At 53.3% G+C, this 57671-nt stretch carries 44 protein-coding genes and 1 pseudogene (2 of these 45 cut by a window edge); 14 read left to right on the forward strand and 31 right to left on the reverse strand.

Annotated elements, in window-relative coordinates; genetic code table 11:
• From MKY58_RS15330 to MKY58_RS15380, 11 genes are all read right to left on the reverse strand, one after another.
• Positions 1–1019 carry the start of an endo-1,4-beta-xylanase gene (locus tag MKY58_RS15330; RefSeq protein WP_339321039.1) on the reverse strand. Its footprint begins 1708 nt before the window's first position, so only the first 1019 of its 2727 coding nucleotides appear in the window; it begins with the start codon at positions 1017–1019; its stop codon lies off the left edge, out of view.
• A 220-nt stretch (positions 1020–1239) separates the two neighbouring features.
• The gene (locus tag MKY58_RS15335; protein WP_339321040.1) at positions 1240–2133 is read right to left on the reverse strand and encodes an ABC transporter ATP-binding protein; all 894 of its coding nucleotides are present in this window, start codon (positions 2131–2133) and stop codon (positions 1240–1242) included.
• A 3-nt stretch (positions 2134–2136) separates the two neighbouring features.
• Positions 2137–5010 carry an ABC transporter permease gene (locus MKY58_RS15340; RefSeq protein ID WP_339321041.1) on the reverse strand — a complete coding sequence of 958 codons (2874 nt, stop codon included), beginning with the start codon at positions 5008–5010 and terminating at the stop codon, positions 2137–2139.
• 52 nt (positions 5011–5062) lie between these two features.
• Positions 5063–6121 carry an efflux RND transporter periplasmic adaptor subunit gene (locus MKY58_RS15345; RefSeq protein WP_339321042.1) on the reverse strand — a complete coding sequence of 353 codons (1059 nt, stop codon included), beginning with the start codon at positions 6119–6121 and terminating at the stop codon, positions 5063–5065.
• The gene (locus MKY58_RS15350; RefSeq protein WP_339321043.1) at positions 6084–6815 is read right to left on the reverse strand and encodes an ABC transporter ATP-binding protein; all 732 of its coding nucleotides are present in this window, start codon (positions 6813–6815) and stop codon (positions 6084–6086) included. The genes MKY58_RS15345 and MKY58_RS15350 overlap by 38 nt, the downstream gene beginning before the upstream one ends.
• A 349-nt stretch (positions 6816–7164) precedes the next feature.
• On the reverse strand, positions 7165–8598 hold the full coding sequence (locus MKY58_RS15355) for a glycoside hydrolase family 43 protein (RefSeq protein WP_339321044.1): 1434 nt from the start codon (positions 8596–8598) through the stop codon (positions 7165–7167).
• A 130-nt stretch (positions 8599–8728) separates the two neighbouring features.
• On the reverse strand, positions 8729–10360 hold the full coding sequence (locus MKY58_RS15360) for a response regulator (protein WP_339321045.1): 1632 nt from the start codon (positions 10358–10360) through the stop codon (positions 8729–8731).
• Complete coding sequence (locus MKY58_RS15365) at positions 10353–12044, reverse strand: histidine kinase (protein WP_339325169.1); 1692 nt, start codon at positions 12042–12044, stop codon at positions 10353–10355. Before MKY58_RS15365 ends, MKY58_RS15360 begins: the two co-directional genes overlap by 8 nt.
• Positions 12045–12119: 75 nt before the next feature.
• Positions 12120–13739 (reverse strand): extracellular solute-binding protein, encoded by a 1620-nt coding sequence (locus MKY58_RS15370; protein WP_339325170.1) that lies wholly within the window; start codon positions 13737–13739, stop codon positions 12120–12122.
• A gap of 271 nt (positions 13740–14010) precedes the next feature.
• Complete coding sequence (locus MKY58_RS15375; protein ID WP_339321046.1) at positions 14011–15678, reverse strand: carbohydrate-binding protein; 1668 nt, start codon at positions 15676–15678, stop codon at positions 14011–14013.
• 130 nt (positions 15679–15808) lie between these two features.
• Entirely contained in the window at positions 15809–16633 is an 825-nt protein-coding gene (locus tag MKY58_RS15380; protein ID WP_339321047.1) for a sugar phosphate isomerase/epimerase family protein, read from the reverse strand.
• Between the two features lie 96 nt (positions 16634–16729).
• On the opposite strand from MKY58_RS15380, the gene MKY58_RS15385 reads away from it, so the two are divergent.
• The gene (locus tag MKY58_RS15385) at positions 16730–17536 is read left to right on the forward strand and encodes a helix-turn-helix domain-containing protein (protein ID WP_339321048.1); all 807 of its coding nucleotides are present in this window, start codon (positions 16730–16732) and stop codon (positions 17534–17536) included.
• Positions 17537–17586: 50 nt separating this feature from the next.
• Here the strand turns inward: MKY58_RS15385 and MKY58_RS15390 are convergent, their stop codons facing one another.
• Together MKY58_RS15390 and MKY58_RS15395 are read right to left on the reverse strand one after the other, a co-directional pair.
• Positions 17587–18960, reverse strand: a complete 1374-nt coding sequence (locus MKY58_RS15390; protein WP_339321049.1) for an extracellular solute-binding protein — start codon at positions 18958–18960, stop codon at positions 17587–17589.
• A 286-nt stretch (positions 18961–19246) separates the two neighbouring features.
• Positions 19247–20551, reverse strand: coding sequence for an SGNH/GDSL hydrolase family protein (locus MKY58_RS15395; RefSeq protein WP_339321050.1), 1305 nt, complete (start codon positions 20549–20551; stop codon positions 19247–19249).
• Between the two features lie 212 nt (positions 20552–20763).
• On the opposite strand from MKY58_RS15395, the gene MKY58_RS15400 reads away from it, so the two are divergent.
• Complete coding sequence (locus tag MKY58_RS15400) at positions 20764–21528, forward strand: AraC family transcriptional regulator (RefSeq protein ID WP_339321051.1); 765 nt, start codon at positions 20764–20766, stop codon at positions 21526–21528.
• Between the two features lie 18 nt (positions 21529–21546).
• Here MKY58_RS15400 and MKY58_RS15405 read toward each other — a convergent pair whose 3' ends face one another.
• From MKY58_RS15405 to MKY58_RS15420, 4 genes are all read right to left on the reverse strand, one after another.
• Positions 21547–23091 (reverse strand): carboxylesterase family protein, encoded by a 1545-nt coding sequence (locus MKY58_RS15405; RefSeq protein WP_339321052.1) that lies wholly within the window; start codon positions 23089–23091, stop codon positions 21547–21549.
• Positions 23092–23447: 356 nt separating this feature from the next.
• Positions 23448–25781: a glycoside hydrolase family 95 protein gene (locus tag MKY58_RS15410; RefSeq protein WP_339321053.1), complete on the reverse strand. Its 2334-nt coding sequence runs from the start codon at positions 25779–25781 to the stop codon at positions 23448–23450.
• Positions 25782–26026: 245 nt separating this feature from the next.
• A complete protein-coding gene (locus MKY58_RS15415) occupies positions 26027–26584 on the reverse strand; it encodes a dihydrofolate reductase family protein (RefSeq protein ID WP_339321054.1) in 558 nt (185 codons plus the stop codon).
• Between the two features lie 134 nt (positions 26585–26718).
• Positions 26719–27642: a 2-dehydropantoate 2-reductase N-terminal domain-containing protein gene (locus tag MKY58_RS15420; RefSeq protein ID WP_339321055.1), complete on the reverse strand. Its 924-nt coding sequence runs from the start codon at positions 27640–27642 to the stop codon at positions 26719–26721.
• Between the two features lie 169 nt (positions 27643–27811).
• On the opposite strand from MKY58_RS15420, the gene MKY58_RS15425 reads away from it, so the two are divergent.
• From MKY58_RS15425 to MKY58_RS15440, 4 genes are all read left to right on the forward strand, one after another.
• Positions 27812–28366: a TetR/AcrR family transcriptional regulator gene (locus MKY58_RS15425; protein ID WP_339321056.1), complete on the forward strand. Its 555-nt coding sequence runs from the start codon at positions 27812–27814 to the stop codon at positions 28364–28366.
• 106 nt (positions 28367–28472) lie between these two features.
• Positions 28473–29609, forward strand: coding sequence for an aminoglycoside phosphotransferase family protein (locus MKY58_RS15430; protein ID WP_339321057.1), 1137 nt, complete (start codon positions 28473–28475; stop codon positions 29607–29609).
• Positions 29610–29636: 27 nt separating this feature from the next.
• Positions 29637–29969, forward strand: coding sequence for an ABC transporter permease subunit (locus tag MKY58_RS15435; protein WP_339321058.1), 333 nt, complete (start codon positions 29637–29639; stop codon positions 29967–29969).
• Positions 29970–30113: 144 nt separating this feature from the next.
• A complete protein-coding gene (locus MKY58_RS15440; protein ID WP_339325264.1) occupies positions 30114–30314 on the forward strand; it encodes a hypothetical protein in 201 nt (66 codons plus the stop codon).
• A gap of 258 nt (positions 30315–30572) precedes the next feature.
• Here MKY58_RS15440 and MKY58_RS15445 read toward each other — a convergent pair whose 3' ends face one another.
• The 7 genes from MKY58_RS15445 to MKY58_RS15475 form a co-directional block, all read right to left on the reverse strand.
• A complete protein-coding gene (locus MKY58_RS15445; protein WP_339321059.1) occupies positions 30573–31658 on the reverse strand; it encodes a glycoside hydrolase family 88 protein in 1086 nt (361 codons plus the stop codon).
• Between the two features lie 15 nt (positions 31659–31673).
• A complete protein-coding gene (locus MKY58_RS15450) occupies positions 31674–32480 on the reverse strand; it encodes a response regulator (RefSeq protein ID WP_339321060.1) in 807 nt (268 codons plus the stop codon).
• Positions 32473–34323 carry a histidine kinase gene (locus tag MKY58_RS15455; protein ID WP_339321061.1) on the reverse strand — a complete coding sequence of 617 codons (1851 nt, stop codon included), beginning with the start codon at positions 34321–34323 and terminating at the stop codon, positions 32473–32475. The genes MKY58_RS15450 and MKY58_RS15455 overlap by 8 nt, the downstream gene beginning before the upstream one ends.
• 255 nt (positions 34324–34578) lie before the next feature.
• Positions 34579–36219 carry an extracellular solute-binding protein gene (locus tag MKY58_RS15460; protein ID WP_339321062.1) on the reverse strand — a complete coding sequence of 547 codons (1641 nt, stop codon included), beginning with the start codon at positions 36217–36219 and terminating at the stop codon, positions 34579–34581.
• Positions 36220–36257: 38 nt separating this feature from the next.
• Positions 36258–37133 (reverse strand): carbohydrate ABC transporter permease, encoded by an 876-nt coding sequence (locus MKY58_RS15465; protein ID WP_339321063.1) that lies wholly within the window; start codon positions 37131–37133, stop codon positions 36258–36260.
• Positions 37134–37151: 18 nt separating this feature from the next.
• The gene (locus MKY58_RS15470; protein WP_339321064.1) at positions 37152–38102 is read right to left on the reverse strand and encodes an ABC transporter permease subunit; all 951 of its coding nucleotides are present in this window, start codon (positions 38100–38102) and stop codon (positions 37152–37154) included.
• Positions 38103–38766: 664 nt separating this feature from the next.
• The gene (locus tag MKY58_RS15475; RefSeq protein WP_339321065.1) at positions 38767–39636 is read right to left on the reverse strand and encodes an AraC family transcriptional regulator; all 870 of its coding nucleotides are present in this window, start codon (positions 39634–39636) and stop codon (positions 38767–38769) included.
• 120 nt (positions 39637–39756) lie between these two features.
• Between MKY58_RS15475 and MKY58_RS15480 the strand changes: the two genes are divergently transcribed.
• Positions 39757–41292, forward strand: a complete 1536-nt coding sequence (locus MKY58_RS15480) for a sulfatase-like hydrolase/transferase (protein ID WP_339321066.1) — start codon at positions 39757–39759, stop codon at positions 41290–41292.
• Between the two features lie 158 nt (positions 41293–41450).
• On the opposite strand, the gene MKY58_RS15485 is transcribed toward MKY58_RS15480, so the two are convergent.
• A complete protein-coding gene (locus tag MKY58_RS15485) occupies positions 41451–42215 on the reverse strand; it encodes a MerR family transcriptional regulator (RefSeq protein WP_339321067.1) in 765 nt (254 codons plus the stop codon).
• Between the two features lie 178 nt (positions 42216–42393).
• Between MKY58_RS15485 and MKY58_RS15490 the strand changes: the two genes are divergently transcribed.
• Positions 42394–43200: a MerR family transcriptional regulator gene (locus MKY58_RS15490; RefSeq protein ID WP_339321068.1), complete on the forward strand. Its 807-nt coding sequence runs from the start codon at positions 42394–42396 to the stop codon at positions 43198–43200.
• Between the two features lie 16 nt (positions 43201–43216).
• Entirely contained in the window at positions 43217–44449 is a 1233-nt protein-coding gene (locus tag MKY58_RS15495; RefSeq protein WP_339321069.1) for an MFS transporter, read from the forward strand.
• Between the two features lie 88 nt (positions 44450–44537).
• Here the strand turns inward: MKY58_RS15495 and MKY58_RS15500 are convergent.
• Positions 44538–45338 (reverse strand): annotated as a pseudogene (locus tag MKY58_RS15500) (ABC transporter substrate-binding protein); the annotation flags it as partial.
• Between the two features lie 75 nt (positions 45339–45413).
• The gene (locus MKY58_RS15505) at positions 45414–47597 is read right to left on the reverse strand and encodes an alpha-galactosidase (protein ID WP_339321070.1); all 2184 of its coding nucleotides are present in this window, start codon (positions 47595–47597) and stop codon (positions 45414–45416) included.
• Between the two features lie 288 nt (positions 47598–47885).
• On the opposite strand from MKY58_RS15505, the gene MKY58_RS15510 reads away from it, so the two are divergent.
• Complete coding sequence (locus tag MKY58_RS15510) at positions 47886–48725, forward strand: AraC family transcriptional regulator (protein WP_339321071.1); 840 nt, start codon at positions 47886–47888, stop codon at positions 48723–48725.
• Positions 48726–48924: 199 nt separating this feature from the next.
• Here the strand turns inward: MKY58_RS15510 and MKY58_RS15515 are convergent, their stop codons facing one another.
• The gene (locus MKY58_RS15515) at positions 48925–50367 is read right to left on the reverse strand and encodes an MFS transporter (protein ID WP_339321072.1); all 1443 of its coding nucleotides are present in this window, start codon (positions 50365–50367) and stop codon (positions 48925–48927) included.
• A 231-nt stretch (positions 50368–50598) separates the two neighbouring features.
• The gene (locus tag MKY58_RS15520; RefSeq protein ID WP_339321073.1) at positions 50599–51525 is read right to left on the reverse strand and encodes a radical SAM/SPASM domain-containing protein; all 927 of its coding nucleotides are present in this window, start codon (positions 51523–51525) and stop codon (positions 50599–50601) included.
• Between the two features lie 214 nt (positions 51526–51739).
• Here MKY58_RS15520 and MKY58_RS15525 point away from each other — a divergent pair, with 214 nt between their 5' ends.
• The 3 genes from MKY58_RS15525 (at position 51740) to MKY58_RS15535 (ending at position 54763) form a co-directional block, all read left to right on the forward strand.
• Entirely contained in the window at positions 51740–52570 is an 831-nt protein-coding gene (locus tag MKY58_RS15525) for a protein-glutamine gamma-glutamyltransferase (RefSeq protein ID WP_339321074.1), read from the forward strand.
• 180 nt (positions 52571–52750) lie between these two features.
• The gene (locus MKY58_RS15530; RefSeq protein WP_339321075.1) at positions 52751–54001 is read left to right on the forward strand and encodes a methyl-accepting chemotaxis protein; all 1251 of its coding nucleotides are present in this window, start codon (positions 52751–52753) and stop codon (positions 53999–54001) included.
• A 108-nt stretch (positions 54002–54109) separates the two neighbouring features.
• Positions 54110–54763, forward strand: a complete 654-nt coding sequence (locus MKY58_RS15535; RefSeq protein WP_339321076.1) for a TetR/AcrR family transcriptional regulator — start codon at positions 54110–54112, stop codon at positions 54761–54763.
• 38 nt (positions 54764–54801) lie between these two features.
• Here MKY58_RS15535 and MKY58_RS15540 read toward each other — a convergent pair whose 3' ends face one another.
• On the reverse strand, positions 54802–55548 hold the full coding sequence (locus tag MKY58_RS15540) for a glucose 1-dehydrogenase (protein ID WP_339321077.1): 747 nt from the start codon (positions 55546–55548) through the stop codon (positions 54802–54804).
• 175 nt (positions 55549–55723) lie between these two features.
• The gene (locus tag MKY58_RS15545) at positions 55724–57490 is read right to left on the reverse strand and encodes an ABC transporter substrate-binding protein (RefSeq protein ID WP_339321078.1); all 1767 of its coding nucleotides are present in this window, start codon (positions 57488–57490) and stop codon (positions 55724–55726) included.
• Between the two features lie 125 nt (positions 57491–57615).
• Here MKY58_RS15545 and MKY58_RS15550 point away from each other — a divergent pair, with 125 nt between their 5' ends.
• On the forward strand, positions 57616–57671 hold the 5' portion of the coding sequence (locus MKY58_RS15550; RefSeq protein WP_339321079.1) for a hypothetical protein. The gene runs 142 nt beyond the window's last position; the window shows 56 of its 198 coding nt (coding positions 1–56); its start codon is at positions 57616–57618; the stop codon falls past the right edge of the window.

Consider the following 57671-nt stretch of genomic DNA (forward strand, 5'->3'; position numbering starts at 1 on the left):
CCTTTGTAACGGCCGACGACGGTATCGATATGCTTTTTCATCCGCGCATATAGAAGCTCCTTGCTGGCGAGGTTGCCGCTGCTGTCATAGAACACCCATTTCGGCGTCTGGGAATGCCAGACCAGCGTATGCCCCCGCATCGCGATCCCGTTATCCATGGCGAAGTTTACGATTTTATCTGCTGCCGTAAAATTGAACTGACCCTCCGCGGGCTCCGTGGCGTCCCATTTCAGCTCGTTGCCGGCCGTCAGGCTGTTGAAATGCTTGCGGACCAGCTCCGCATCCGGGCCGTTCGGATTCTCGATTTCATTGACCAGCAGGGCCGTCCCCAGCTTGAATTGGCCGGCAAACACGTCCTTCAGGCTCGGAATGTCCTTTTGAATTTCGATCGGAACCGGGTCCGGAGCGCGCTCGATCACGACATCGTCCACGTAAAAGTCCAGCGTCGGATGATCGAAGGATTCGAAATAAACGGCCAAGCTTTCAATCGGCTGCTGCAGGGTATATTCTCCGCTGAGCTTGACCCATCCGCTGTCGCCCGCCTGAACCGATTTGACGACTTCATACGCATTGGTTCCGCCCGTCGTGCGCTGGATCACCATCGATACCGGCGAGCCCGGCGTTCCGGCAGGCAGCTTGACCCAAGCCGATAAACGGTACGTCTTTCCCGTTTCCATGATCGGCGTTACGTCAAGCTGCGGACCGTTCCAGCCCTGGGTTCTGCCGGTGACCTGCATGCCGTAAGATCCCGTATGAGCCGCTAACGGGGAAACCGTCAGGATTTCATTGCCTCCCCGCCCGAACCAGCCTTGGAGCGTCCCATCCTCGAAATCCTTGGTGATCCGCACGCTTGCTGCCCCATCTCCCGTCTCGGATGTTCCCGCGCGGCCTTCAGAAAGCGCTTGCGATTCCTGCTGTGCACTGGCATGGCTCGGGCGTGTGCCGAGCGATAAAGGGGCCAGCACGAGAACAAGCGCAATCATCAACAGGATGGAACGTTTCATTCGATGCTTCTTCATGAATCCACCTCTCCTCAAGTTATCTATTCCATTAAAACGCCTCTTTACGGCATTCCATGGCCATGTATTGGATCGCTAAATCTATATCGAATGAACGAAAGTACTTCAATGACACGGATGTCCGCTCTGGATCAACAATGACAAAAAAGACTTTGGTTCATTCCGACTTGTTAAGGCTGTGCCTTATATATGGAAGGATTAAGCCCGAAGATCACTCGAATTAGACCGTCTGCCTTTCGTTCGCCGGGTACAGGACGATTCGTCCGTCCTCGAGTTCGACGCGCACTTTGTTGCTGTCCTTGAAGCTCCCCGTGCCCAGATAACCGGCAGGGATTTGCAGCCGGCCGGCCTTGTCGAGCACCGCATACTCGATATGGCTCTCGGCTTCCCGCAGGGCGGTGTCGGCGTCCATTTGCGTCAACACGTCGGAATAAGAGATCCTGCGGAGCATCTCGGCGGACGTCTTACCGTCACGGATCTGAACAACCCGGTCCACCTTCCGGGCCAGCTCCGGATCATGGGTTACGATCACAATCGTAATGCCGATCGCCCGGTTCAATGTCCGGAACAAATCGAGAACCTGATTGGACGTGGTCGTATCCAGCGATCCCGTCGGCTCATCGGCGAGCAGCAGCCGCGGCTCGTTCGCCAGCGCGATGGCGATGGCCACCCGCTGCTGCTCTCCGCCGGACAATTCGCTGAGCTTGTTTTTCACCCTGTGGGTCAGGCCGACCGCTTCCAGGAGCTCGAGCGCGCGGGCCCGGCGTCTTCGGCCACGCAGGAGAATCGGGAGCTCGACATTTTCGATCGCGGTCAAATAGGGAATCAGGTTGCGCGCGTTATTTTGCCAGACGAATCCGACCGACTCCCGCTTATATTTCACGAGGTCGCGTTCGCTGAACGCGAGCAGGTCCTTGCCGTCCACGTACAGCTTGCCGGCCGATGGTTTGTCGAGGCCGCCCAGCATGTTGAGCAGCGTCGATTTGCCGCTGCCGGAATTGCCGATGATCGCCATGAATTCACCGTTCTCTACCTGAAGATCCAGCCCTTGAAGGGCGACGACTTCCAGGTCCGCCGATTTATAAATTTTGACGAGCCCTTCGCATTGAATCATGAACTATTCCTCCCCGAGCTTCAGCGCCTGCGCGATGCGGATTCGTGTCAGCCGGTACCCCAGAATGAGCAGCCCGGTCGCCAGCGTGAACCCGATGATACCGTACAGCTGCAAATAATCGCTGAGCTGATATGTAATCGTGAATGGAGGGACTTGTTCTTTGGACGCAAACGACATTTCGAAGAGCGGCACGAATTTCATGCTGGTGACGTTGCCGATGAACACGCCGATGAGGACCGCGGCCCCCGACGTGAGCAGCTGTTCGCTGACGAGCATGCCGATCATTTGCGGGAAAGAGATGCCCATCGCCCGCAAAACCCCGTATTGAAGCGTTCTGCCGGATAAGGTCAAGACCCAGAACAGCAGGAAACCGATGAAGCTGACCAGCATGGAGATGGCAAATCCGAGCGTCATTACGCCGTTCATCGCCAAACGGAACGGATCATTCCTGGATTGGACCACCTCCTGGGTCGCGTCTCGGAGGCTCGTCACCTGCAGCTTCTTCTCCTTCAGCTGCCCGTAGATATCTTCGCTGCTTGTGCCGTCCGCCAGCTTCAGCCATATTTCGTACGGCTCGACTGCCAGGCGGTTCTGAATCGTGCCCAGATGTCCGACAACGAGATGCGGCTGCTCCGGTTTGCCGCTTCCTTGATCGGACGGCAGCGGACTCCAGCTCGGCCAATAATCGATAATGCCGTACACGGTAAACGTCGCCCCGTCCAGACCGTCCCAATAGACCCGGATCGGATCGCCGGGCTTCAGCTTGGCATCCTCCGCAAGCGAGCGCGAAATGAGCACAGCCTCCGGATTCGGGGCGATCAGATTCAAGTAGCTGTTGATCGGATGCTGCAGCAGCCCCTCCTTCATCCATGCCGTATTGCCGAAATCCTTCGTGTCGATGCCAAAAAGAACCGTTTTGCCGTTTTTTTCATTGCTGCCGGCACTGAACCTGGCCTCCGGCTTCTTGAACACCCTTGCCGTCGCTTGCACGCCGGCCAGCTCCCGAATGGGCTCGAAGGGCGGCTCCGTATACTGAACCCGTTTCTGCACGATTGTCGTTGACGGCTCAGACTGAGGCTGCCCTCCCGCCCCCGGGGATATGGGGGGAGGCGCGTCGCTTTCCCATTTTGTCGTCAGTGCAATGTCCGTGCCGACCGCATACCGAACCTTGCTGTCCATGTTGTCGTTGATTGTCCTGGCCGCGTTCGCGCTGAATAGACCCGTCGCCACCGTCATGATCAGGAACACCTGAATGGTCAAATACTGCCCTGAAGAGCGGCTGATCTGAACGAGCGTATGATACAGCGCCGGCGGCCATCCGTTTCGGCCCAGCCAATAAACGAGCCTGACGAACCAGGGGTATACCCGCAGCACCAGCAGGCCGCCTCCAAGTGCGAAAAGAGCCGGGGTCAGGAACAAGAGAGGATCGACCTGCAGGTCGGCAGATCCCAGCGCAAGCCTCCGCAGATCTTCCTGGCGCTGGTTGAAATTGTACAGCAGGTAAGCTGCCAGGCAGACGAGCACCACATCGAGGCCGGTCCTATGCCAGATCGACAGCCGGGTCAGGCGCGCCGTCTGCTGCTTATGGCTTACGATGCTCACCCGCGTTGCGAGGAAGGCCGGAATCAGGATCAGGATGATCGCTCCCGCCACAGCGGCTGCAGCCACTTGATAGGCGCTGCTCGTCATGCTCACTTTCAGCGCGGAGCGCTGCACGAACTCCAGAAACCCATTGGAAGCCCCAAGCAGTTTCGTAAACCATACGCCGAGAAACGGTCCGGCGGCCAGCGCGCTCAGCCCCAGCAGCAGGCTCTCCAGCAGGTAGGCCGCCATAATCTGCAGACGGCTAGCTCCCCGGCTGCGTAGCACGGAGATCTCCGTTTTTTGCCGATCGATGATGAGATTGGCGGTCATGTATAAATAGAACGCCAGCATCAGCATGACGGGGGTATACAGCGAAAGCGTCACGGTATCGAGCTTCTCCTGTTTGCCCTGGTACGACGCGATGGTCTGGCTCGCCGGGATTTTGATATCGGCAACCCCAAGCTTTCCTTTGAAATAACGCCGGACCTCCCGGTCCGTCTGGATGAACGCATCAACCTTATCGAGCGACAGCTGCTCGTAATGGAGTGCGAGCCGCCACTCCATGCTGGAAACCCTGGCTTTGCCGCCTTTCGTAAATTCGCGCTCGAACTGCTGGAAAGGGATCAGGAATCCGTCCTCGTTCTCCGTGGTCAGAAACGGCAAATACCGGTCCGCCTCCGTATTCGTCTCTACGATGCCGACCGGAATGACCCGAAAGCGGGTTTTCCCGCCATCCTGAGGTTCTACGGTCAGTTCTTCACCAAGCTTCCGCTTGGCCGCCAGCTGAAACTTCTGCGTGACCAGCGCCTCGATGATCCCGTCCGAACGATCCGCAGGCATCCGCCCCTCGATCAGACGGACCCGCTTCTCCAGATCGGACAGCGACATAAAGCTTCCTAACGTCTTTTGCGATTGCTTTTCTTGGGCGGAAGCATCGGCTCCGTATACCTTCATCTTCGGCGTGAACCTTTGCTGGTAGAACGATAGCGCCTCCAGCCCCATGCGCTCCGGAATCGTCTTGACGAACCGGTCGGCGCTTTCGACGGCTTCCGTCGTCTTTGCGTCCATGGAGGGTGCCGAGACCGTGGTGCTTATTCGGAGATAGCCCGGATACACCCCGTTCCCGGTCTGCACGGACTGCAGCTCCTTCAGTAATGTCCGCTCCAGGATGGCCTGCGAGTAGAGCGGCATGGAGCTGAACAGGGCCACGCATACGGTAAGGCCGATCCACAAATTCAGCTGCAGCCACTTGTTGTTGGCCATCTTGCGCAGGATCATCGTCCATAAAGCCAAATCATACACCTCATCCCTCATGCCCGGCCGGACCGGGCTGTAGCTCTTTGCGTTAATTGTTCAGGATGACCTTTTGGCCTTCCTCCAGTCCTTTGACGATCTCGACTTCCGTCGGCGTCGTTAATCCGATCTCGATGTCAACCTCCTTGCGGCGGTCTCCTTCGGCGACCTGAACATAGGAACGTCCCATATAGGAGCGGATGGCAGAGCGGGGTACAATGATCGCGTTATCCCGCTTCTGTAGCTCAATCGTCAGCTCGGCGCTGTCGCCGACCTTGACGTCGCCCGGGGCGTTGTCCATACTCATGAAGATCGTTACCCCGTTCTTTTCGGCCTTCGTACTGTCCGCGGCAGCCGGCAAATCCGAAGGGGACTGGAGGACCTTTCCTTTATAGTCCTTGCCTTTATACTTAAGGCTGACGGGCATCCCGGCCTTGACCGGGTTCAGATCCTTGCTGTCCGCCGCAACGTACGTCAGCTGCACTTTGGACAGGTCGGAGACGGTGACGATCGCTTGGTAAGCGTTCACGTTGTCTCCCGCATTCAGCTTCTCGACAAACGTCACCGTTCCCGAGACGGGAGCGTACAAGCGCGATTTTCCAAGCCTGGCCTTCATCTCCTGCAGCGACATCCGCTCGCGCTCCAGGTCGATTTCCTTAAGCCGTAGATCTACGGCGCCTGCGCCTGCATCGCGTGCCTGTTTGTACAGCAGCTGTGCGCGCTCTACATTCAGCTGCTGCAGACGCACCTGAAAATCGAGGTCGCCCGTCTCCAGCTCGGCCAGCAGATCGCCCGACTTCACCTCCTGGCCCACCGTCACCGCAATCGATTTGAGCCTTCCGCCCATTTCCTTGAAGGACAGCGCTTCGGATTGGGCCGACACAAAATAAGCCGTCCCCTTCAGGAAGGTCTGAATTTTCCCGCGGCTCGCCTGCACGACGTTAAACTGTTCTTTGGCCGGCTCGACCAAGGGCGGCTGCAGCGTTTCCGGTTCGACCGGCAGGAGCGAACAGCCCGAAAGCAGCATCAGCGCCGTCAGCAGCGCGGCGATTCGGCTCAAGCGCCGGTCTTTGTTAGATAAGGGGAGATTCGTTCGTTGTCTGCGATACAATAGTTCCATCCTCCAATGCGATAACGTGATCGACAAGCTCCATCATGCCGGGGTCATGCGTCGTGAGAACGACCGTCATCCCCGACTCTTTCACCAGCTCGCGAAAAATGCGGACGACCTGCAGCCCCATCTTGCTGTCCAGCTCTGCGGTCGGCTCATCCGCAATCAGCAGGACGGGCTGGTGGACGATCGCCCGGGCAATGGCTACGCGCTGCTGTTCGCCGCCTGACAGCTCGGACGGCCGGTGCTTCATCCGCTCCCGCATGCCGACGCGGTCAAGCGCATCCTCCACCGCCTCCCGGTTCCCCTTCAGTCCCGCGATACGCAGCCCGAATTCGACGTTCTCGTAAGCCGACATCAGCGGCATTAAACCATAGGACTGGAATACGAGGCCGATCTCCCTGCGCCGGATCTGGCTGCGTTCGGAGCCGGATAATCCGGTGATCTCCCTTCCCTTGAAATAAACCTGTCCCTCCGTCGGATCGTCCAATGCGCTGAGAATGTTCAATAACGTCGTCTTTCCGGAACCAGAGCGCCCCCTCAAAGCCACGATCGTTCCAGGCGGAATATTCAGATCGATATTCTCCAAAGCGGTCACGGCCGTATTCCCCCTGCCAAAGATCCGTTTGATCCCGCATGCCCGCAGAATCGGTCCGCTGCCCGAATCACTCATCTCCGTTTCCTTCGTGTTCATTGCACTCGCCTCCTTCGATATGGCCCGATTCGATATATTTCAGCGTCAAAGCCGCATCCGGATGGATTGTATGCGAACCAATGCAAAGCGCAGGCGCCATCACAACCCATTTTAGCGCTTTCATTTCGAACGAAATACCCGTTGATTCCCGTTCGTTTACCTGAGAAAACCTAGAATTATGCTGGGTGCAGGCTTGGCGGCTTCCTACTTGCAAGGTTCGGATACCGGCTCCTGAAATGATCTTTCCGACAGCGAGGCAGCGAAGGTCCAATAAAAAAAGAATGCAGCCCGTTCAATCGGACGGCATTCTTTCCATGGCACAACATGACAAACGTTCATCCCGGCTTGCTTACCTAAATTGCCAATCCCCTAGCCGGAACAACTCGATGTCCGGCTTTCCTTTGAAGATCAGGAACAAATCATGAACGCCCTCCGCACCGCTGACGGGCGTCGTCACCTCAATCCACTGTCCGCCGGTCGAAGGCACCTGAAGCGTGCCGATCGATTGGCCTTCAGGACTGTCCAAGCGGAGCTCAATGACTCCCCCGTCATTCATACACGACACGGATGCGGCAAACGCGGAGGCCCCGGCTCCGAAATCAACGCCGGACACGGCCGTCCAATCGCCATGATGGATATCCGCCAAGACCATAAGCGGCTCGCCCTGTCCCCCTCCATCAGGCTGGAATTGCCGCACGTTCACACCCGCGCACCAAGCAATCGTCTCCGCCCCGACGCGGGCATACGGATTCAGCGGCTTGATCTGCTTAGCGCCGACCATGTCCGCATCGATGGGGAGAATCGCTCCCTCTTCGTCCAAGAACACTTGGTTTAGATGAGTGGACCGATATCCCTTCTGCACGCCCATGGCCTTCGATAAGGTCTGCGCGTGATAAGCAATATACCAATTTTCATGAAATTGGAAAATGGCATGGTGGTTATTCCCGCTGACACCGAAAAAATGGCCGGGATTTTTAAGAATCGATCCCTGGTACGTCCAGGGTCCCATCGGGCCGGTGCTGGTCATATAGGCAATCTCTCCCGCCGGGGGGCTCCCTTCCGGCCGCATCCCATCGTAGAAGTTGGAGCAATACGAAAAGTAATACCTGCCGTCCTTCTTATGTATGCCGGCATCCTCGAACATAAACGGAGCCGGGATCGGCTCGGCTTCGCCGACCACGCTGATCATGTCGTCACCCAGCCGCATCACGCGGGCGGTCCCCGGGCTCTCATGCTCTCCTTCCGGCACGCCGCCGCCGAAGTAAATATATCCCTTGCCGTCTTCGTCCACCAGGACGGCCGGGTCGAAGAGCCATACGACGCCTTGAACGCCCGGCGTATCCCTTGCGATCAGCGGCCTGCCGATCGGATCGACCCACGGCCCGGTCGGACTGTCGCTCGTCAGCACGCCGATGCCGCTGGCGTTGTTGGCAAAGTACAAGAAGAAACGGTCTTTGCCGTCTATTCTTTTGTGGGCCGCAGCCGGCGCCCAGGATTGCGTCGCCCATTTGGCCGCTCCTTCCGGACCTGCGACTTGAATGACGCCATGGTCCGTCCAGTTCGCCAGATCATCCGAGGAAATCACCGATATGCGGTTGATGGTGCTGTAGCTGTTCTCCTTGACCTCTCCTTGCTCGTCGTACTCCAATACGTCGTCCGTATTATAGAGGTATACGCGCCCGTTGAACACAAGCACATAGGGGTCGGCCCCGAATTTATGGGCGACAAGCGGATTTCCGTTTTGCGGCAGTTTGCCGATCGGTGCATGCACGACTTCATTCATTTTTGCGTCAACTCCCGTTATTCAGCATTTTTAGTCTTTAACCCAACTCTCATAAAAGCGTAAAGCTTGCGCTCCGCGGGAACAACCCGTCTAATCCGTCCGAATTACCCTCCAAACTCTAGTTAGACCGTCAATTCAAAGACAGCGTATCCCGGTATTCCTGCGGCGTAAGCCCCGTCGCCTTTTTGAAAAAGCGGGTGAACGAATGGGCCGCCTCGTAACCGACGGATAATGCCACCTCCCGCACTTTCAGATCATTGTCCCGCAGCATCTCCTTGGCTTTCTTCACGCGGCATTTGTCGATAAAATCGGATAAATTGATTCCTTTTTCCTGCTTGAAAAACCGTGACAAATACGACGGGTTGAAATAATGGATTTCCGCGAGGCGCACCAAAGACAAATCTTCGCTCAAGTGTTCTTCGACGTACTCGCAAATCCGGTCGACGATCAGCGAGGCCCTGTCCCTCTCCTGCGTTTGTTTGCTTAGAAAAATGGATTCCGCGACGCGCTTCAGGTAACCGAACGCCGCTTCCATCGTGGGATGATCGTTTAGCCGCATCAATTGCCCGGCATCGTCGATTCGTCCGTGCATTCCCATACGGCCTATGCAGGAATGCAGCATCAACGCGACCGTATAATACGTTTCAATCGTTAACTGTGCATTTCCGTTCATTTTCAGGGCGTTGCCCGCCACCTCTTCAAGCTCCTGAAGAAACTCCTCATTTCTGCCCGATTCAAGATAAGCCTTCAGCACTTCCGCCTTTTGACTGTCCGCAAAGCTTTCTTTGCCGGCCAATCCATCGAGCGGCTCGAAGCCGTCGCGCACAATGATGGCGCCCCCGCTGCCGATCCTTAGCTGCTGCAGCTCCCGCAGCCTTTCGTACTGCCTCGTCAAACATTCCCATCTGCATGCTTCGCAGCTCAGCGTCCATCCGATGGTCAATCCAAGCGAACCGAGACATGATTCTTGAATCATCTCCAGCGTCCCCTCCACGAAACGGATAAAATGGCTGTCAAGCCTGCCTTCGGCCCGCACAGACGGTTGAAGAAACCAAAAAAGGTCGCCGTGCTTATCGATGATCCCCATGCTTCGGGCCCTATCCGAAAAATAGGTATCCCAGGCCATTCTGACGGATGACATGATTTCGGATCTTTCGGTATACGTCCTGCCCTCCGGGTACGAAATGCGGCCAAGGACCAGCACGACCGGCTGGGCAGGATCCAGGCCGATGTCCAGCTTGCCGAATTCGCGGACCATCACCTCCGCATCCCTGCACAAAACACGGCTGTTCTGGAGAAGATGCCTCATATAGTCGCCCTGCGCCATGAATCGGTACGCAAGCAGCTGCTCGCGGGATTGTTCCAGCAGCAGGCTGTCATGACGAGCACGGTCCATTTCGTCCAGGACCGCCTGCACGGTGTCGATCACCTTGCCGTACCCTTCCGTCTTCAACACATAACGGACATTCGTCATTTGGATGGCACGGTACGCATATTCGAATTCGCTGTGCCCGGTCAAGAACACCACCCTGCATCTCGGCCAGTACTTCTGAATTTCTTCGGATAATTCCAGTCCGTTCATGCCGGGCATGGCAATATCGGTCAAGACGATATCGATTCTCGTACGCGACATCCAATCCAGCGCTTCTTTGGCGGAATAAGCTTTGCACACGTCGAGCCGCTCCGGATGATATCGATTGAATACTTCATACAGCCCGTCCGTAATGATGTCTTCATCGTCAACGATCAGCAGTCTATACATCCCCGCTCTCCTCCCTGAATTTGATTCGAATGGCGGCCTCAAGCCCGCCAAGCTTGCTTCTCGACAAAAACAGCCCGCTGCCTTCTCCGTAAGTGAGCAGGATTCGCCGGTGGATGTTCATGATCCCCGTCATTTCATGGGATTCGGCAGGACCTGATACCCGATGCTGAAGGGCTTCGAGCCCGGCATCGTCGATGCTGTCCCCGTTATCCTCCACCTTGATGAGACATTCCGCGTCGGTATGTTCAAACGTGACGCGAAGAAACCCTTCGTTCGGCATGTTCTCCAGACTGTGTTCATAGGCGTTTTCGATCATTGGTTGGACGATCAATCTCGGCACCTTAATGCGCCGCATGGCCTCCGGCAATTCGTCGAATTGGACGCGGATCCGCCGGGAGAACCGGAGCTGCTGGATTTCCGTATACATTCTCGCATGCTTGATTTCTTCCGACAGCGTGACGTGGTCCTCGCCGTTGCGGGCGATGAATCGGTAATATTCGCCGAGCATGATCGTGAACAGCTCGATCCGGTCGGTGTCGCCCGTCTTGGCCAGCGAGTTCAGGATAAAAAAGCTGTTATACAGAAAATGCGGTTTGATTTGCGACTGCAGCTGCTTCAGTTCCGCCTTCTGCATCATCAACTTCTGTTTGAAATCTTGATCGATCAAGGTCTGAAGTTTGACGAGCATCTGATTAAACCGGTCATACAAATAGCCGAATTCATCCTTTTGCTCATGGCGGATCGGAATATCAAGAGTCCCGCCCTCCATTCTGCGAAAGCTTTGGACGAGCGAGAGGAGCGGGCGATGAACGTAACGGTAAGTGGAAAAGGCATACACGACGATGGCAAAAACCGAAGTTACCGCGAATACCCATGCCCATAGATTGAATTTGATCAGCGGCCTCCTCACCGTTCCTTCGGGTAAGTACGATACGAGGGAGAGGCCCAGCTTGTCGGAATGGGCGATGTTGAAATGGTATTCCCTTCCGCCGATATCAAGCAGCATCGTGCTGTCATCCAAGTCCTTGGCCGCCTGGATCCATTCCTCCGGCAATCCCTGCGGCGTGCCCGTGCTGGATAAAGTGAACCCCGCCGCCTCCGCGATCAGAATCGACCCGCTTTCGGGATACGCGCCGAGCGGTCCCATGGAATCCTTCAGCTTGTCGTTATCCAATTCGATTTGAACGAGATACAGCGGATCCTCGTCATTTTTCCCGCCGTACTTGGACGCCGTCAGCTGAAGTGAATCGCCCTGCCGGACCAGCCGGCTGCCGCTTCGTTCGCCGATGGAGCGTATTTCTTCATATCTTTGCCGGTCCAGGGCGCGAACGGCGTTGCTTGCCGAAATCGTTTTATCGATCGAATGAATATGGACATAAATATCTTTAATATACGGGCTGCTGTTTTTTATGGAGGTCAGGCGATGGAGCAAATAATTTACGCTGGACCTTTTCTCCGCGCTGTCCATCTTCTCCCACGTGATGGCGATTTTATGAAGCTCGCTTTCCTGCAAAATATCGAACTGCTGAATTTCCAGCCATTCGATTTCCCGGTTCAGCCCCTCGAGATAGGACGACAACTGCGCCAGCGCATTTCTGGATATTTCTTCGCTTGCGTTTTTATAGCTCCAATTGTACAAATAAACGCCGAGCAGAATGATCGGGAGGATCACCACCACATACATCAGGACAAGCCTGGCCAGAATGGTATGACGCAATGAATTCACGGGAATCCTTATCAATTTAACGCCTCCGATGCACTAGTCTTTCTGTTTGTCCGAATACCACTCGTTTACCTCGGCCGTCATTTGGTCACCGCCCAATCGATGCCACTCCTCGACGAAATGATCGAATTCTTCGATGGGACGACCAAGGATAATATTGGTGAACGTATCCATCGCCAGGGAGTCGAGAATGGATTGTTTCTCGATCATCGTGTCGGTTGGAGCCCCCACAAAGCTTTCATACAATAACTGGTTGTTCCTTTTATAACGGTCAAGGATCGAAAAAGCCCCCGACGGGCCGTAGGTTCGTTCCCAGCCCCAACCGGACGGATCGTTCCTTGTCAGGTAGGCCTCGATGTTTTTTTGAATCGCCCTTGCCTCATCCTTAAGCACGGAAGAGTCCCCGGTTCGGCGAGCTTCTTCGATTTGGTAATAGGCATTCAAATTTTTCAGCGCCGGATAAGGGGTGACGGGAGAAAGCTGCCACGCCGGATAAGGGGTGCTGTAATAGGTTTCGTATTCGGCCGTCGCTCCCCAGTTCTTTTCCAGATGCAAATTGAACAGCTTGACGACCGCTTCGGGATGAGCCACCCCCTTGCGGACGGCAAGGAATTGATGGGTTGCGAAGCGGAGCGGCACTTTCGCCGCTTTCCCCGTCGCCGATACGATGGGAAATGCCTGCCACCTTGCTTCCGGGTCCCGCTCATGGTTTCCTTGCACGACAAACGACCCCCACTGTTCGCCGTACATCATGCCATATTTTCCTGCGATAATCTGTTCTTTTACCTTGATGCCGTCCTTAAACATAAATTCCTCATCGATTTGGCCGTTCCGATACATGTCCTGCAGGACCTTCAGTGCGGTCTTGACCTCCGGCTGAACGGCGCCGAATACGAGTTTGCCGGATGAATCCCGAATCCACATATTCGGAAAGGCGCCGTAACCGGCCATGAATGCCGACAAGCCCATCACGGGATCCCACAAATATTGGGTCACCGGAAGCCCCAATGTATCGTTTTTTCCGTTACGGTCCGGGTCCCTTTCTGTAAACGCTTTCGAAACCTCCAACACGTCATTCATCGTTTGCGGCGGCTGCAAACCAAGGCGCTCCAGCCAATCGGTCCGAATCCAAATATATTGGGCTCCCTCAATCGATGAGCTTGTCTCGGGAATGCCCATCAATTTTCCGTCCACCGTAGCGGCTTCGAACGGCCCGGTCCCTTCTTGGCCCAAAATTTCTTTCGTAAACGGCGCCGCATATTTCTCATAGGCTTGGGACAAATCCTGAATCAGGCCCGCATTGCTCAGTTGGCGGAGCTGCTCCGCATTGACTCTCACGACATCCGGCAAATCGCCCGCGGCCAACGCGACGCCCAGCTTCTGATTGTAGAGGGTGCCTTTCGCCGTCCAATCATATTTGATTCGGATGCCCAGCACTTGTTCGTACAAGCGGGTCCATCGGTTATCCTCCAGCGTTTCCCCCGGAAACGTTTTGATGAGATTGTCCAAATCATCGCTCGTCTCCCGCACGAAGGTCAGCTCGATCGGCGGGTTGTACTTACTTAATCCAGGCTCTGTATAGGTATATTCTCCATCACTCTTCAACGGCAAAGCGCTCTGATTCGTTAAGCCTTTCCCGTCGCAAGACGCCAGCATAGACAACGGGAACGTGATCGTAAGAAGAAGCGTGACCATGCTTTTTCTGGAAATACGCAAGCGTGCAACCCCATTTCGTTTCATAGTGTTAGAAGCGTATCATTTCTATTATTCATGGATTTTATTGACAAAACAATCCGCATCTCTTTACTTGCATGCCGGATTTTTACTTTTTTTGGTTTTGCGGCATTTTATAAGGGAAGGCTCCCCGCTTCTGCGGATGGGCCTTCCCTTATAAGATTATAAAATATGGAACCCGCTGCCTGCTGCGTTACGAACCTGGCGAAACGGTAACGCTGTCCATATTCGGCCCTTCCGTCCCGGTTGTAACGACTTTTAACGTGTTGATTCCGCTTTCCATGGATATTTGAAGCGTTTTATTTCTCCAGTTGGACCAGCTGCCGGTCGCTGTAAACTCGGCGTTGCTGATCGCTTTGGTCCCATTGACGTATACATCCACTTTTCTTGAACCGGATTCCAGCGCGTAACGAAAATTCACGTTTTTGGTTCCGGCCACTGCGCAATAAATACCGTTCCACTGAACGGATGCTCCGGATGAGGCATTAAAGTTAACGTATCCGGTACCGTGATATCCGGGATTGACGGTTTCAACGACCGCATCGGTCAATGTCGTGCCGCTTTCTGCTTCGTAAGTGCTGCCGTTGCTGCCCAAGTCAACCACAAACGTGGTCACGCTTTGGGCTGGAAGCTGCGCCGTAAATGAATCTCCGGACGTATTGACGGACCCGGGGGCCAGATTGCGGCCGGCGTCCGTCACCCATGAAGATACCTTGGATGCCGTTCCGTTTTGCAGAATGAAATGTTGGCTTTTGGCCGAAGTGCCTCTGTTGATCGCCACGACCACAACCTTGTTGTCGCCTTTAAAGGCGGATGTATATACGTCGGTATCCGGATTCTCCGTTGCATCGATCCTCACGTAACCAGGGCGAACGAACTTGGAGAAATGTGCCATGTTGTAACCCCGCTTGCTTATCGAACCATCCTCCTTGATCGGACCGTACTGCCGGCGGATATACCACCATACGTAAGCCTGAAAATCCCCCTTCGCCATCGCCTTGTGGATATGATAGGAAACATCCAGCGCCTCCGGCCAACGATCTGCCGAGTTATTATCACTGTTTGGATAATAGACTTCCGTCATCCAGAGATCCTTCCCCGTACCTTTTTCTTTGAATAGCGGATACGAGAAGTTGTCGAACGGAGTTCCGTACAGATGAGCGCCCAGAATATCCATATTGGCAAGTGCCTGCGGATCATTCAGAATCGGGTCCGACATGTTTTTCAGATAAGAAAACGACTCGGGAGCGATGACCCGGCATTGGATGGTTCCCGCATATTCTTTCATAAAGCGAAGCATTTCTGCTGGCGTCCACCACGTCCAGGTATGCGCATAATCAGGTTCGTTTTGGACCGAAATCGCATACAAATCGACGCCGTTATTTTTCATATACGTAACAAAATCGTTAAGATACTGCGCATACGCAGCGTATTTATCGTATCTGAGCCGTTTGGCCGATGTATCTCCGTTACGATTGAAGGTCTCGGTCATATCGCTTGGGGGATTCCATGGCGAAGCAAAGACGATGGCTCCGCGCGCGATCGCGCTTTTGGCCGTTTCGACTTCCTTGCTCCACTGATTCCGATCTTCATCCACATGAATTCTTAAAATGGAGAAGCCCAACTGGTTGTCCCCGTTGCCAAATGCCGTTTCTCGTTGAGCTGCCGTCAAATCTCCAATCCATACCGGGTGGTTGATTCCTCCAAACCCGCGGATCACTTGTTTTTCGGCCGATAAATCGATCGTTACGTCGCTTGCCGCCAAAGCTTTGTTAGGTACCGACACCGAAACGCTAAATATAAGTGACAACATCGTGCAGCATGCCAACAATGCACAGACGGGTTTCTTAAACCGTAACATCTTGTTATCATCTCCTTATACATCGTCGTCTCGCTAAGACGTTCATTGCGGTAACATGAGTTTCATGGGAAGCCTGCTGACCAACCCGGTCCTTGACGGATCCGTTCGTCTATCCTAGTCAGGCGGCGTTTTAGTTCCACTTTATTTCTTGTTCAGCCAGCAGCCGTTTGATGGCTTTGGCGGCTACCACGAACAATTCGGGTTTGCTAAACCCCGCATATCTTCCGGTTGCCTGCAGATGCGGTTCCAAAGACATGAATCCGGAATATCCCGTCCGCTTCAGTTCCTGGAGAAGCCCATGCATTTGACCGTCTCCCTCGCCGGCAGGGACAACCGTACCATCGTCCATGAGTGCATCCTTGACATGAATATACGAAATATAATCGGCCAGCAGCGGGTAGGCCTCGGACACGGGTTTTACCTTGCATTGCACGAAATTCGCGGGATCGAAGGCCGCCCTCAAGCCGGGCGATGAAACCGCCTCCAAGATGTCCCGGCAGCGTTCCCCCGTATCGCCGTAAATATGGCTTTCATTCTCATGGAGCAAAACGATTCCGGCCTCATTCGCCAGCCGAACGAGCCGTTTCATGCGACCGAAGACTTCCTCGCGGAATGGTTCATGTTCTCCGTCCGGAATATAGAAGGAAAATATGCGGACAAACTTGGCTTGAAAAAACTTTGCCAACCGTATGGCATGCGCGGCATCCGCAAAATGAGAATCAAAATCGTCGGTAATTTTGATTTTTCCTATTGGGGAACCGATCGAGGAAACGCCGAATCCCCGCCGGTCCAGACGTTCTTTGATCTTTGCCGCTTCCTCTTCGGTTAAGTTCAATACGTTTTTTCCCCAGACCCCTCGCAGCTCCAGGTAACGAATATGTTCCGATTCGAGCACGTCCAGCTGCTCTTCCAAATCGGAAGAAATCTCGTCCGCGAATCCGGTTAAGGTAACCATGCAAAAACCCCCTTTATTGCAGAGCGCAATGAATCGCTTTTTTCTATTGAAATTTTTGGAGCGGAATCTATGATTAGCTTATAGGAGGCGGTGTCCTTGGAAATCGAGCATCATCCCCATCTTGTTCCGAATATTTTTCTGTTCATCGACCGCAGATGCTTTCCCGAGTGGACGATCCAAAAAGCGAAAATCGATTTTCATGATCTGACGTTCGTGGTGGACGGCATGGCGAATTACTATATTAATGGGGAAAAATTCACCGCCGAAGCAGGCGACCTTGTGTACGTCCCGGAAGGAAGCATCAGGGAAGCCCATACGTTCAAGGAGTTCCCCATGCATTCGTATCCGTTCAACTTTTTTTGGGCCGAACCGCATAATCATGTCCATCTCCCGTTCAAAGGCGTCACGAAGAAAGTGATCACCAAGGAGATTTTGGGCTATATACGTGAATTCAACCATGTATGGATGAGCAAACAGCCGTTTTACCACATCCAAGCGCGCGCCTTGTTCGAACTCATCCTCCACCGTCTGCTCAGCAACCATTACCGCAAAGCGCCCATGCCGATGGATCCGCGGATCAAAAAATTAACCGAATACATTTCAGAGCACTACTCGGAAAATCTCTCGATCGCCGAATTGGCGGAATGGCTGCAGCTGCACCCCGTATATTTGGGCCGGCTCTTTAAGCAGAGCACCGGTACGACGATCAAGGAGTATGTCAAACGCATTCGCATCAACAATGCCGAAATGATGCTGTCCTCCGGCGATTTTACGGTAAAAAACGCGGCGGAGATGTGCGGAATTGACGATATTTATTATTTCAGCAAGTTGTTCAAGGAAATGAAGGGCTATCCTCCATCCGCGGCCAGGAAACAGGCGGGGCAGAAGCACCTCCTTGAATGAGGAGGCCCCGCCTCAGTTATTTTCTTATGTGGAGACGGTATGCATGACCGCTACTTTTTCCACACCTCATCGATCGAAGCCTGGAACGGCTCTTTATATTTCCCGATGACCGTGGAAACGGAATTCCCTTCCAGGATTTCTCCGACAAGCTCGTAATAAGGCATGGAAGGATACCCGTCTTTGCCGTCGACGACGTTGATGACTTCCCCTGCCACCTGGGCGTTATGGATATCGTCTTCGTTTTTGAACAACGTTTCGAGCGTTGACTGTTTCGGGTAGTCGTAGATGGACTCGATGTCGTTGATTTTTTCATAGATGTAAACCAGCTGCTCGGGGTGTTCGACCGCCTTCGGGATCGTCAAGTAATTCGGGATCGTAAGATGGGAGCGGTATTCGGTGGCGCTTGGTCCTTTAGGAAAAGGCAAAAATCCGATATCCAAATCGGGCATATCCTTTTTAAACCCATCCATCTCATAATCGCTTCCGGCATACATCAGCGTGTTTCCTTGGCGGAAAAATTGGCCGGGTTCGGTCCAATCTCCCCCTTCCGTAGGCCTGGCGATATGTTCCGTTGCGAGGCGGGAGATGAAGTTTAAGGCTTCTTTCGTTTTCGGATCTTCAAGATTTTGTTTCCCCTCCGAAACGATATTCGCGTCGTTGGCCGCCAAAGCCTGCACTAAAATCGAAGCGGAAGCGAGCCCCCATATGTCCAGCTTGCCGTCATTGTTTGTATCTTTGTTCGCCTCTTTGGCGGCTTGGATGAACGTCTCCCAATTCCAGTTATTTTCGTTCACGTATTCCTGCAGCGGCTTGAGGCCGAGTTTTCCCATCAGGGTCCGGTTATAAAAAATGCCCGACGAAGCGCCGTTGATGCCTGCCCTGAAGCCGTAGCCCCTGCCCTCAAACTGCGAATAATCGTTCGTGTACTGCTGAATAAACACATTCTGATTTTTCGTATATTCATCCACCGGCGAAAATAAATCCTGCTTCACGAGCGTCGGAATCATCCAAGGTCTGGCCATCCTTATGATGTCGCCGATCGGCTCCCCCGCCAGCAGGGATGACGTCACTTTATTCACGTACTCCGCGTAGTCGATGATGACGTATTCCATTTTAAAATTATGCTTCTTCATGAGTTCGTCCAGGTTCTGCTTCTTCTTAATACTGTCCGGATTATCTTCCTTGATCGATTCGTCGTACCAGGATACCCATTTGATCGTCCGGCCGCCCATGTCGAAATTCATTTCCGACGTGTTGCTCTCTTCTTTTTCATCCGGCTTCGCGGGTGCATCCGTGCTTCCCCCGGCGGAATTCCCGCCGCTTGCATCCGGGTTGGCCGCGCCTCCTCCCGAACCGCTGCTGCAAGAGGCCATCAGGACAAGAATCAAACACCATACCAGCACCATCGACTTACGCTTCCTCATAAATATCCCCCTTTGGATGACGCTGCACTTCAAAGTACAGCGCTTTCAAAAAATGAGCTTGCATGCGCATGCCAAACGATGAACGCAAGAATCGGTTCCGAAGCCGGTGGTTCCTTATGAAATGGCAAGCCCATGGATCATGTTAAAGGGATTTCCGGAAAACAACCATAGAGAATCTAAATGGCATTTGTAAGTTTTAAACATGATTTCGGGCTGCAGCGAAGGTGCCCCAAAATAAAAAGAAGCCTATCCATCAAAGGAGAGGCTTCCTTCTCCGTGACTGATCTTACGGCACGTAACCAAACCCCAAAATGGTAAAACGTTGATGTTCGCTGCCCTCGGCCATGCCGATTTCCACCGTATGCTCCTTTGATTCCTGCTCATCAACCAAAATCACCGCGTTACAGTGGGTCCAGTTTACTTCATGCGGATCGGCGAACATCTTATGCTGCCCGTCCACCCGAATCTCGGCGGTTCCGAAATCGCTGCTTCCCGAGTCTTTGAATACGAGAATGAGGCGTTTGCAGCGGAGGGTCATGCTGAAATGGCCGTCTCCCGATTCGCCCGTATGCATCCAGTTATAGGGAAACTGGGGCGTGCCGTCATATTGGTCGTCCATTTCCGCGAGCTGCAGCTCCGTATCGGTCTCCAGGAAACCGCCGGGATCGATCCGGGCGACGTTGTTAGCGTTCAGGCGATCGAGCAGCCGGGTATGGACGTAATCACGGCCGATCAACGGCGGCTTATCGGTCGCGATATCCTCCTCGTCCGGAGCAGACCGGTCCGTGACTGCGAACAGCCAGTCCAGGCAATCCGCCATGATTTGATGGCCGCTATTCGTCGGATGATAGATATCATAAAAAAACTGCCTTTTGGAGATGACGCCTCCTTGGTCCCTGGTCAAACGGAACTGCTCCACGACGGCATCCTTGATGCTGACCATGGGAAGGTCGTAATGCCACCCGACCGGAGCCAGCCGATCCTGAAGATTCCAGTCGTTCAAAAACACGCTGAACAGCAAAATGACGGCAGGCTGGCCGGGGCCGTCAAGCGCTTTGAGCACCAAGCTTTCGTAGCAATTCCCCCGCGTCTCGTCGCCGGCGTCATTGACGGCAAATTCCACGACCACGATATCCGGATTCTCCTTGCCGTCCCGGAGCACATCCCGGTCGTAACGGACGATCCCCAGCTCCGACGGCGTGCCGCCTACCCCCGCTTTGATGAAACGGACCGAACGGCCCTCGGAGGAGGAGGCGGCGAACCGCTTCCTGAAGAGCTCGTACGACCTGTAAGCATAACAATTTACGGGAAGCGGGACGGCCCCGGCGCCATGGGTAATGGAACCGCCGATGTAGGCGATGGTCACCGGCTCGCCTCTCTTCGCTTTTTCGATCGCCGCTTTCAATCGCTTATTGTTGCCCCGATTCAGCAGAGATTTGGCGACCATGTCACGGTAGGATGGCGATGCAAAGTCAACCGGGGGATCGATCATGGCTTCGGGAATCGGATCACCCTCATGCAAGTATTCAGGGTCCCGCGGTGCCGCCGGACCTCCCGAGTCGTTCGTGGATATGGCTGAATGGTCGGTCATAGGAATTCTCCCTTCTCCGTTATTCAATCGGAGCAGATTCTGCATTTCGATATGATATTATGACGGGCTGTGATGCCCAAACGCAACTCGCATCTCTTTACATCCTCACCCGATGTTTACTCTTGCAGGTTTTGGGGACATGCGCTTCTCTATCGTTCCTATTTTCCTCGATATGGTATAGTAGAGACATCATTCCACAGGGGGGATAAGGCTTGGCCCATATTCATTTTGTCGAGTGCAACACGACGCACCCGAGCAACTTTGTGATCGATGTTCCTATGGGTTATCACTGGCTCCTTGTCATCACCAAAACTCCCGCGCTGTTCTGGGTCAATGGAGATCTGAAGGAATATCCTTCGCATAGCGTGATTCTCTACCGCCCGCAGCAGAAGGTTTATTATCGGGCATGCGCCGATCAATTCATCAACGACTGGATCCGCTTCGAATCGAACGAACCCTATATTACCGAATCGCCGCTGCCGCTCGGAGTCCCTTTTGCCCTGGATGATCCCGACTACTGCCACAAGCTGCTTGAACTGTTAACCATCGAACACAACTTTCACCGGGATTACAAGGCATCCTCCATCGACTGTTTGCTGCGAACACTGTTCAACAAGCTGCTCGAATCTTATTTCCGTGAACCCGTCACGCCTCAGTACTATAACTTATTGAAACTTCGTACCGCGATCCAGAACGATCCGGGCGATTACTGGACGATTGCGAAAATGGCGGATGATCTCGGAATCAGCCCGGGCTATCTGCAGAGCATCTACAAAAAAACATTTAAAGTCACCTGCATGGAAGACGTCATCAACAGCCGAATCCGGTTGGCCAAAGAATATTTAATTCACAGCACCCAAAGCATTGCCGATATCGCTTCCCGATGCGGTTATCAAAATGTCGAGCACTTCTGCAGGCAGTTCAAACAGATGACAGGTTATACGCCAAGAAAATTCCAACAGCAGGCAAAAGGTTAGCATTCTGCGATCCCCTCGCTATACCTCCGGTTGCAGAACGGACCCGTTCTTCTTGAAATATTGGTGCACCAGAAATTTCATGATCTCGCTAGGGGGTTCTTTGCAAAATTCGGCCCGATCGGCAAAAAGCATGCCATACGGGGCTTCGGGGGTATAAGGCTCCCATCTCGGCAGCTCCTCTCCCGTCGAATCCGGCCCGTTCGGGTCTCCGGTACGGATGAAGTTGGCCCAGTAATTGCACATCTGGCGGGCCAAATCGTAATGTTTGCCGACAAACGGCCGCCAGCATTTCGCCAGCGTTTCGAAGAAAAACCAGAGATCCACCGAGTGGAAGGTGCCCGGATGATCCCAGCCCGGGATTTCGGCATCAAAATTGTAATAATACAACGGAGTACCGGAGCCGTTCTCGGCATTGGCCTGCGCGGCGATCCGGATCGCATATTCGATGCCGCTCACCGAAGCCTTCTTCCGGATCTCCTCCATGTCGGCCGACGGCGCGCCGCAAAGCTCCAGGAACACCTCTGCATCGTCTCCGAACATGTCCGCGGCGAGCTGCTTGAAGTCTTCCGGCGAATCGGCGTCCGGAACGCTGAAAAACTCGGAGGACGTGTGGCCAAACATGACCGGCACCTTCCAGCGCTTGTTTTCAAGGAACAATTCAAACGCGTTGCCTACGCTAAACACTTGATCAGCGACGGTGCCCCAGAATCCCTGGTATTGCACAGCCTTGTCGCGGAGAGTGACTGCATCCAGCTGCCGGGCTTCCGCAAGAGAGGATACGCCGAGGTACTCGAAAAATTTGACGCCGTCCTGTTCGGCTTCAGCCAGATGACGCCGAAGCGGAGGCGTGCGAGTTCCCGGATAAAGCTTCGTAAAGATCCCGCTTTGAATGATCGCCTTCTGAAAGAGCCCCTCATTCTGAGGGGAAGTCAGCTGGGCCATCACGCTGCCGCCGCCGGCGGACTGTCCGCCGATCGTAATGTTGTCCGGGTCGCCGCCGAAAGCCGCGATATTGCGCTTGACCCATCTTGTGGCCGCCTGTTGGTCGAGATGGCCGAAGTTAGCCGGCGCGCCGGGTGCCTCCGCCGTAATTTCGGGATGGCATAAAAATCCGAAGACGTTGAGACGGTAGTTGATCGTAACGACGACGATGCCCCTCCTGGCGATGCGTTCGCCGTCAAACTCCATTTCAGCCGTATGGCCGACTTGAAGCCCCCCGCCAAAATACCATACATATACCGGCAATTTTTCATCGGTGCGTTTGGCCGGTGTCCATACGTTCAGGTAGAGGCAGTCCTCGTCCATGGCGATGTCCGGTTCCACGGCCCATTCCCGGGTATAGATGTTGTTGTCGTCGATCTCCTGCCTCACCTGCATCGAGATCGGCGCGAATTCGTACGCCTTAAGCACCCCTTCCCAGTCCTTGGCCGGCTGCGGGGCTCGCCACCGGTTTTCGCCTACGGGAGGGGCGGCGAATGGGATGCCCTTGAAACTTGTGATTCGGGGGTCGGCTGCTGGCAGTCCCTGAACCAACCCGTTTTCCACTTGCACGATTCGAAGCATGTTTTTTCGTCTCCCTTCATTTTGCGGATTCACGGCATGTCGCTCCATGAATCCCTTTCGGATTCGTTTGGATTCCGCGGTGCTTCGGCCCGGACCGATCCAAACAAGCGCTTTCATGAGCGCGCAAAGGAACCCTGGCCTTGTCAACCTTTGGTATTCAACGCCTGGTATACATAACTTCGTCATTCACTAAATCAAAAAAATTGTAAATGACGACTTGGATTTAAACAATGATATATACGCATATCCAATTGATATATCGTGAGACGGGAATTTTTCAGTGCAGCCGCCACAACAGAAGGAAGCCGATCCGCAAGCGGACCGGCTTCCTTCTTATGGAATTTCCCTTTCCTTTGTTACACGGATGGGAGCAAATTCTCCGTTTCGATCCTGTAGGCTGCTCCCGGTTCCGTGTGATAACGGATGCAGCCTTCATGGGCGTTCACTTGAGGTATCGTTTTTCCATCCTTCTTCACCACGACGGGCTGCCGGTAACGAACCGTGCACGGGCCGCCAACGGTGGATACAATCGTCGCGTGCGTCAGCTTCCCTGCTTTCCACGCCATGTCGACGGTAAATCCGCCCCTGGCGCGAAGCCCCTTGACGGCCCCCTCCGACCATGAGGACGGAAGAGCCGGCAGCAAATCAAGCCGACCGGCATGGCTCTGCAGCAGCATCTCGGCTACCGCAGCCGTCCCGCCGAAGTTTCCGTCAATCTGGAACGGCGGGTGGTTATCCAGGAAGTTTGGCAGCGTGGAATGCATCAAAAGCGCCGCGAGATGATCCGCCGCCGCTTCCGCGTCCCCCAACCTCGCCCAGAAATTGATGATCCACGCCCGGCTCCAGCCCGTATGCCCGCCGCCGTTCGCAAGGCGCCGTTCCAGCGTGCTTCTGGCCGCCTTGGCCAGCTCCGGCGTTCCCTCCGGCGTGATTTGGCTGCCGGGAAACAGGGCAAATAAATGCGAAATATGGCGATGGCCCGGCTCGGCTTCCTCATAATCCTCGTACCATTCCTGCAGTTGGCCGTACCTCCCGATCTTTGGCTGCGGCAGTTTGTCCATCACTCGCCTTAGCTCCCCTCCAACGGCATCATCCCCGGCAACGCCAAGGATTGCCTCCGCTTCAAGGACCGCCGCAAACAACTCGCGGATGATTTGGGTGTCCATCGATGGTCCTGCGCACAGAACGCCCGATTCTCCGTTCGGAAGAATATAGGTGTTCTCCGGAGATACCGACGGACAGGTCACCAGTTCGCCCCCCGGCGTTTCGACCACGTAATCGATGAGAAATTGCGCTGCTTCGCGCAGCGTGGGATAAGCCTGTTTCAGGAACTCTACATCCATCGAAAAATGGTAATGCTCCCACAAATGCAGCGAAAGCCACGCGGCGCCCATCGGCCAGTAGGAAGCAGGGAGGTATGAATCCTGAGGAGCCGTATCCGCCCAGATGTCCGTATTATGATGAGCCGTAAAGCCCCTGCAGCCATACATGATGCTTGCCGTATGCCTGCCCGTCTCACGCATCCGTTCCAACAAATCGAACAGCGGCTCATGGCACTCCGCGAGACCGCACGATTCCGCCGGCCAATAGTTCATTTGGGCGTTGATGTTGATCGTATATTTGCTGTCCCACGGCGGGAGGAAATGCTCATTCCAAATTCCCTGAAGATTGGCGGGAAGTGAACCGGGTCGGCTGCTCGCAATGAGCAGATAGCGTCCGTATTGAAAGTACAGCGCAAGCAGTCCCGGATCCGCTCCGCCGCGGCGCATGCGTTCCATGCGGTCCGGCAGGCTCATGCGTTCAAGTTCAACGTCGTATGGACCTAGCGAAAGCGATACCCGGCTAAACAATGCGCGATAATCGTCTGTATGACGTCGGAGCAAATTGGCGTAACCGGTATGTATGGCGGCTTCCGCCCTTTTTAAGGCGTCCCCCATCGGATCAACGGACCTAAACGTGGTTGCGGCTGCCAAAACAAGCGTCACGCTGTCTGCGCTCTCCACAAGGAGATGGTCCCCGATGGCTTTAACCGCTCCGCCTTCCGCTGCCGCCTTCAACACCGTGCCGAACAGGCTGCCGCCTTCGCCGCCGCAACTTCCGCCCATCCAGATCGCGTCGTCTCCAAATCTGCCGGTCCTGTCGGCGTAACGCCATTGACCTCGTTCCATGCGTGCAGTAAAGCCGATTTGGCCCGGTCTATCCGCTGTCATCCGCACGACGATCACCTGATCGGGGTGGCTGGCGAACAGTTCCCGCTTGAACGCAACGCCACCTTGCGTGAAGGAAACGGTGACGGTGCCGCTGTCCAAATCCAGCATTCGAGTATACTGCTCCAGCTTCCCGTTTGGAAGCATAATGTCAAGCATCAAGCGGCCGAGCGGAAGGTAGTGCCGCTGCGTTTCGGGCAGGCCGGACAGGGAAAGCCGGGCAAGCCGCTCTGCTTCCGCTAATTTCCCTTCAAATATAAGCCTACGGATCTCCGGCAGGTTTTCTTTGGCGTCGGGGTTGTTTCGATCTCGCGGCCCACCGTACCATATGGAATCCTCATTCAGCTGCAGCTGCTCCCGGTCCGGCTGACCGTATACCATAGCGCCCAGCCGGCCGTTGCCGATCGGCAACGCTTCATCCCATTTTTTTGCCGGCTCCTCGAATAACAGTACCTGGCTCCTTGTTTTCGGTTGTTCCCCCATCGGATTACACTCCCCGCCTATTAAAATAGTGTTCATTCACCTTCGTTCGCGTCCCGTTTCGGACGTCCATCGCCTTATTCGTCGTCTATCCACTTTTCCCTCATTATCAGCCCTCTCTCTTTTCGGCACAATAAGCATTTCTTGATTCCATTGCCCGTTCTCGACTTGAATTCTATTGGGAAGAATATTCATTCCATTAAAAAAGAAGGACGAATGATTTCATCGTCCTTCTTTTTTAGGGTCGGTTATTTTTTGTAATGTAACCCAACCACACCGTTCGAATAGGTTTTAGCACCGGTTAATCGGAGGGATTGTTGTTGTCCGGCCAAGGCGAATAAACGTTCACCTGCGGCTGCGATGACGGGATGGACAAGCAGCCAAAGTTCGTCGTATAAGTCGTGTTCGATAAAGGACTGCCATGTCCTAATCCCGCTTTCAACCGATATCCGTCTCGCCTCTTTTTTCCGGGCTTCAAGTTTTTCAGCGAGTGAAGGATTGTCATGAACAAGCCATAACTCCGAGTTTCTCCAGCTTAATGCTACATGGGAATGCGAGATCACGACTTTAGGAATCTCATTCATTTTTTGGGCGATGGCCCGTTCCAACGAATTGGACGAGTTCTCCGCCTGCTGCCAATGATCGGCGAGAGAAGCATATGTGTTTCTGCCGACGATGATCGTATCGACCGTCTTATAATATTCCAGATAATCCTCGAAAATCTCCTCACTCAAAGTCATCCATTTGTGCTCTTCCGAGACAACTCCGTCCAGCGACATCTGCATGGTTAGAACAATCTCACCCATACCATAATCTACCTCCAAAAAATATGATAAACCGATTATATCAACATTACCTGGAGTTCATTTCTCGCAGATTGCTCAAACTCGACGGCCGGCGACTCTCGACCTGCAAACCCGATGCCTGTTGGCTAGTCCGATCATCTGCTTCCAAGCAGACGTCTTTCAAGATCGTCCAAGCGAGGCGTCGGAATGCCTGATTTCCGCTTCCATTCGCCAAACGCTTCGAATAAAGAGGCAATTTCGTCATAGGAACCGTCGAAGAATCGGGAAAATGGCAGGAGATGATAGATTTTCAGCATGAGATAGGCTGTCCGTTTATTTTTGCGAAAAAGCTTTGCCTGGCTTGCCGGCGTCATCATATATCCCAATGCTTCCAGCACATCGAAACCTTCGCCAATGGCCGCAATGATCTGTCTGAGCATTTCTTTATCCCTCGCAAGCTCTCTTAGCCTGCCCCCTTTGGCAAACAAGGCTGAAGTTAGCGCTAGAATCGGCACGATGTGGTTTTTCAGCCAAGCATCCATATCTTCATGAAAGATCAGTTTATATTTGACCGTATCAAATGCCTTTTCCAGCAAAGGCCGAAAAGGAATCGGACCGTCAAGCCCGCCCAGCACCATTTGCCCGCCTCCGCGGAGGCAGACGATGCGTCCGTTTTCCCGGCGGCCGCCGCTAATCTGGAAACCGAAAGCGACCTGTTTTTCCATTCGGCTCATGTTTTGCAGCTCCGTTTGCATCCTGCGGGCATCCGCATTATTGCCCACCAGAACGATATGACGGCTCCGATTGGCGGCCAGAATAGGCAGGACGGACGGGAAATCCGAATAGGTCATCACCACAAAGATGAGATCATAGCCCTCATCCTCTTCCAGCGTCCGAATAACACGAACCTGATCGATGGTCGTTCGGCGCTGAAAATAATGACGGATGACGACCCCGTTCCGCTCCAGCTCCTCCGCTCGCTTTCCTCTGGCCAATACAGTAACGTCATGGCCGCCCCGCACCAGAACATGGGCCAAGTAGCTGCCCAACACGCCAGCCCCAAACACCAACACTTTCATAGGTTTGCCTCCGATTGCTCATTTTTAAACATATATTGATTTATCAACGTTTGTTGATTAGACTTAGCATAGCAATGCGTCAGAATCGCTTCAATCGGTAATATCCATGCTTTTGTCGATAAATCAACAAATCAACCCGGTATGTTCATAAAATCTGAAAGGAGAAGCGATGGACAGACGGATCCCAAAAACGAAGGAAGCGATTCTCAAAGCTTTCATCGAACTACTGAAGGAGAAAAAAATCGAGCAGATCACGATCAACGAAATTGCCGACCGGGCCAATGTAAACCGCGGAACCATCTATTTGCATTACACGGATAAATACGACTTGCTGGATCAGTGCATCGACACGTATTTGAAGCAGTTGTACGAAAGCTGCATGCCAAAGAAAGGCACACCCCTGCTTTCGTCCGGAGGTCCCCTTCTTCAAACCTTTGAATATTTGGAACAAAATGCTCACATCTATGTAACGCTTTTGAACAGAAAAGGAACTCATGCATTTCGTTGCCAGATGATGGAATACGTCATGAGGGGAGCCGAGGAACAAATCAATCTTTACGGCCTTCCTGCAGGGATGAATCGGGAGATCACCGTGCAATTCCTAGCTTCGGCGATTACCGGCCTGGTGGAATGGTGGATCGTGAATTCCATGCCATATCCTGCGGAGGAGCTGGTCATTCAATTGATGATGCTGCTGAAACAGCATCTGCCGACAGTGTCTTGAGCGACTTTAAATAACTAACAATAAAAGAAGATCTTTTTAATGCTCTCGTTAGACTCGACCGAAAGTACTAACCGCCAGTGTTATTTTGAATAAGGAAGTTGATAATATGGAAGAGTACCGAGTTTTAGAAACGATCCGAAAGCATGCCCAAGGACTGGCCCTGCAATCAATCGAGCGGACCGGTTCCGGCCAAAATAATGATATATGGATTATCGATTCGGCATTTATCTTCCGGTTTCCCAAATATGCGGAGGGAATCAAACAGTTGGAAAAAGAGGCGGAACTCCTGAAGCGATTCGCCGACCGGCTGCCGCTGAAGGTGCCTCGCCCGGAGTACTGCGTATTGGAGCCTGCTTCTGGCCAGGCGTTTATGGGCTACCTCAGAATTGACGGCGTGCCGCTTGAAGCCGAGCAGCTAGAGAGGCTGAAGGATGCAGCCACGCTGGACCGGATCGCCGGCCAATTGGCCGGATTTTTGAAGGCACTGCACGGAACGGACATGGGATGCTGTCCCGATCTCTCAGCCTCCCAGTACGATCCCTTCCAGGAGTGGAAAGAGCTGTACCGGCGCCTTCAAGACAAGCTGTACCGGTTCATGATCCCGGAGGCACGCGTTCGGACCAACCGACATTTTGAGGATTTTTTTGCGGCGAAAGACCATGCCCGAATCGTTCCATCGTTGATTCACGGCGATTTCGGAGGCTGCAATATTTTGCATGATCTGGCCGAAAGAAAAGTGACAGGCATCATCGACATCGGTTCCGCGCAACTCGGGGATGCGGCAATCGACTATGCGGCTTTGTATGCTTCATATGGCGGCGGTTTCTTCCAGAGAGTCATGAAGCTTAACTCCGAAATCCGCGATATGACGGGGCGAGTACGCTTCTATAAAGGGACATTCGCTCTACAGGAGGCACTGTTCGGACTGGAGCAAGGCGATGACGATGCGTTCCGCAGCGGGTTGGCGACCGTAAATGAGTGGCTTAACGAAGGAAGCCAAGAGCGGATTACCGCTCCTGGCTTTTTTGAAATCATTATTTCCGAAAAGATATCCCTTAGAACCCCTGACTTGTTAAGGATAAACCTTGAAGTTATCGAAATGCGTATGTTTATTGGCCGTTCTGACGCCCGCCTTGCCGTGCGTGAGACCCCACGGCCTGATTCAGCTTCTAGGCAACCATGGCTGGATGGCAAGAATCCTTTATCATCTAGGCACGGACAGCTTCCCAAGAATTATATTTGACATGAAGGGCATCATCCCTGCGAATCTATGTTTAATATTCCGTTTACAACGATGCTGCTCGGTTCGGTCTTGTCGGGTGTACCCGATGCGGTCATTGAAAGCGCGAAGGACGTGTGTGCCGGACGGCTGCGAATCTTTTTCCGGCTCATTCTACCGCTGACGTTCAAGACGCTGCTTGTCGCCCTTACCTTTGTATTTATGGGCGTCATCGGTTCATTTACCGCTCCCTTTCTGCTCGGTCCCAATGCTCCACAGATGCTGGGTGTTTCCATGCAGCAAATCTTCAGCGTGTTTCAAGACCGCCTATTGGCGGCGGGCACGGCATTCTTCACCTACCTGCTTTGTTCTTTTGTCGGATAATTCTATATTCGTTCCATGATCAAAGAGAAAGTGTGCGTTCATCATGAATACTTTACTCGTTTTAATGTACAGGGCGCTATAACGAAGGAGTGCTCCAAAACGCATATCTCTTATCATTTTTTTCTGGCAGAATCCGGAGGCCGCATGAAAATCGACTTTTCTTACTGTCCCAATAATCTGGAGGATGCCGCCCGGGCAAAAACGTTGATTGAGCAGGGCCGCAGCGGCTGCAGCGCTCATCCATCAGTACAACATGGCAGACCAAGTATTGCTGTACACAACCTCTTCCCCACGCGATATCAGTTCCTGCACAACGCCAATCGTCGGATTGATATGTCCTTCTGATCCCGCATTAATAAATAGAACGCGTGCCATATTCAATACTCCTTTATGTATTCTCGTCTTTTAAGCAAGAGGCAAGATTTTTCCTAACCTCTCTCGAATTCAACCGTGGAATCAAGTTTATCATTCGGTACAGCAGATTTTATGTATCCATCAAGCGACATCGTCATGCCAAAGATGACTTTGTTCAAGCTGTACCCCTACGATTTTAAGACGTATATATATATTTTAACATATCTGTTAAAGGGGCCCGGTCTCTTCTTAACCAATCATCCGCAGCTTCTCCAAAAACAGGAGCAGAACGAGCCCCTGGCCGTAAAGCGTTGGAAAAGTCGGAACTTTATCGTAAGCCTCGACGCTAGCCAGCACTGGCGTCCCTCCAGAGACGCCAAGGACAGCGCCATCCTCACGAACTTGCGTGAGAACGGCGGCGACAGCGCGATCAGCGCTGGCCAAGGCCAATTCCGCCGGAATCCATCCGGCGCGTACCGCTTTGTACAATCCGCAGGCGATGCCGGCGGAACCCGACGTCTCCTCATAAAAGTGGGGGCGGTCCAAGACCGTCGGCCAGAGACCACTGTCATTTTGACAGCGAACAAGCGTCTCGGCCATTCGCGAATAGCGTTCGCGGAGCTCGCCGATCAGCTTCATGTCACCGCTTAGTTCACTCGCCTCCTCTACGATCATAGGCACGCCAACGGCAATCCAGGCGTTAGCCCGGTTCCACCGTGCGGCCGACATCCAATCGCCCGTCTCGCCGTTCCAACCGTGAAATAGCAGCCCCGTCTCCTCGTCCTGCAGCGTCTGAAGGTGCAGCAGCGTCTGGCTCATCGCTTCTTCCGCAAGCACTTTGCTTCCTGTTAACCGAGCCGTCCGGGCCAAAAAGAGGATGGCCATGAAGACGGTGTCCGCCCATACCTGCTCGCTAAACGAGGCGCTCTCGGTGACGGTATGCTCAAACGCACCATTCCTTGTTCGCGGCGCCTCCTTGTTTAGCCAATACGCCATCTCCGTTGCCTTGTCCTTGTAGAAGCGGTTACCGGTCAGCCGGTAGAGCAAGGGGAACATGGCGTAAGGTGCGAGTGAGTTAATAACCTTTATCTTCTCGGACTCGCCAAGATTTCGCTCCGTCCAGATCTCTACCTCTTGTATAACTCCTTCCGTTCCGTAGAAGGCTCCATAATCGGCTGCGGCGATTAAGCCGACACCCGGGTTCCAATCCCAGCGGTTGCGGTCCATCGCCCACTCGGCCCATTCGTGGCCGCCCCAGCTCTCCGGACCGCTGAACATAAGATAGCGATAGACGCGGTCCGCCGCAGCTTTCAGATCCGTTTGCTTTATTTGCATTCCCTAATCGCTCCTTTATAAGTAGTTGTTTCGGTAGTCTGTTGGGGTCAGTCCGAACTGTTTCTTAAACGTTTCGCGAAAATGGTCCTGATCCGCATATCCGATCCGGTCGCATATCTCGTAAATCCGATTTGCGGGGTCCTTCAGCAGCCGGGCCGCCTCTTCCATGCGCAGCTTGACGATCCAATGGTTGATCGTCATGCCGGTCACTTCCTTGACCAGCGCGTTTACATACTTCTCGCTAAGGCCAACCTCATTTGCAACGTCCGAAAGCGTCAGGTCCTTCCGCGAATAGTTTTCGTGAATGGCCTGGACCGCTTGTTCGACGAGCTTCTTCTTCTTGAGACTGCCGGACCATTCAACCATTGACAGCGTCTGGGCCAAATTGGGCAGGCGATCTCGAAGCCTTTGTTCCATTAACTCGACACCACGCTGTTCCTCCCGCTGCTTGTGCAGCTCCGCAACGATTCTCGCGAATGCTTGCTCGATCTCCTCCGGATCGATCGGCTTCATAATGTATTCCTGCACCTGCAGCTTGATCGCCTGCCGCGCGTACTCGAATTCGTTCAACCCCGACAGGATGATGCACCGAATATCCGGTTTGCTTGCCCGGAACGCCTCAATCAACTCCAGGCCGTTTCCCTTTGGCATGCCGATATCGGTAAGCAGCAGGTCCGGAGGATCGCGTTTCAGCCATTCTAGCGCTTCCTCCCCGTTCTTGGCGGCTCCAACGAGTTCAATGCCGAGCCGTTCCCAGTCGATGGAGCGTGACAGCGTCTCCCGGACGAGTTTGACATCCTCGGCGATCAGCAGTTTATACATCGGGCGATTCCTCCTCAGCATCGATTTGACCTTGGGAACGTAAGGGGAGTACAGCTTCAACGCATGTTCCATTGTCCGCGGGCACGTAACGCAGCCCATAGCCCGGCCCGCAGTGCAGTTGTATCCGCCGATGAACGTTCAGCGTTCCGTAACCGTTCTCTGCAGACGAGTCTAAGGTTAAACTGTTCCCCGCCTCCTGCTCCCACAGCACACGGTTGCGCTCCTCAGGGCTGCAGCCTATTCCGTTGTCTTCAACGCGCAAAATAAGACTGTTCCCGTCCGCGTGTGCGGAAATCGCGATCCGGCAATGGTCCGTTCGCCCGGCAAAGCCGTGAACGATGGCATTTTCCGCAAGCGGCTGTAGAATAAAGTGAGGGATGACGATATCTTGCAGATCGGAGGCGATATGAAACTCGGCGAGTAGATCGTCGTGCATCATTTGCTGGATGTGCAGATAGGCTTCCACTTGCTTGAATTCATTGTCCAAGGAGATCCACGTTCGGCCCCGGTTCAAACCGAATCGGAACACATTGGCCAGCGAACGCACGATCGCGCTCGTCTCCCGGTCTCCAGTCAAAATGGCACGGCAATTGATCAGATCGAGTGTATTGTATAGAAAATGAGGGTTGATCTGGGCATTCAGCAGTTCCAACTGAAGCTGGCGGCGCTCAATCTCCTCCTCGAAGCTCTTCTCAATCAGGCCGTGAAGCGTAACCAGCATGGACGCGAATTTCTCGTTCAGCGTCTCGACCTCGTGGATGCCCGACTTCAATTTGGGCAGCGGCTCACGGAATGCAAGCACTTCGGGACGCTGAACAGCGTTAACGAGCCGGGTAATCGGAACGGTCACCCGTATGACGATGCGCCGCAGCCATAGTCCCGCGATCAGCACGGCTGCGATCGCAGCCAAAGCGCCGATCGCCGAGATGGCAAACGTGTACCGTCCGAAGTGGCTCTTTGGAACGGCGGTCAAAAGCTTCCAGCCATTGTCCATTTTTACGCACGTGACACGGTGCACCGTCCCTTCGATTTTTGCATCGGCCGAACTTCCGTCGCAGGCAGCCGATCGCACGAACGGAAGCCCGCCGGCCGATTCGAGAAATGCATACCGTTCACTGAAAATGACGCGGCCTTCTTCATCCACCAAAAGATGAAAGCCCGATGTCAGCGCAGCGTTCTCGAATAGACTCCGGATGCTTCCAGTATCTGCTCCGATCATGACGGTGCCGATTACACGCCCGTCCTTGGTGCTTATTTTCTTCGTCGCCGAATAGATCATCGGTGCTCCCGAGCGTCCGGCCTTCTGCCCCCACCAGACATTGCGGCGCACACCGCCGATCAGATCGCGGTACCAGCTCTCGTTCTGCAAATCCGTCGATTTGAAAATGCCGGTCACCGGGTCGAAGTGGTCGGTCGCGAGGGGGTACAGGCCGCTCTCCGGCTCCAACGCGACCGCGACAACATACGTCTGTTGAACGATACTGCCGGAATTGGCATCATTGAGCAGCGACAAGAGCGACAGATTCTGCAAATTCGTCTGCAGGGTGAAGAAATCGTTGACCGCTTCGTATGGTGCTGAATGTTCCGTCTCAAGCAAATTTTCGATCGATTGATTCGACAACAGAAATGCGGCCATATTGTTCATCGTGTCAAGCTGATATTCCAGATTGCGGTGCACGAACTTCATCGATTGTTCCGCCATCTGGCGCGTGTGTTCATTTTGCACCCGGATGAGAATGTAGCTTGCCGAAGCGGCGAACAGGGCGATAACTATAACGACCAGCGCAAATACCGGCAGGCTGATCCGAGCCAGCAAGCTGGTGTGACGCTTTTGGGTTATCATCGCCAAGCCCTCCTTGCCAAATTGCTTTCCCTATACCTCCAAGTTAATCAGAATCTTTAATAAGAGCGGAGGCGTACTTTTACTTAGCTTCTTCCCTCTATCGGCCTAAATCTCCTGCATGCTCGGCTGATACTGGCGGCTTTGATCACTGCTTTCCCCTGAAACCGCGATTTTGCTTAATCGAACGGCAAAGCACCTCCCGAATGCTTCCGGCATGGCCGGATTGCACCAGGGAGGTTACCGACGTTCCTATGATTACTTGCCTGCTTTTTTCTGATAGGAAGCTTCAAGTTCACTCAGAATCTGATCGCCTCCTTGCGACTTCCACTTCTCTACGAATTCGTCGAACTTCTTGATGTCGGCGCCCATAATGATTTGAGTGAATACCGAGTCACGCATCGTATCCAGCTCTGTCAGCTTGGCGATTTTCGTCGGCGATTCGAGGTAATTGGAAGCGTCGGTGATTTGATGCTCATTGTTGATCGCTACGCCGAGTGCTTCGGAGAACCGCAGCGGCAGCGATTCAAGGTAATGCGGCCAGCCCTTCAGACCAGGAGCGAACAGATAGCTTTGCGTGCCTCTGAAGTTGCCGCTCGGATCCTGCTGTGTCTTCGGGTCGACGAGGGTCGTGTTCGTCTTAAGCTTACCGTCTACAAGGGAATAGTCCTCGCCTTCAATGCCCCAGACGGTCAACATCTGGTTCTCCTCGGATAGCGAATCCTCGATGATCGACAGTACGCGCTTCGGATCTTTCGTTTTTGCGCTGATGGCGTTCATCTGCGAGAACGGTGCGCCCATTGGCGCAACGGCTGTGCCGTCACTCCCTAGCAGGGAGCCGGTCAAAGTTAAGTATTTGAAGGGTTGCTCAGCCTGGTTCGGGAGCGAACCGTCCTTCGCCAGTTTCCCGCTCTTGATCAGCTCATTGGTCTCGATTTGCGTGTCGTAATCGCTGGCCGTTGACCACCAGCCCATCCATGAGAACACCTTGCCGCTGAAAATCTTTGCCCGCAGCTGCTCTTCCTTAATCGTCGAAAACTCCTTGTCGATGAGCCCTTCCTTGTACATCTTCTGCAGAAACAGCAGCGCTTCCCGCATCCGGGGATCGATGTCATAGTTGCTGAATTTTCCATCCTTCTCCGTGAAAAAACCGGGTGTGACGCCAAACGCGCCGAACACGTTGTCGAAGGAATTATTCGCGAATTTCACCTGTCCAATCTGGGACGTATAACCGCCCAGTGGAATGACCTCCGGATGCAGCTCCTTGACCTTTTTCAGCAAATCATAATATTCGTCAAGCATCTTGGGTACGGAAGCGCCTGCCTGCTCCATATAGTCCTTACGCATGACCAAGTCCCAGCGGTACCCTGCCCCCGGCCCGCCCTGATACGGAATCCCGTAGATGCGGCCGTTTACCTTCGCCTGCTCGAACACATCCGCCGGCACTTCCTTCATAATGTTCGGCGTGTCCTTTTCGTTAATCAGGTCGGTTAGGTCAACGAACGCGCCTTGCTGCGCATATTTCTGAAAGTCATCGGCAAAATCGATTTTCGTCACGTCCGGAATGTCGCTGCTCGCCATCTTTAGATTCAGCTTCGTCTTATATTGCTGAACATCGACCATTTCCGGGATGATCTTAATATTCAGCTTGGCCTCGATCGCTTGTTTCACCGCATCCTTCGAAGGATCATACGGCAGCGAAATATCCTGTGCCTTGAGCCACTTCAGTTCGTAAGGCGAATGATCCGCAGTCGCTTCAGGCGAGCCTGACGGATTTCCCGGCTCGGGGCTTGCACTCCCTCCTTCATCGTTGCTGCTGCCGCATCCCGACAGCGTAAGCGTTCCCAAAAGTAAGGCGGCGAGTACGCCGTAACCCCAGTGTTTCACTGTCTTTGACATATACAGACATCCCCCTGTAATTTCACATAAATGGATGATTACCCTTTAACTGAACCGATCAGCATGCCCTGTTCAAAATACTTCTGAATGAACGGATACAGAACCATCATCGGCAGCGCTACGATGACAATGGCCGCCATCTGGATTCCGATCGTGGGCGGCGGCGTTCTCCCTGCCGCTTCGAGCAATTCGGGCGGTAGACTGGAACTTGCGATGATCGTGCGCAGTACGAGCTGCACCGGTGCTTTGTGCCAGTCCGTGACATACAGAAGCGCATTGAAGAAATCGTTCCAGTACGTCACCATGTAGAGCAAGCCGATCGAGGCGATGACCGGCATCGACATCGGGAGAACGATCGAACGCAGAGTCCTAATCTCGGACGCCCCGTCAATTGCAGCGGATTCCTTCAGACTGTCCGGAATACCTTCAAAGAAGGATTTCATAATGATCATATTAAAGGCACTATAGGCCATGACCAGGATCAGTACATAGTCCGTGTTCAGCAGTCCTAAATTTTTGATCGTGATATACGTCGGAATTAGACCGCCCTTAAACAACATCGTGAACACGAAGATCAGCATGATGATCCGTCGGCCGGGCAGCTTTTTCTCCGCCAGGGAGTAAGCTGCTGTCGCCGTGAGCAGAAGCGCAAGCAGGACACCGGCGGCTGTATTACGGATCGTCACCCCATAAGCGTTATAGATGAGAGATCCTTTCTTAAGCAAGTAGGCGAAATAATCGAAGCTGAGCGATGTCGGAAACAGCACCAGACCGTTCTTTTCGCTGAAGATCGAGTATGGCGTTACGGATACACATAGTACATACCAGAACGGAATCATGATGATGAGGGTGATGAGCGACAAAACGAAATAGTTGGTAGCGATAAAAATGGATTCGCCTCGTGTAAGCTTCACGATTCGGATTCTCCTTTGTCAGAAAATGCCGGAATCATTAATTCGCTTCGCGATCTGATTGGCGATCAGCACCATGACGAAGCCGATGATTCCCTTGATGACGTCTGCCGCCGCCGCGAGACTGAGGCTGAACTGCTCGATGCCTACCCGGTAGATGTATGTGTCGAGAATGTCGCCAACTTCGAACACCATCGGGTTGTACAGGTTGAGCACTTGATCCAAACCGGCACTCATCAGATAGCCGACCCGCAGGATAAAGATGACGATAATCGTGCTGGATATACCCGGGAGCGTGATGTGAATGATACGTTTAAACCGCGTCGCTCCATCCATAACCGCGGCTTCGTACACTTCGGGGTTAAGCCCGGCGATGGCGGCCAAATAAATGATCGCTGCCCAGCCCATCTCTTTCATTGCGTCGGTGACGACGAGAATGATCCGAAAATACGCAGGCTCGACGAGCAGATATACGGGTTTGCCGCCAAACCATTCGACGATTTTGTTAATCACGCCGGTCTCCGGCGAAAGCAGCAGCGTAATGATGCCGCCGTAGACAACCCAGGACACGAAACGAGGCAGATAAACGGCAGTCTGCAGCGTCTTCTTGAACCACTTGGTCCGAATTTCGTTTAGCGACAGCGCCAACAAGATGGGACAGATAAATCCGCTGATCATTTTGTACAGGCTGATGAGCAGTGTGTTGCGAAAAGCGTTCAGGAACATCTCCGACGCAAACAGCTCCCGGAAATGTGCGAAACCCACCCACTTGCTGGCCCCGAATCCTTGGATGACATTGTAGTCCATGAACGCGATGCTGATGCCGTACAAAGGCAAGTAATCGAACACAATGACCCAGGCCAGTGCGGGAAGCAGCAATGCGTAAAGCCATTTGTATTTCCATATCGTCAATAACAGCCGCCTTCGCGGCTTTCCCGTTCTAGCGGGAATTCCCGCAGTAACGATTTCCATCGTCCCTCCTCCATCCTTCTTTCGATCCCGGCCAACCACAGTACCTGTACGATATTATACCTGCCGCATGCAGGATAGCCGGGTTGCGACAATCCATTCGTAGCAGGAACGGCGGTTCGAAGGTTGAACACCGATTGTTGTTCCGCCGCTGCCCTCCGAAATGGAAGTGCTTACATCTTTAAGGATACCGGCATCCTTAGTCGTCGAAAACCGGAGCGAAGGATGATAATACCGGGGAAAAGTCCGAAAATCCGGCAATGTTATTCTAAGATTATAGTAATAGCAGCCTGACCAAACTACCGCTCGGAACGAGCGGGATTTGAAAACGCTTTCGATGCGATGCAGAAGCCATCCCTCTTTTCTTCGTTGGTTCCGGATGGAATACATGGAACATGCACAGACCTCCCGCAACAAAATAACAGCCGGAATAATGGCGGCGCAGCAAAAATCGAGGAAAAAATTATACCATATTATATAGGGGGCAAATGAAAATTGTCGAGCAAACCTAACAAATTGCCAAATTCAGTTAAAGCGACGTGTGAGGCCTGAAGACAGGCATGCCGAAAAAGCCGGCCGCCGTTTCCGGCGTGGCCAGCCTAGCGGGCAGATATCGATGGCCGGCATGACGGCCAAAGCTTAACGCAGTCCTTTTGCCATGAACCCATTAGGCTTGATGCTGCTTCCGGTACTCCGACGGGGACATCGAACAATAATGGGTGAAAGCCCGGGTAAAGGCATAAAGCGTCGGATACCCCAGCGAATAGGCGATTTCCGTAACGGTGGCCGACGTCCCGCGCAGCAATTGTTGGGCTTTGTCCATTTTGATCTTGGCAATATACCGGGCGGGCGTCAAACCCACGGCCTTGGTGAACTGCGCAGAAAAATAGGTCCGGTTCAACCCGGCATATTCGGCGACCTGCTGAACCGTGATCCCTTCGGCCGCATGCCATTCGATATATTCGGTCCATTGCGAAGCTTTGCTTTTTTTCGTGGAACTCCGAAGCCCTTCCCCCATGCCGGCGGTCGAGGCTAAAAGGGATAACGTTTGGTACAGCAGCCCTTTCAAACCCAGGGAGACGGCTAGCTCATCGGCTTTCCCTTTCCTCCACTCCGCAAACAGCCGCCCGATCCGGTCCTCCAACTCCGGAGTCCACCTTCCTCTGGACCAAGGCTTCCCTGCATCGAAACCGGCCAGCGTCAGCATCTTTTCCATCCCGGGCCCGTCCATGGCCAGCCACGTCAACTGCAGGGACGGTTCGTCGTCCGGCTTATAATACAGATACGTTTCATTCGGATACATGCAAAACGCATCCCCTGCCTGCAGCCTCCAGGTCTGCCCCTTATATTCAACCATCAGGCTGCCTTCCCTGACAAAATGAATACTGCTGCATTCGATTCTGCGCGGACCGATCCGGTATCCCGGCTTCGCGATGTTCCTGCCCGCCCTGACCAGCCAAAAGGGGCTGCCCTTGTCGATTTCGGCCGGGGTGTAGTACAAAAACTCGGCAAATTCATGGTCATATTCCTGCAGCACGTTTTTCGCCCCCTTAACTTCTTTTAAGACTCAAACAGACAAAATGATAAATTTAGCATACAATACGCCATTTCGTTCGCATATCCTTTTTTCATATAATCAGGGCAAGGAGGGTGACGGATGAAAAAACCGAACATTTTGTTGATCACCAGCGATCAGCAGCATTGGAACACGATTGGCGCGTGGAATCCCGAAATACAGACCCCGAACCTGGACCGGCTTGTCCGGGAAGGAACGGCGTTCGACCGGGCGTATTGCCCGAATCCGACCTGCACGCCCAGCCGCGCTTCGATCATTACCGGCATGTACCCGAGCCAGCACGGCGCGTGGACGCTTGGCACAAAATTGCTTGAAGACAGGCACACGGTAGGCGAAGATTTCAGGCAGGCCGGTTACCGGACCGGGCTCATCGGCAAAGCCCATTTTCAGCCGCTCCGGTCGACCGAAGCGTTTCCGTCGCTTGAAGCATACCCCATTTTGCAGGATCTGGAATTTTGGAAACATTATAACGGCGAGTTTTACGGCTTCGACCATGTGGAGCTGGCCCGGAATCACACGAACGAAGCCCACGTCGGGCAGCATTATGCGCTGTGGATGGAGGAAAAAGGCTGCCGTAACTGGAGGGACTATTTTCTGCCGCCGACCGGCACCATGGACCGGAACCGGACGTATACCTGGCCGATCCCCGAAGAGTACCACTACAATACCTGGATTGCCGAACGAACGAATGCTTTACTGGAACAATATCACGAAAATGACGAGAGCTTTTTCCTGTGGTCCAGCTTCTTCGACCCGCATCCCGAATACCTCGTACCCGAGCCGTGGGATACGATGTACGACCCTGATGAGCTTACGATTCCGGAAATGGTGCCGGGCGAACACGACCGCAATCCGCCGCATTTTGCAAAAACGCAGGAAGAACATCCCGACTTTTCCGATCTGCAGGAAACGGGGTACGGCATCCACGGTTACCGGTCGCATCATTATTACGAATACGGCAGCAGACCGCGGTTGACGGACTTTGACAAGAAAAAGCTGGTCGCCGTCTATTACGGCATGATCAGCATGATGGATAAATACATCGGGCGTATTCTCGATAAGCTGGACGAACTGGGGATCGCCGACAACACGATCGTCGTCTTTACGACGGACCATGGCCACTTTTTCGGGCAGCACGGCTTGCAGGCCAAGGGCGGTTTTCATTACGAGGACCTGATCAAGCTGCCGTTTATCGTCCGGTATCCCGGACGGGTGCCGGCAGGCAAGCGGAGCAGCGCGATCCAGTCCTTGGTGGATTTGGCTCCGACCTTTTTGTCCCTGTGCGGACTTCCGGTTCCTTACGCCATGACGGGCGTCGACCAGAAAAAGGTATGGCTCGGCGAAGCGGCGCAGGCGCGCACGCATGCCATCTGCGAGTTCAGGCACGAACCGACGACGATCCATCAAAAGACCTATGTCGACGAGCGCTACAAAATCACGGTGTATTACAATCAAACCTACGGCGAAATCTTCGATCTTCAGGAGGATCCCGGCGAGTTGAACAATGTCTGGGACGACCCGGCGTACGCCTCGCTCAAAACCGAACTTTTAATGAAATATGTATGGGCCGAGCTGGGGAAGGAACCGATGCCGATGCCGAGAATTTCCGGAGCTTAAAAGCGAAGCCAATGACAGCCTTGCCTCATCCGGGGCATAAAGGCTGTGTTTCGTGCTCCTTGGGCACGTTCACAATAAAACCCCTCTGCCGCGTGGGTTACGGAAGCAGAGGGGTGACTCCAAAACCATATGACTTTATTGGGTCAGGCTAAGCCTGCTTAGGATTTCATACCCGTATAAATCAAAATCGCATCTCGCAGAAATGCCGCCGTTCCCGGCTGCTTCGCATCATAATGTGCCGTAAACCGCTCATCATCCACGTACATTTGGGCAAGTCCCGCATGGGCCTCCTTGCTGTAATCGTTCCAAAAATACGTCAGCCACCGTTTATGCAAATCCGCCGCGCGCTGAGCAAGCTCTCCGGCCGGATCCCCCTGTTTGAACGCTTCAGCCAACGTCTCATACAGCTCATCAGCGAGACGGGTTACCTCCTCATGCTGCTCCTTCGTCATGCTCATCCATTTCGCATTGGACTTATCCACGGCCTCATCACCGTATTTTTCGCGGGCTTCCTTGCCGTATTGTTTCTCGTTGTCATCGATGCATTTTTGTTTAAACCCTTCAAATTTCTCCTGATCGCTCATTGTGATTCTCCCTTCAGCGGAGGCAATCGTTTTCTCCACATTCGTAATCAGCAGGTCGAGCTGCCGTCTCCTGTCAAGAAGCTGCGCATGGTGCTCCCTCAGCGCCCGGGTCCGGTCAAAGAATGGCGAATCCATGATGGCCTTAATATCTTCCAGCTGGAACCCCAGCTCGCGGTAGAACAAAATCTGCTGCAACCGGTTCACCTCATCCTCCCCGTAAATCCGGTAACCCGAAGAGTTGATTCTGGCCGGCTTCAGAATGCCAATCTCATCGTAATATCGAAGCGTCCGGGTGCTGATTCCAGCCAGCCGTCCGAGCTTCTGTATGGTGTATTCCATGATTTCACCTCCTGACGTCTAAACTGTACACCTTAACGTAACGTGAAGGTCAACAAGAAGATGAATGAAAAAAATACTTCATTTTAAAATCATTTTTAGACCTTGACTTTCCCCTTGTATGGAAAGTTTATAATAAGGCCACGGTAACTCCAACATATTCAAGAAAGGGAGAAGGATGATGTTTAAGATCAGCGAGTTTTCCAAACTGAGTCAAGTTCCTGCCAAAACGCTGCGCTTCTATGATCAACTTGAACTGCTCAAACCTGCATATACGGACCCGCAAAGCGGTTACCGATACTATACTAGCGATCAATTGCTTGTCTTGCATCGGATTCTCGTTTTTAAAGATCTGGGATTTACGCTGGAACAGATTAGGCAGCTCCTTCATGATGACGTATCGCCTGATGAAATGCGAGGGATGTTTCGGCTGAAGAAGGCAGAAGTCCAATCGTTGATTCAGTCGGAAATCGAGCGTTTGAGGCGAATTGAAGCGAGGCTGGAGCAGATCGAACGTGGTGGAACGCCGCGTTTCGAGGTTTTGGTAAAGAAGGTGGATCCGCTAATGGTCGTTTCGGTCAAAGAAACCACGAGCAGGGTGAACATCCCCTATTTATTTGAAGAAATTGACGAATATTTAAAGTGGAACGGCGTGTCGCTTCCCACTTCGCATATGGTTCTGTGGCACAGTTGCGCGGAGTGCGAAGATAACATCAGCCTGGAGATTGCCTGCCCAATTCAGCTTCCGCTCCCGGACTCAGATCGATTCAAGACGAAAGTGCTCCCCGAAATGACCGTCGCGTCGGTCAAGCACGTCAGCCGTCCCGACAGAGATACACCGGTGAGTATCGACCTGGGCTCCTGGATTGAAAGAAATCATTACCAAATAAGCTCGGAGATGCCGAGCAGAGAATTATATTTGTCAAAGCAAGAAGGCAATGAGCTCGGTTATATCACCGAAAGCCAGATGCCGATTGCAGCACGCTGAAAGGAGAGTATATACCATGACGGACTCACAAGACTTCAGTAATCTTTCCAACCGAAGAAGAATGACCGCGCTCATTCTTTTAACCCTCACGATATTTGCCGTTGGCACTGCCGAGCTTCTCCCCATGGGACTCTTATTGCCTATTGCAACCGAGACCCAAGTTTCGATTTCTGCCGCAGGCATGCTTGTGACAGGATACGCTCTTGGCGTCGTCATTGGGGGACCCGTATTGTCGGCGTTGACCGGAAGATTACCGCGAAAAACCTTATTAAGTTTATTCCTGTTCGTATTTATTATAGGCAGTATCGTCTGCACCGCCGCTCCCTCGTACGGTGTGCTGCTGGCAGGGCGAGTCATAAGCTCCTTGGCACACGGAACCCTGTTCGGCATGATCGTTGTCACTGCAAAAAATTTGGCCCAACCAGGCAAGGAAGGAAGGAATATCGCACTGGTCGGATCCGGATTGACCGTATCCGTCATCCTTGGCGCTCCCCTCGGAACCCTTCTTGGCCAACATTTGGGCTGGCGGTTTCCTTTTCTGGTCATATCGCTTCTTTCTGCTGCGGCCCTGCTGGGCATCATGAAACAGATTCCCCCATTGCCGCGATCGAAAGGGGGCTCTCTCAAAGGGCAGCTGCGTATCGTCAGCCGTCCCGCCTTTCTCCTGGTTCTGCTGATAACCATATTCGGAACCGGCGGGACGTTCGCCGGGTTTACGTACATTACTCCAATTCTAGAACGAATAACGGGCTTTTCCAGTGATTCGGTGACCATCATTTTGCTTGTTTTCGGAGCAGGTTCGTTACTTGGCAACATCGCGGGGGGCAGCCTTGCCGATAAACGGCTCGTGCCGACCTTGTTTGGCGGATTAATACTCTTAGCCGCATCCATGGCGATATTTACCTGGTCGAGCCATGGAAAAGCCGCTGCCGTAATGACTGTTTTCATCTGGGGAGTGGCAGCATACAGCATAATTCCCTCCCTCAACATGTTCGTGCTGCAAAAAGCCGGAGACGCGCAAGAATTGGCTTCGACGCTCAATATATCGGCTTTCAATCTGGGCAACGCAATCGGCGCATTCATAGGCGGACTGGTGATCGATAGTAAGATGGGACTAGCAGCCGTGCCATGGGTTGCCTCCATCGTCACATTGCTTGGTATAGCATTGGCTGCATGGAGCGTAATTATGGAGAGAAACAGGAAATGCGACCGGGTCCATGAATGTCCGTTCGAAAACCGGACCGCATAAAAAAGCACTCAAAGCCCTTCCGGCTTCCTGTAGGAAGCGAAAGGGCTGAAGAGTTTACATACCCGTTATTCGATAAGCCTCGTTCTAGTTATTTGGTGGACCAGAGCTCAATCCGGTCTTTAATATGCTTGGTATAGGCTTCTTCCATTTCCTTGACTCCAGCCTTCTCCAGTTCCGCCATGTAGGCGTCCCAGATGTTGTCGAAGTCTTCCGGCTTGGACATGACCGCTTCCGGGATGCGTTTCCAGGTGATATCCTTCATTTTGGCGCCCAGGATCACGGCAGGGTCGTCGTTAGGCAGCGACATCGTATACGCCGCTCCATAGGCTCTCGGTTGGAATTCTTCTTCCTTTGGGAAAAGGTCTTTCCAATGCTCCGCGTTATACGCTTTCAAGGTCTCTTTTTCCGCCGCGCTGTAATTGGCCGTCAGCAGTTCCGGGTAGTTACGGGTGTAGTAGTTGCCGGTCGAATCCTTGATGCCATCGCCGTAGTCCCATTCCGGATCGGCAAGGCCAAGAACCCGCCCCGAAGCCACCTTTGCTTTAAACTGGTCGGTCTTTTGAACGAAACTTTCCGGATCAAGCAGGCCAATGGCATTCATGTGATTCAGCCAGCGGAGAAACTCCTTTTCTTCCGGACGGCGGAAATGGTAGGTGGCTTGATGCGTTTCTTGATCGATGTAATATTCGCCGTCGTCCGGCCCGCCGGTCGTCTGGAATCCCAAGTTGGTCACCTGGTACATATGCCAGTCGTCCGCATTCAGGGACAAGCCGATATTTTTGTTGCCGTTTTCGTCGGTCGGATGCTTCGTAATATAGTCTTGAATGACCTTCTCAAAATCCTTCACCGTGCGAATTTCCGGATATCCCGCTTCCGCTGCGCGCAAAATGCCCCTTTTCTCTCAAAAAGGGGCACCGCTCTCCATGGATTGTATTTCCTTCGGGCGTTGGCTGAATTCTCTATGTCAGCTCTTCCCGGGCTTTATGGCTTGAAGCCTGAACCATTTGCTTTCGTAGTCTTTTTGTTCGTAAGCGAGAGGCAGCCCCAATTTCATGAGCCTGTCTCCTCCGATGATCGACTTTTCTCCGCGATGTCCCGACTGCACCTCGTATTCCAGCTCCGGGTCCAGTCCGTCGAGCCGCAAGGTGCGCCGAGGCGGGTTCGGCACGGCCATCACTTGGAAGCAGAAGACGAGAGCCTCCCCTTTGTCTTCCGAAACGAACATCCAAGCCGACTCGTTTCCTTCAAACGGACTCTTCAGCCGGTACAAGTCGCCTTTTTGCACTAAACCGCGAATCTGCTTGTAGAATGCGACCTGGTGCTTAACGGTCTCTTTTTCCTCCTCGGTGAATTTCGTTAGATCCAGTTCGTATCCGAAATTGCCGGACATCGCCACATCGCCACGAAAATCGAGGGGCGTCATCCGTCCGACTTGATGGTTCGGAACGGCCGATACATGCGCTCCGATGGCGCTTACGGGATAAACGAGGCTGGTGCCGTATTGAATCTTGAGACGTTCCACCGCGTCGGTGTTGTCGCTTGTCCAGGTTTGGGGCATGTAATGCAGCATGCCGGGATCGAAACGTCCGCCGCCGCTGGAGCAGCTTTCGAACAAAATATGCGGAAAATCGGTGGTAATTCGCTCGAGCAGCTCGTACAACCCAAGCACGTAACGGTGTGCCGTTTCCGCCTGGCGTTCCGGCGGCAGGTCGGCGGAGCCGATTTCCGTCAAGCCGCGGTTCATATCCCATTTGACGTAAGCGATCGGCACGCTGGAGAATATCGCGGACAACGAGTCGTAGATATAATCGCGCACTTCTTGGCGGGTATAATCCAGCACTAACTGCCAACGGGCTTCGGTCCGCCGCCGCCCTGGAACATGCAGGCACCAATCCGGATGCTTCCGGTACAGCTCGCTGTCCGGCGAGATCATTTCGGGCTCGAACCATAGTCCGAATTTCAACCCCAGCCGATTGACGCGTTCCGCAACGTCCGCAAGTCCGCCCGGCAGCTTCCGGCGATCCTCATACCAATCGCCCAAGGATGAATTGTCGGCATCCCGTTTCCCGAACCAACCGTCATCTAGGACGAACAATTCGATGCCTAATTTAGCCCCTTCCTCGGCGATCGCGACCAGCTTATCCGCATTGAAGTTAAAATAGGTTGCTTCCCAGTTATTGACCAGTATCGGCCGTTCTTCGTCCCGGTACTTCCCTCGGCACAGCCGGGTTCGATATAAACGATGATAGGTCCGCGACATGCCGCCCAGCCCTTGTCCGGAGTAAACCATGACGGCCTCCGGCGTTTGGAAGCTCTCCCCGGGACTTAGCAGCCATGCAAAGTCGAAGGAATTGATGCCGATCCCAAACCGCGTGGAACCGAACGAATCCACTTCGGCCCCCGCCTCAAAGCTGCCGCTGTACACAAGGCTGAAGCCGAAGGCCTCGCCATGGTATTCCGTCGTTTCCTTCGAAACCAGCGCAGCGAAAGGGTTGAACTGATGGCTGCTGATGCCCCTTTTGCTGTCGATGCGGGTTTCGCCCTGAAGAAGCGGCCTGCGGGTGATGTTGCCTTCCCGAGCCCAGGCTCCGGAAAGGTAGACCATTTCCATCTCATGCTTACCGGTAATATCGACGCTTGCGCTCAGAGCGCGACGAATGCGAAGCCCTCCTTTCCCCTCGTTCGACAAACGAGCCGAGCGCACGATCACGTTTCGATCCGCGAAAATCGTATAGAGGAGAACTACCTTTAGTCCCGAATAGGCATCTTTCAATATCAGCTCGAGCGTATCCGCCTCGGATTCATCCTCCGCGTAAACCGCCGGCAGTCCGGGCAGTGGCGGCTTGCCCTTGCTGATCCGGTAACCGTCGTACTTCAGTTCCGTAATCCGCGTTCCGTCTTCAAGTTCGACCTGGTAGGCCGGGTTACGAAAGTCTCCGCTGCCATACTGCGGATATTCTTGGGGCAGCCGGTCCAATCCCGCCCCCGCCGGGGTGTGAATCAGCAGATCAGGCATCGATTCCCGGTGCTTCAGTCTGCTCCCCCAATATACATGTACAGGATATCCATCCACGATTTGGATAAGATAGCTCATGTCGGTCGACTGCAAATGAAACAGCCCCGTTTGCTCTTGAACAATGACGCCCATGAAAAAATAACTCCCTTCCAGATCATACTCCTCGGAAACCCATGCCAAAAAAGAGGCGCTATGGAAAAATCTCCTTTGTCACGCACATTGGATCATTCGTTTCGCATTGCCAACAGAGTATATTGATCGATGAGTAATATGAAGCCGACATGGTTTAAAGCTTGATCCATTTGCTTTAAAACGTCCTTCGGTTACAGAAATAATATATTAAAACCAAATATCGAGTACATGGCATGACCCTCATAAAATATGTTATAATGCTAGAAATTTCGCACAAGGAGATTGACGGTGATCGAATATTTGCCACGAAGCAAACATCACGCAGAGCTGCATCTTACTCAATTTGGCAGGGAGGATTGCATTCCCGGCCATGATTTTGGGCCCGCCGTAAGAAACCACTATCTGCTTCACTACATATTGGGCGGAGAAGGAATTTTCGAGGCGGGAGGCAAAAGGTACAGGCTGGGGAAAGGACAAGGATTTCTCATCATCCCCGACGTCGTGACGTATTATCAAGCCGATGCGGTAAATCCTTGGTCTTATTGCTGGTTTGGCTTTAACGGGACGCTGGCGGAATTCCTACTTAAGCAGGCCGGCCTGACCATGGCATCTCCGATCCTTCACTACGATCGGGACGATATGATCGATCAGTATCTGCAGCTGATGATCGAGTCGAGGGAATTCCCTAAATCGCGGGAAACGCGGCTGACCGGGCTGCTGTATTTGATGTTATCGTCCCTTGCGGAGTCCGGCCCGCTGACCCTCCTGAGCCCCAAAGAAAGCCAGGCGGAAATTTATGTGGAAAAAGTGAAGGATTTTATCGAGCTCAATTATGCCCAGAAAATCACCGTCGAGGACATCGCGCAATATATCGGACTCAACCGAAGCTATTTGTGCTCGTTATTCAAACAACGAACGAAGTCGAGCATCCAGCATTATTTGATTCGCTACAGGATCCGCAAAGCTTGCGAAATGATGGGGAACGCGGAGCTTTCGATCGGCGATATCTCCCGGTCTGTCGGCTATAACGACCCTTTACTCTTCTCCAAAGTCTTTAAAAAGGTAATGGGGGTCTCCCCAAAACGTTACCGGACGGAAGGAAAAACAACTTCGCATTCGACCTCATGATTGAATCCCTGCCGGCTGTTTCCATGTCTTCAGCGGGTTCAATAACGAAAAAAGCCCGTCCCCTCCGGGTACAGGCTGCTCATACGATTCTATTTTATTTGTCCCTATTTGTCCCTGCGGTACGTGCCGGCCAAAACCATGACGTTCAAACCTATTGCGTAGTTTTGGCCGGTTTTGCCTGCGTGGCGATAGCCGTCCGTCACACTTTTCGTTTTCGGGGCAAAAACAAGGCAACAACCGCGCCGAGAAGGATGCCGAGCGCCGCAAGATAAATCGCCGTCCGGTTCCCCTGGGCTAAGGCATCGCGGAGAGCTCCCCCCGACTGTTCTTGTATGCCCGAGTTGGCGACCGCAATCAAGATGGCCATCCCGATGGCGTTCCCGATGTTTAACGTGGTCGATGCGATCCCGGACGCTACGCCTTGGTCCTCTGGGGCTACGCCGCTGGAAGCGGCGATCCACATGCCGGTCCATGTGATGCCCTGGCCGATGCCGGAAATGACGAGCCCCGGAACGATCATCAGATAGCTGCTGCCGGTATATGCGCCAAGCGGAATCAGCAACGTCCCGACGATTCCGATCGCCATGCCGACTAGCAGCGTGCTTCGCGCTTCCAACCGGGTCGCCAGGCGTTCGCCGAGCTGCGTGCCTGCCGCAATCGCCAATGAAGGAATGATGAAGGCAAGCCCGGTTTGCAGCGCGCTGTATCCGTGCACGTTCTGAAAAAAGGTTGTCAGGAAGTATGGCAAAGCACCGAACGTTCCCATGTAGATGAATGTGATGACCATGCTGGCTGCCAAGCTGCGGTTACGCAGAAGATGTATCGACATGAGTGGAGCGGCGCTGCGTCTTTCGATCAGGGCAAAGATCGACAGGAAGACCAGGGAAAGTACTGCGCTGACGATCGTTTCCCCGGAAGCCCAGCCTAATTCGGGTCCCTGTACAAGTACATAGACGAGAAGGGTAGCGCCTGCAGTTACGGTGGCGGCGCCGGGTACGTCGAAATGGCGCTTTTTGCTCCGTTTCTCGTCGCGGGGAATGACAAGCAGCGCAGCCAGGGCAACGATTCCCGCCAAAGGAACATTAACCAAAAAAACCGCTTCCCACCCGAATGCATTCGTCAATATTCCCCCCAAGATCGAGCCGATCGTCAGTCCGCTGGCGCCGGCGCCTCCCCATACGGCAAGGGCGCGATTGCGGCGCGGGCCTTCCTCGAACAACCGGTTAAGCAGCGATAACGTGGACGGAAACAGAAACGCCGCTCCTATCCCTTGGATGGCCCGGGCGATGATGATCACAAGCGGATCCCAGGCCAAACCTCCGAGTAGCGACGAAAGCGCGTAGAGGACCAATGCGAAAACAAACATCCGTTTTTGTCCGAGCAAATCGGCGGCACGGCCTCCAAGAAGCAGAAAACCCCCGCAGAAAACCGTGTAGGCGCTGACAACCCATTGCAGCGATTGTTCCGAAAAGCCAAGACCATGGCCGATCTCGGGCAAAGCCACGAAAACGATATTGATGTCGAGTCCGTAGATAAGCTGCGCCAAAGCGAGCAGCGCCAAACTCCATCCCATGGCCCCCTGCTTGACGGCAGCCGGTTGAGTGGCAGAGCCGCTTAGGCGCGTTTGTTGATCGGTAGACATGAACGTATCACCCCTATATTTCAATTTTATTTGAAATGTTCGGGATCATTATATTTCAAAAATATTTGAAATGTCAACCGCCTTTACAAAATTATGCGCCCGCTCGCGCTGCATGACCATTTAAAGCACTAAAAAAAGCCTGATCCACCAAGGATTCAGGCTTTGCCACATGACGTTCAAGAAACGCCTCCAAACGATGGCCTCAATATTCGATTACGTTTATATCCAGCCCTATAAATTTTTGACCACTTCGCCAGCTTCCTCCGCAAACCCGTTCGCCTTGTAGTTAAACCGCTTGCGGTACCCGCATTTCCGGCACAGCTCCTCCACTACTTCGCGGCGGGAGAAGCCGTCGACGATTTTGGTCGCGCGTTCCCCTTCGATGATGTCTTTGAAAGGCGTTTTGTAAATATTGCCGAGATTGATGACGCCTTCCCCGTCCAAACAGCACGGGATGACGGTGCCGTCGGCCAAGACGCCGGCCTGATTACGCAAACCGTGGCAAAAGCCCGGTCCGAAATCCTCTTCGGCGTTCAAATCCGGCCACTCGAATTCATGGTCCATGTTGATGTAGATCCGGTCGGCGATTTTGACGCCTTTGCCGGGCTGGACCTTTTCTTCGATGTTATAATCCAGTCCGAATTCCTTTTCGATGTAGGCCAGCATTTCGCGGTTCCGCTGTTTCTCCAGGTTCGTGGCGTTATCCATGTCCAGATTCCACAATCGGAGCGACACGATCAGGTTCGAATTGGCGGTCGCTTCCTTGACGAAATTCAGCACCTTCGCGATGTAGGCGTCTTTGTCCTTGGAGCCGACATGCCCGTCGAAGCTATGCAGCGAAAAGTTCATCTGGCGAAGCGCCGGCTTGTTCATCAGCTTAGGCCCCGCTTTATGCAGCAGCGTCCCGTTGGACGTGATGTTCACTTTAAAACCTTTTTCATGGGCGACATCCAGCAATTGGTCGATGTGCGGGTGAAGCAGCGGTTCGCCTTTGACGTGAAAATAAATGTAATCCGTGTACGGCTTGACTTCGTCCAGCGTATGCCGGAATTGATCCAGCGTAATATATTGGGTTGCTCTGTGCGTAGGCGGGCAAAACGTGCAGGCCAAATTGCAGCGGCTCGTCAGCTCGACGTAAAACTTTTTGAATTTCTTCATTCTCGTTACTCCAGTCCGTTCCTCTATCAGAATCGATGAATTTTCGTCAAAATATAGTGCAGCTCTCACAAAAGTTTATATGAGAACCCCCGTAATCGCAACCATAACTCACTAAAACGGCCCGCATGCCGTCTTTTAATCCGTACTTTTGACATTTCTTGGCTTGGCCGCGACATATGCTCTACTTAGGTTAAAGAAAGGAGCGGGATAAACAGTGATTCGAATCGGCAATGAAGAGCCCGTGCTGGAAACCGAAAATTGGCCGCCGTTATGGCAAAAAATCTTTCGCGCCAAAAAAAATAGCACCTCCGTATACCGTTATGCATCGCTTGCTCATTTGCAGTTTGAGCTGAAACTAAGAACGGCCATCGTCGAAGCAGCCAAGGCGCTGAGGCGAAGCGGCGTGCAATTCGAAGATTTCGAACATTCCCATTGCAATGAGCGGTTCTGGCATTTGAACAACCGGGGAGGGTTCGAGCTCCGATCCGATGTGACCCCGGCCGAAGGGATTCGGGATATTTTCGCCAACGGACCGCTTTACGGCTTCGAATGTGCGACCGCCATCGTGATCGTCCTGTATAAAGGCCTGCTGGATTGCATACGGGAAAAGGATTTCAACCGGATGTTCGCGGACCTGCTGTTATACGACTGGCATTACGACGCCGACCTGCGTCTCATCGAAAAGCAAGGCGCGTCCGAATCGTTCCCTGGCGATGTCCTCTATTTCAAAAATCCGGACGTCAACCCGAGGCAAATCGAATGGCAGGGAGAAAATACCGTCAAGCTGGAAGAAGATCTTTATTACGGACACGGCATCGGGATCGAATCGTCCCGCGCGATCATCGCCAAGCTAAACAGGCACCGAAAGCCGGGAAGCACCGTATCCGCGTATTTGACCGATCAGGTGATATCCCCGGATTTTCTGTATTTATCCCAGTTTGAAGGAGGCGGGCCGGGGGCGAACCCCGAATCATTCTATCAAACCTTCGCGCAGGAGCCGGGGATCGTCTCGCGGATCGGCCGCCGGCGGTATTGGATGGTTTGACCCTGGGAAAACGAAGCTGGCGCAAAATGCATCGGCTTCGTTTTTTTACGGGAACGTTATCGAATTATGTCAAAAGGATCATTGTTTTTAGCTCATTTTGTAAACGTTTTATAGACCTTTGAACCGTGTCGGTGCTATAATATGGTAGAATTAGTACATATTAAGGAGGCCTATTTTCCTATGTCGTGGTTAAAGAATCTTCCGCTTTCCCAACGGGTCATCGCCGGGTGTTATTTGGTCGCCGCCCTGTTCGCCCTTCCGGCGCTCGTTATTTTTATCGTGCTCGGCAAGCTGGTGATCGGAATCGTGTTTGTCGCCGTTCTGGCCGCATTGACCTACCCGCTTGCCCGATACGTTGAGCAGACGCTTACCTCCTCGTTCGAAAACATCGCCAACGTGACGGCCGCGATCGCCAAAGGCGACTTTACGAACCGCGTCGATGAAACCGGCTCCATGGGAGACGTCAGCCGTTCGTTTAACAGCATGATCGACAAGTTGAAGAAAATATTAAACGAAGCCTCCGGCATTACCCGCCGGGTGATCGACGCCAGCCGCGGGATCGCGGACAAAAACCAGGAGCTGAAAACCGTCATGGCATCCGTCGCCTCGGCATCCAACGAGCTGGCCGTAGGCGCAAGCGAAATATCGCAGGACGTCGCCGGCATGACCGAATCGATCCAGGATATCGAATTGAAGGTAGGGAATTACGCCAAATCCACGAAGGAAATGAAAAAACAATCCGACCTGACGCTCAGCTTCGTGGAAAAAGGCCGCCAGTCGGTCGAAAAGCAGGCCGAGGGCATGCGCAAAAACGTCGAAGCGACGGAGCACGTCGCCCAAACGATCGACGCCCTTTCCAAAAACGCATACGGCATCCATAAAATCACCAAAACCATTTCCGAATTGGCCGAGCAAACGAACCTCCTTTCCCTGAACGCATCGATCGAAGCCGCCAGAGCCGGGGAGCATGGACGTGGTTTCGCCGTCGTTGCCCATGAAGTGCGCAAGCTGGCGGAAGAGTCGACGGCATCGACCCAGGAGGTGTTCGGACTCGTCAAAAGCATTGAGCAAGGCATCCGCGAAGCGATCGAAAACATTAAAGTGAACGAAGAAGTCGTGCGGATGCAAAACGAAATGATCCGCGAGGCGGAGCAGATTTTTACGAACATCGTGGAAAGCGTACAATACATAACCGAGCAGATCAACGCCTTCTCCAGCGAAAGCGACCAGATGCTCGAAAGCGCGCAGAAAATTTCTGCCGCGATCCAGAACATTTCGGCCATTACCGAGCAATCCTCCGCCGGAACCGAGCAGGTATCCGCTTCGATGAATGAACAGATGAAATCGATCGAAGCCGTCGTGGAAGAAACCGAGGCGATGAGACAAGCCGTATTCCAGCTGCAAAAAACGATCCAAATCTTCAAGTTCTAGCACCGAATCTTCGATTCTTCATTCCTTCGCCTGATTGAATCCTTCTCCCGTCTGTTATATGATGGATGGAATACAATGATATAGCAGGATTGTGGAGGAATGAAAAGTATGGCTTCAGAGCAACAGCAACGAATCGATCCGAGGGTCATACGGACGCAAAGGCTGCTCAAAAACGCGCTCTTTGATCTGCTGGAGGAACAAAACTACGAACAGGTTACCGTACAGGATATCGCCGACAGAGCCACCGTCAAACGCGCGACGTTTTATCTGCATTACAACGATAAACAAGACCTCGTGAATCAATGCATCGACGAGCTGCTGGCCGAATTGAGCGAATCGATCCGGAATTCGAACGACGATCCGATCCAGTTCGATTTTTCCAGCGGACAAGTCCATCCTATTTTCATCCGGATGTTCAAGCATGTCAGCGAGCGTTTTCGCCAATACCAGGCCTTGCTGGTCAAAAACCGGATTGCGGCCTTCACCGCCGGTCTGCTGGATGTGCTCCACAACTTCATATCCGAGGGCATCAATATGACCGAGCCGGACGATTCCAATTTATCCGCGCGCAGGGAAGTCGTCATCAAATACGTGGAATCGGCGTTCCTGGAGCTTATTATTTGGTGGGTCGAAAATCAAATGCCTTACAAGGAAGAGGAAATGGCCGAAATGTTGATGAACTTGTCCATCCTTGGCCCTTATCGCGTCCGTCCGTTCGATAAAATAAAGCAAATGGAAAATGAAAACAACCCTGAAGAATAGTCCTTCAGGGTTGTTTTTTATTTGTTCCGTCAGACGGATTACAGGGCCGTCCAGCCGCCGTCGATGACAAGCTCCGCGCCGGTCATGAAACGGGATTCGTCGGAAGCCAGGAACAGCACGCCGTAAGCTACGTCTTCGGGATTGCCGAAGTAAGGAAGCTGCGTAAACGTTTTGTAATACGGTTCCGCTTCCCCGAACGTACCGGCCGTCATCGGCGTGACGATGATGCCGGGGTGCACGGAGTTTACCCGGACGCAGTCTTTCGCATATTCGACGGCCGCCGCTTTCGAAATCGAACGCAGCGCGCCTTTCGCGGCGGTGTAAGCGCTGGAACCGGCCATGCCGACAAGGCCGCCGATCGAGGAAATGTTGATGACGGAGCCGGAGCCGTTCTTTTTCATCTCAGGAATGGCATATTTCATGCCCAGCATGCAGCCGTTCAGGTTGATGTCCATCACTTGGTTCCATTTGTCCATGTCCAGGTTGGCGATGGTCATCGTCGAGGAAACGCCGGCATTGTTCACAAGAACGTCGACTTTCCCGAATTGTTTGACGGTTTCTTCGATGATGGTTTTCCACTCTTCTTCCGAAGCTACGTTATGCTTGAAGCTCAGGACTTCCCCGCCGCTTTGCTTGATTTCGTTCACGACTTCATGTAATGCCGTTTCGTTGATATCGGTTGCGACCACTTTGGCGCCTTCCCGGGCGAACAATTTCGCTTCCGCGGCCCCCATGCCGTTGCCTGCGCCCGTAATGACGGCGACTTTGCCTGCCAATCTTCCCATGTCCATCTTCCTCTCTATGTGGTACATCGTCATCCATGTAATCGATTACGATCCGATTATACACCTGTTCGTCTATTTTGTGAAGTATTTTACACTATGTCATTTAATTTGAACGATTCAGAACGCGTTGCTGCAACCAAAAAAAGAACCCCTATGAAAAGGAGTTCCCCCATTTTTAATCATGTTTTTCGAGCCAAACGTCCTTAAAATCGACCCAACCCAGCGGATTCAGGCTCATGCCGTGCACAAACGGATGCAAAAAGGCATTCAGGTGCCGATGATAAAGAAAAATCACCGAGGCTTCGTCACGCAAATACTGTTCGATTTCCCGGAACGTCATTCGTCTGTCTTCCCTGTTCTCCGCCCCCAAGGCGTCGTCGATCCGAGCTTTGATCCAAAGCAGGCGCTCTTCATCCAAGTACAGCCGCAATACGCTGGCCCCGTTCTCATAAGATTCGATTTCGCACACTTCGTCTTCGGCGAGGACGATGCTGGAGACGGTGCAGTCTGCATCCTCCCAGTCGCGGTGGCTCTGGATGTCGGCGCGGATTCCCCATTCCGACAACCGTTTTTGAATCCATGCCGCGTCATCCTTGTATTTGTCATACACCGCCAGCCGGATGGCCGCCCCGTCGTATCCGGATTCTTTTAACGCGGACTTCACGCGTTCCGGCCGAATCGGATCGATGACCCGGCCTCGGCTTTCGTCCGGCCGGTATCCGAAAGCAGGGATGGCACGCGGGCCTCCCAGCTCCGCAATCATCTCGCCGGGATGCAAAATCATCCGTACGGCCCGCCGGAAGGCTTCGGACTGCTGCGGACCTTCCCGGTTCACATTCCAGGACAACATCGTACAGCCCAGCCTTAAACCAGCACCCCGTCCATCCCCTTCGTCCTGCCTGTGCCGGTCCCAGGTATGCAAAACCGATGTAAAACCGATCGATTCCGGGTCGCAATCCGCAGGCATAATGACGATATCGACGCCGTCCAAATACGGGCGGCCTTGATAATAATGGGGATACGCGGCAAGCTCAATGCGATGCTTGGAATACGATACGACGCGGAACGGGCCTGTGCCGATCGGCAAACGCCAAAAGCCGCCCTCGTCCTGACCCGCAAAATGGGCAGGCAAAATGGATGCCCCGACCGAACACATGAACCTGTCGAAAATGCGGTTCGGTTTGCGCAGCCGGATCCGGACGACGCGCGGCCCCAGCGCCTCGATCGTTTCCGCCTCCCGGAGAAGCCACTTGTTTTCCGCATGGCTGCGCAGCCGCTCAAAGGAAAACAGCACGTCGACGGACGTCAGTTCCTGGCCGTGGTGAAAGCGGATGCCCTTGCGCAAATAAAAGGTCCATTCCGTCGCATCCCGATTGGCTTCCCAATGATGGGCCACCCCGGGCACGATCCGGCCCAGCTGTTCGTCAAAATTCAGCAGCCTGTCGAAAATTTGCCTCTGCAGGTGGGAATCAAAGGCGAAGGTGGCAAGCGCCGGATCCAGCGTCCGGGGCGGATAAAGGACGGGAAAGATCAGTGTGTCGGTCGTATGGGCGCCTTCGGCTTCCTCTTCTTTTTTGTAGCCGAAATGGCCGTTCAGCCAATCCAGAAACCTTTCTTTCGCTTGCGTTCCGTCCCCATAGGCGCCAAGCATGTCGAATGCCTGCCGATAATCGCCGCTTTTGGCCAGCCCGATGACCAGGTTCAGCAAAAATTGTTCTTTGCCTGCTTGAAACGTAATTTGCGAATAATTGCCCCTTCCCCGGCCGGGAAGCCAGTCAACCCATCCCTCGTCCACCAGCTTGCGCAAAATGAGCTTGGCGTTCCGTACGGTGCAATGCAAGGCTTTCGCCAATTCTTCCAGCGTCACATCAATCGGCACACCGCTTTGTTTTCCGTCCGAAAACCGGTTGTGAAGCCTTAAGTATTGTTCTTTAATTTGCATCGAACGTCCCTCCTGAAAGCAATCTCCGGCGTAAAAGGGGAAAACCATTTCCGAAAGTATACTCTTTTTTGCCCCTTTTGAACAGCGCATAATGAGAGCAACCCAATAGAAGTGGAGGAGAAGACATGCTCGAACATTATACGTTTCAAAAGCTGCTTGAATACGAACAGGCGGAACGCAA

Origin of the sequence: Paenibacillus sp. FSL W8-0194 (assembly GCF_037969745.1) — a bacterium.
In the GTDB taxonomy this organism is placed as follows: Bacteria; Bacillota; Bacilli; order Paenibacillales; family Paenibacillaceae; genus Paenibacillus_AQ; species Paenibacillus_AQ cookii.

What these genes read in the sequence shown, in the direction of transcription:
- MKY58_RS15410 (WP_339321053.1), bottom strand. Translation starts at nt 25,781, where the DNA reads ATGGGGGAACAACCGAAAACAAGGAGCCAGGTACTGTTATTCGAGGAG.
- MKY58_RS15380 (WP_339321047.1), bottom strand. Translation starts at nt 16,633, where the DNA reads ATGGTTACCTTAACCGGATTCGCGGACGAGATTTCTTCCGATTTGGAA.
- MKY58_RS15360 (WP_339321045.1), bottom strand. Translation starts at nt 10,360, where the DNA reads ATGTATAGACTGCTGATCGTTGACGATGAAGACATCATTACGGACGGG.
- MKY58_RS15445 (WP_339321059.1), bottom strand. Translation starts at nt 31,658, where the DNA reads ATGCAAATAAAGCAAACGGATCTGAAAGCTGCGGCGGACCGCGTCTAT.
- MKY58_RS15485 (WP_339321067.1), bottom strand. Translation starts at nt 42,215, where the DNA reads ATGGAATACACCATACAGAAGCTCGGACGGCTGGCTGGAATCAGCACC.
- MKY58_RS15545 (WP_339321078.1), bottom strand. Translation starts at nt 57,490, where the DNA reads ATGCAAATTAAAGAACAATACTTAAGGCTTCACAACCGGTTTTCGGAC.
- MKY58_RS15490 (WP_339321068.1), top strand. Translation starts at nt 42,394, where the DNA reads ATGTTTAAGATCAGCGAGTTTTCCAAACTGAGTCAAGTTCCTGCCAAA.
- MKY58_RS15355 (WP_339321044.1), bottom strand. Translation starts at nt 8,598, where the DNA reads ATGAATGAAGTCGTGCATGCACCGATCGGCAAACTGCCGCAAAACGGA.
- MKY58_RS15520 (WP_339321073.1), bottom strand. Translation starts at nt 51,525, where the DNA reads ATGAAGAAATTCAAAAAGTTTTACGTCGAGCTGACGAGCCGCTGCAAT.
- MKY58_RS15480 (WP_339321066.1), top strand. Translation starts at nt 39,757, where the DNA reads ATGAAAAAACCGAACATTTTGTTGATCACCAGCGATCAGCAGCATTGG.
- MKY58_RS15405 (WP_339321052.1), bottom strand. Translation starts at nt 23,091, where the DNA reads ATGCTTCGAATCGTGCAAGTGGAAAACGGGTTGGTTCAGGGACTGCCA.
- MKY58_RS15540 (WP_339321077.1), bottom strand. Translation starts at nt 55,548, where the DNA reads ATGGGAAGATTGGCAGGCAAAGTCGCCGTCATTACGGGCGCAGGCAAC.
- MKY58_RS15395 (WP_339321050.1), bottom strand. Translation starts at nt 20,551, where the DNA reads ATGACCGACCATTCAGCCATATCCACGAACGACTCGGGAGGTCCGGCG.
- MKY58_RS15460 (WP_339321062.1), bottom strand. Translation starts at nt 36,219, where the DNA reads ATGTCAAAGACAGTGAAACACTGGGGTTACGGCGTACTCGCCGCCTTA.
- MKY58_RS15420 (WP_339321055.1), bottom strand. Translation starts at nt 27,642, where the DNA reads ATGAAAGTGTTGGTGTTTGGGGCTGGCGTGTTGGGCAGCTACTTGGCC.
- MKY58_RS15415 (WP_339321054.1), bottom strand. Translation starts at nt 26,584, where the DNA reads ATGGGTGAGATTGTTCTAACCATGCAGATGTCGCTGGACGGAGTTGTC.
- MKY58_RS15505 (WP_339321070.1), bottom strand. Translation starts at nt 47,597, where the DNA reads ATGGGCGTCATTGTTCAAGAGCAAACGGGGCTGTTTCATTTGCAGTCG.
- MKY58_RS15375 (WP_339321046.1), bottom strand. Translation starts at nt 15,678, where the DNA reads ATGTTACGGTTTAAGAAACCCGTCTGTGCATTGTTGGCATGCTGCACG.
- MKY58_RS15440 (WP_339325264.1), top strand. Translation starts at nt 30,114, where the DNA reads ATGAAAATCGACTTTTCTTACTGTCCCAATAATCTGGAGGATGCCGCC.
- MKY58_RS15425 (WP_339321056.1), top strand. Translation starts at nt 27,812, where the DNA reads ATGGACAGACGGATCCCAAAAACGAAGGAAGCGATTCTCAAAGCTTTC.
- MKY58_RS15430 (WP_339321057.1), top strand. Translation starts at nt 28,473, where the DNA reads ATGGAAGAGTACCGAGTTTTAGAAACGATCCGAAAGCATGCCCAAGGA.
- MKY58_RS15450 (WP_339321060.1), bottom strand. Translation starts at nt 32,480, where the DNA reads ATGTATAAACTGCTGATCGCCGAGGATGTCAAACTCGTCCGGGAGACG.
- MKY58_RS15455 (WP_339321061.1), bottom strand. Translation starts at nt 34,323, where the DNA reads ATGATAACCCAAAAGCGTCACACCAGCTTGCTGGCTCGGATCAGCCTG.
- MKY58_RS15335 (WP_339321040.1), bottom strand. Translation starts at nt 2,133, where the DNA reads ATGATTCAATGCGAAGGGCTCGTCAAAATTTATAAATCGGCGGACCTG.
- MKY58_RS15515 (WP_339321072.1), bottom strand. Translation starts at nt 50,367, where the DNA reads ATGTCTACCGATCAACAAACGCGCCTAAGCGGCTCTGCCACTCAACCG.
- MKY58_RS15495 (WP_339321069.1), top strand. Translation starts at nt 43,217, where the DNA reads ATGACGGACTCACAAGACTTCAGTAATCTTTCCAACCGAAGAAGAATG.
- MKY58_RS15365 (WP_339325169.1), bottom strand. Translation starts at nt 12,044, where the DNA reads ATGTATGTGGTGGTGATCCTCCCGATCATTCTGCTCGGCGTTTATTTG.
- MKY58_RS15390 (WP_339321049.1), bottom strand. Translation starts at nt 18,960, where the DNA reads ATGAGGAAGCGTAAGTCGATGGTGCTGGTATGGTGTTTGATTCTTGTC.
- MKY58_RS15350 (WP_339321043.1), bottom strand. Translation starts at nt 6,815, where the DNA reads ATGAACACGAAGGAAACGGAGATGAGTGATTCGGGCAGCGGACCGATT.
- MKY58_RS15370 (WP_339325170.1), bottom strand. Translation starts at nt 13,739, where the DNA reads ATGCTGGCGTCTTGCGACGGGAAAGGCTTAACGAATCAGAGCGCTTTG.
- MKY58_RS15435 (WP_339321058.1), top strand. Translation starts at nt 29,637, where the DNA reads ATGTTTAATATTCCGTTTACAACGATGCTGCTCGGTTCGGTCTTGTCG.
- MKY58_RS15470 (WP_339321064.1), bottom strand. Translation starts at nt 38,102, where the DNA reads ATGGAAATCGTTACTGCGGGAATTCCCGCTAGAACGGGAAAGCCGCGA.
- MKY58_RS15535 (WP_339321076.1), top strand. Translation starts at nt 54,110, where the DNA reads ATGGCTTCAGAGCAACAGCAACGAATCGATCCGAGGGTCATACGGACG.
- MKY58_RS15530 (WP_339321075.1), top strand. Translation starts at nt 52,751, where the DNA reads ATGTCGTGGTTAAAGAATCTTCCGCTTTCCCAACGGGTCATCGCCGGG.